The organism is Geodermatophilus sp. SYSU D00703, from assembly GCF_054050155.1.
In genome coordinates this window covers 1-54,879 of record NZ_JBJGYU010000024.1, presented here as the reverse complement: position 1 = coordinate 54,879, position 54,879 = coordinate 1, and the positions used below count along the sequence as shown (strand labels likewise).

Below are 54,879 nucleotides of genomic sequence, written 5' to 3'. Positions count from 1 at the left end.
CTCCCCCGTACAGGAGCGCGACATGACCAGCACCTCCCGGAACCGCCGCGGCCTGACCGCCGGACTCGGTCTCGTGACCGCCCTCTCGCTGGCCGCCTGCGGCGGCAACCTCGGCGGCGGGGGCAGCGAGGACGCAGCCGCGTCCTTCCCCGACGGCCCGATCACCCTGCTCGTCGGCCAGGACGCCGGCGGCAGCACCGACCTGATCGCCCGTGCCCTGGCCGACCAGGCGTCGGAGGAGCTCGGCGTCCCGATCACCGTCGAGAACCGCCCCGGTGCCAACGGCGCGGTCGCCGCCCAGGAGCTCGCCGGCGCCGAGGCCGACGGCCAGACGCTGATGACCTTCGTCGGCAGCCTCGCCTACATCACGCCGCTGGCCGTGAGCGAGGACGAGGCGGTCGACATCAACGACTACACCGTCGTCACCGGCATCTCCCAGGACGACTACGTGCTCGTGACCAGCCCGCAGACCGGCTTCACCACCGTCGACGACATCGTGAACGCCGGCCGGCCGATCACCTTCGGGACGACCGGTGTCGGCACCGGCAGCCAGCTGTCGCAGGAGCTGCTGTTCGCCCAGACCGGCATCGACGCCACCGCCGTCCCGTTCGACGGCGGCGCGCCGACCCTGACCGCGGTGCTCGGTGGCCAGGTCGACGTCGGCTCGGTGCAGCTGGGTGAGGCCGCCGCGCAGATCGAGGCCGGCGAGCTCGTGCCGATCGTGACCTTCGCGGAGGAGCGCCCGGAGTACCTGCCGGACACCCCGACCGCCGTCGAGGCCGGCTACGACGTGCCGGTGCAGCAGTCGCGGGCCATCGCGGCGCCCCAGGGCACCCCGGAGGAGGTCGTCACGCAGCTGGAGGAGGCCTTCCAGGCCGCCTTCGCCAGCGAGGAGTACCAGGCCTTCAACCAGGAGCGGCTGCTGACGCCGAACGAGGTCTCCGGCGAGGAGCTGCAGCAGCAGTGGACCGAGAACCTGGAGAACTACCGGTCCCTGGTCGAGCAGTACGAGATCGACCTCGGCGGCGGGCAGTGAGCTCGCGGCAGGGCGACAGCCCGGCGGTCCCCGGCGGCTCTCCGGCCGCCGGGGGGCCGCCCTCCCCCGCGCACACCGGCCCCGAGCACCACCACGGCGTGGCCGAGACCGTGCACGAGCTCGAGGACGCGCTGCACGAGATCGAGGACGAGGACCGGCCGCCGCCGGCAGGCCCGGTCGCCAACCTGGTCATCGCCCTGGTGGTGGTGGCCCTCGGGGCCGCGACGGTCGCCGGCGCGCTGAGCCTGGACGTCGGCAGCGCGGCGACCCCGGCCGCGGGCATGTGGCCGCTGCTGATCGGCAGCGTGCTCGTCGTCCTCGGCCTGGCGCTGGTCCCCCTCGTCCGCCGCACGCACGACGCCGAGCGCTTCACCCGCGCCAGCTGGCTGGTCGTGGCCGGGCTGGCCTCGATGCTCGTCTTCGTCGCGCTGATCAGCGTCATCGGCTTCGAGATCCCGGCGGCGCTGCTCGTGTTCGTCTGGCTGCGCTTCCTCGGACACGAGAGCTGGCGCCTGTCCGCCATCACGAGTCTGGCCGTGGTCGTCGGGTTCTACCTGGTCTTCGTCGCGGCCCTCTCGGTCCCGATCCCGCACCTGTTCTAGGAGGCAGCCGTGGACCTCTCCCCCGTGCTCGACGGCTTCTCCGTCGTCCTCGAGCCCACCAACCTGCTCTACTGCCTGCTCGGCGTCGTCATCGGCATGCTGATCGGCGTGCTGCCCGGCCTCGGCCCGGCCGCGACCATCGCCATCCTGCTGCCGCTGACCTTCGGCATCGAGCCGGTCACCGCGATCATCATGCTGGCCGGCATCTTCTACGGCGCCCAGTACGGCGGGACGATCACCTCGGTGCTGCTCCGGCTGCCCGGGGAGGCGTCGTCCGTGGTGACCGTCTTCGACGGCCACGCGCTCGCCCGGCAGGGCAGGGCCGGCACCGCGCTCGGCATCGCCGCGATCGGCTCGTTCGTCGGCGGCACGGTGTCGATCGTCGCCCTGTCGCTCGTCGCGCCGGTGGTCGCCGGGTTCGCCCTCGACTTCGGGCCGCCGGAGTACACCGCCCTGGCGCTGCTGGGCATCCTGCTGGTCTCGACGGTCAGCGGCGGCGACCGGCTCAAGGCGGTCATCGCCGCCGCGGTCGGGCTGCTGCTGGCCACCGTCGGCCGCGACGGCTTCACCGGCGCCGAGCGGTTCACCTTCGGCAGCCTCGACCTCGCCGACGGCCTGGACTTCGTGCCGATCGCGATGGGCCTGTTCGGCCTCGGAGAGATCCTCTACAACCTCGAGGAGCGTCACCGCGCCGTCCAGGCGCCGGCGAAGGTCGCCAACGTGTGGCCCTCGCGCAAGGACCTGCGCCAGTCCTCCGGCGCGATCGGCCGCGGGTCGGTGCTCGGCTTCCTGCTCGGCATCCTGCCCGGCGGTGGCGCGACGCTGTCCTCGCTGGCCGCCTACGCGCTGGAGAAGCGGCGCTCGAAGACGCCGGAGCGGTTCGGTCAGGGCGCGGTCGAGGGGGTCGCGGCCCCGGAGACGGCGAACAACGCGGCCGCCACGTCGTCGTTCATCCCGCTGCTGACGCTGGGCATCCCCGCCAACGCCACCATGGCGGTCATCTTCGGCGCGCTGCTGATCCAGGGCGTGACGCCCGGCCCGCAGCTGGTGAGCGAGGACCCCGACCTGTTCTGGGGCGTGGTCAACTCCATGTACATCGGCAACATCCTGTTGCTGATCATGAGCATCCCGCTGGTCGGCGTCTTCGTGCGGATCCTGCGGGTGCGGGCCACGGTGCTGGCCCCGATCACGGTGCTGATCACGCTGGTCGGCGTCTACACGGTGCGCAACAACGTCTTCGACATCGTGCTGGTCATCGCCTTCGGCGCGGTGGGCTACCTGATGAAGAAGCTCGGCTTCGACCCCGGGTCGCTGGTGCTCGCCTTCGTTCTCGGCTCGCTGCTGGAGGAGTCGCTGCGGCGGTCGCTGCTGATCTTCGAGGGCGACCCGACCGGCTTCTTCACGCGGCCGATCTCCGGGACGCTGTTCGTCCTCTTCCTCCTGGTGGCCCTCCTCCCCCTGATCCGCGCGGCACTCAGCCGCCGCCGGGCCCCGGCCCGGCGTGACACCAAGGAGCTCGTGTGACCGTCCTCGTCGGTTTCCTCCCCACTGCCGAAGGCCGGGCCGCCTTCGCCGCCGGCCTGGCCGAGGCCCGCCGCCGCGGCGAGGACCTGCTGGTCCTCAACTCCCCCCGCAGCGGCGCACCGGTGAGCGCCGACGTCGCCCCGCCCGAGCTGGTGGCGGAGCTGACCGAGCAGGCGCGGACGGCCGGGGTGTCCCTGGACCTCCGCCAGGCGGCGCACGAGGGCGACCTGTCCGACGAGGTGGTCCGGGTGGCCGACGAGGCGGACGCGTCGGTGATCGTGATCGGCCTGCGCCGCCGCTCCCCCGTGGGGAAGCTGCTCATGGGCAGCACCGAGCAGCGGATCCTGCTCGACGCCGACCGGCCCGTGCTGGCCGTCAAGACATAGACCGGCGGCGGGACGGTGCGGGATCAGTCGGAGCGCCAGTCGAAGGTCCCCGTCGTCCCCGAGCCCAGGGTCTCCCACTCACGCATGTCGGAGCCCTGCCAGCGGGTCCCGTCACTCGGTGCCAACGTGAGGGTCCCCAGGCGGAACGCGGTGGCTGCCGCCGTGTCGTGGACGGTGGTCACCGTGCCGGCCGGGTCCCGCATCGGGGCTCCGTACTGGATCTGGCCGACCTCACCGACACGGAACGACGGGGTGTCGCCGTCCTGGAAGTCGATCCTGGCCACCTGCGACGGGAGCCACTCCGTGACGGTCGCCTGCCAGACGCCCTCGAGGTGCCCGCCCCGCTGGCCGGAGAAGATCGCGTCGAGCTGGGCCCGTTGGTCCTCGGTGGCCGACTCGTCGAGGTACAGGCGACCGACTCCGTTCCCGCTGAAGAAGTCGCCGGGCCAGTCGATCCGGATGACGACCTTGCCGCGGAGACCGACGCCGTCTGAGTCGCCTTCGACGACGTCGAAGACCAGGCACCCGGAGCACCAGCCCTGGTCCGGCTCCGCGGGGCCCAGCCAGCACGGGCACCACATCTTGCAGCTGCAGGCCTCCCACCAGCGGCCACGGGCAGTCCACGTCACGGCTCCTCCTCGGAGGAAGTGAGCACGGCGCCACCTGCTCGGCACCCCGATCGGACCCAGCGGATGCGGTCCGGCACGACGAGTGTCCCGCCGGGCGGCTCGCCGGTCGAGGACCTGACCCAACAGCTCGGCGACATCGGGTTCTCTCGTCCACCCGAGGACCGCGGGCCGTCGTCCGCGCCCGGGGGCCGGGACGGCGCTCGTCGGCGAGGCCCTACGCTGCCGGGCGTCCACGCCCACCTGCCGTAGCGGATGAGGAACCATGCCCCCAGCCGGGATCGCCCCCGACGAGGCCGCCGTCCTCGTCATCGACGTCCAGAACGACTACTGCCACCGCGAGGGCACGCTGGGACGGCGCGGCGTCGACTGCGCGCCGGCGCTCGCCGCGGTGCAGCGGATCGGCGCGCTCCTGCCGGTGGCCCGGGCGGCCGGCGTCCCGGTGCTGCACGTGCACACGCAGCACTCGCGCTGGACCGACACCCCGGGGTGGCGCCGCCGGGGGCAGGGCGGCACGACGATCGAGCCCGAGACCGACCCGATCGTCGCCGCGGGGAGCTGGGGTGCCGAGCCGTACGGGGACCTGGTCGCCGACGGCGACTTCACCTTCGTCAAGCACCGGTACTCGGCGTTCGCCTTCACGCCGCTGGAGCTGGTGCTGAGCGCGCTGGCCCGCCCGGCGCTGGTCCTCGTCGGCCTGACGTCGGACGTCTGCGTCCGGGCGACCGGTGTCGATGCGGTGTCCCGCGGCTACCGGGCGGTGCTCGTGGGCGACGCGACGGCGACGGTCGGGGTGGTCCCGCAGGTCACGGCGTGCGCCGAGTTCGCCGCCACGATCGGGCCGGTCGTGACCACCGACGACCTCCTCCCGTCCTGGACCCTTCCGGCGCAGCGGCCCGTGGGCACTCCCTAGACTCGCCCCGTGGCGACCGGCGGAGGGCCCACGGCACCGGCCGTGGCCCCGCGGCTCGCCCATCACCACCGGACCCGGGAGAGTGGATGTCCGCACGGCCGGCCGAGCACGCCACCCCGCACGACCTCGAGTTCGGACTGTTCGACTGGATCGACGCGCACCCCGGGATGACGCCCGGCGAGGTCTACGACGCCCGGCTGCGCGTGCTCTCCGAGGCCGACCAGGGCGGGTTCACCACCTACCACATCGCCGAGCACCACGGCACGCCGCTGGGCCTGTCGCCGTCCCCCGCGGTGTTCATCGCCGCCGCCGCCCGCGAGACGGAGCGCATCCGGCTGGCGCCGACCACCTTCATCGTCCCGCTGTACGACCCGCTGCGGCTCGTGCAGGAGATCGGCATGCTCGACCAGCTCAGCCACGGCCGGCTCGACGTCGGCGTGGGCAAGGGCTCCTCCCCCATCGAGGCGGCCATGTTCGGCCTCACCCCGCCGGAGACCGCGGAGCGGTTCGAGGAGCTGTTCCCGGCCATCGTCGAGGCGATGGAGACCGGCCGGTTCCGCCGTCCGGGGGCCGAGGAGCCCGCCGGCGAGGAGGTCCCCCTGCACGTGCCGGTGCTCCAGCGCCCGCACCCGCCGCTGTGGTACCCGACGTCCAACGCCGCCTCGATCCCCCGGCTCGGCGACGAGGGCTACAACGTCCTGTTCGGGTTCGGCTTCGCCTCCCCGCCGCTGGAGGTGGTGCGCGAGCAGAGCCGGATGTTCTTCACGCACTTCCGGGAGTCGGCGGAGCGCGGCGGGGTCCGCTACAGCCTGCCGGGCCGGACGCCGCGCTTCGGCATGCTCCGGCACGTCCTCGTCGCCCCGACCGACGAGGAGGCCGCCGCGATCGCCCGGCCGGCGTTCGACGCCCACTACGAGAGCTTCACCCACCTCTGGCGGCTGCACGGCAGCGAGCGGTTCTCGGGCCCGGTCGACGTCGACGGACTGGTGGCCGAGCGCAAGCTGTTCGTCGGATCGCCGGAGACCGTCGCCGCCCAGGTCGCCGAGGCGGTGACGGTCGGGGAGATCAACTACCTCGCCGGCGCCTTCGCGTGGGGCTCCCTGGACGTCGACACGGTCCTCTCCTCGGTGCGGCTGTTCCGCGACGAGGTCGTCCCCGCCGTCCGGTCCGCGACCGCCCGCCGGTCCGAGCCGGCCGCGTTCCCGGCCTGAACCCGAGTCGAGAGGCACGCCATGCCCCGCCTGCGCCTGACCGTCGTCCTGTCCTGCTCGGTGCTGCTCGCCGCCTGCGGCGGGGGTGGGGACGGCGAGCAGGCCGGCACCGGCTCGACCGACGCACCCCGGCAGGTCACGGTCGGGGTCATCCCGATCGCCGACGTCGCCCCGCTGTACCTCGGTGTCGACCAGGGCTTCTTCGCCGAGCGCGGTCTCGACGTCGAGCTGGTGACCGGCCAGGGCGGCGCCGCGCTGGTCCCCGCCGTGGTGAGCGGGGAGCAGGACTTCGCCTTCAGCAACACGCTGTCGCTGATGGTGGCGCAGGAGGCGGGCCTGCCCGTCCAGGTGGTCGCACCGGGGAACGCCTCGACCGGGGACGCCGCGGACGACTTCGGCTGCGTGCTCGTGCCGCCGGGCAGCCCGCTGCAGTCCGTCGCCGAGCTGGCCGGCAAGCGGGTCAGCACCAACACGCTCAACAACATCAACGTCGCGGTCATCCGTGACGTGGTGGACCGCGCCGGCGCCGACTCCTCGACGATCGAGTTCCTCGAGATCGCGCACCCGGACGTCCCCCAGGCGGTGGCGAGCGGCCAGGTCGATGCCGCGACCGCCGTGGAGCCGTTCAAGACGATCGCCCTCCAGCAGGGCGCGCGCTGCCTGTCGAACGTCTTCGCCGAGGCGCAGGAGGACCCCCTCCTCATCGGCGCCTACTTCACGACGGCGGAGACCGCGCAGTCCGACCCCGAGCTGGTCGACGCCTTCGTCGAGGGCCTGGAGGAGTCCTTCGCGTACGCCACCGAGAACCCCGACGAGGCCCGCGGGATCCTGGGCAGCTTCACCGAGCTCAGCCCGGAACTGGCCGGCGCCATCACCCTGGCCGGCTGGCCGCAGGAGCTCGAGCGGGGGTCCTTCGAGTACATGTCCGAGGTCGGCGCGCGCTACGGGATCCTCGAGCAGCCCGCGGACCTCGACACCCTGCTGCCGCAGGGCTGAGCGCGACGGAGGAACAGTGCAGGGAGACGGGCACGGCAGCGTCGAGCCGGGAACTGTCGTCCTGGTGACCGGCGGCGCGCACGGCATCGGCGAGGCCGTGAGCCGGTACCTGGCCGCCGAGGGGGCGGTCGTCGTCGCGGCGGACGTCGCCGACGCGGGGTGGGACGCCGACGGGATCACCCACGTCCGGGCCGACGTGAGCGACGAGGCGTCCTGGCAGCGGCTCGTGGCCACGGCGCTGGACCGGCACGGCCGGGTCGACGCCCTGGTCAACAACGCGGCGGTCTACCAGGGGCTCGGTGCCAAGCGGCCGTTCACCGACATCACCGTCGACGAGTGGGACCGCGTGATGGCGGTCAACACCCGCGGCGTGTGGCTCGGCATGCGCGCCGTCCACCCCGCCATGAGGGAGCAGGGGCACGGCCGGGTGGTGAACATCGCCTCGTCCACGGTGCACATGGGGGTGCCGTACTTCGCCCACTACACGGCCTCGAAGGGCGCGGTCATCGCGCTCACCCGGAGCGTGGCCCGCGAGGTCGGCGCCGACGGCATCACCGTCAACGCGATCGCCCCGGGGCTGGTCGAGACGGAGGCCACGCGTTCGCTCAACGACGACGACTACCTCGCGGTCGCGGCCGGTCGGCGCGCGGTGCCCCGCCGCATGGAGCCCGACGACCTCTGCCCCGCCATCTCCTTCCTGTGCTCCCGGAGCAGCGGGTTCATCACCGGCCAGACGCTCATCGTGGACGGCGGCGCGGCGTTCAGCTGACGTCGGCGCGGGTGCGCAGCGCCCGGTGGCCGCGCCCACCTGCTCCGCGGGCGCGAGCCGGTGGACCTTGACCTGGTCGGCGACGAACCCCATGTCGTTGGGGAGGCCGGAGACCGCGGCCACGCCCGCCAGGACGGCGATCGGCGTGGCCGGGGACGACCCGGTCAGGGCGGGGCTCCCGGCCAGCAGGCCCGCGGCCGGGACGAGCACCCGGAGCGGCGTCACCCGGTCACGACTCCGCCGCCCTCCACCGCATGGCCCGCCGATCGGCGGGGGTCGTGCCGCCCCAGATGCCGAACCGCTCGTCGGCGGCGAGGGCGTAGGACAGGCACGGTCCCGCCGCCGGGCACCGCCGGCAAGCCTCGAGTGCGCCGCGGGCGGGAGGCGCGTTCGCCTCCCGCCCCTCCGGCCACCAGGCGGCCGGGTCGCCCGTCTCGCACGCCACGGTGCGCGCCACGGCGAGTGACCGGATGAGCACGTGCCACTCCGCGGCCGCCCGCGGCGGCACACCCCACAGGCCGTAGGGGGGAGCCTCGTCCTGCCTCATCGGGTCATTGCGTCACGGGGGATATCAGGAACGGGGGAGGCGCGCGCGACGATCTGCCCCGGGCGTGTCCGAATCGGTTCCGATCGACGTGTCCGTGTTCATGGCCTCACGCTCCGCACCCGGAACCGCGGGACGCGCTGCCGCCGGACGATCCCGTGGACCGGCGCACCGGCGCCGCTGCCGTGCCACGCTTCTCCTCGTGAGCTTCGATCTCTACCGAGCCAACGGCGAGGTCGTCCGCTACGGCGATGACGCCCGCTTCAGCTTCACCGCCACGGGGCACCTCGTCGTCTACGACGGCGTCCACAAGGTCGTGTTCAGCCACCACAGCTGGGACCGCGTCGAGGAGCCCGCGCCGTCCCCCGGGCGCTGACCCCGGGCCCGCGTCCCTCACTCGGCGAACAGCGCGCCGAGCGCGGTGGCCACGTCGTGGTGGTCGCGGACCAGCCGCAGCCGGCCGCGGCCCAGCCGGGCGAGGTCGCGCCCCATCTCGACGTCCTTCTCGCCGGAGACGTCCAGCAGCACGTCCAGGCGGGGGACGCGGGCGGCGGTCAGCCGGGGGTCCGGGCCGGCGTTGTGCACGCAGTCGCTGAGCAGCAGCAGCCGGGCGTGGCGGGCGGACGCGCCGGCCAGCTGCCGCGCCGCGGTCTCCAGCGCGAAGGCCACGTTGGTGAGCCCCTGCGCGGGCACGCGCAGGAGGAGGTCGAGGACGGCGAGCGGCGCGACCTGCTCCCCGAGCCGGACGAGGACCGCGGCGTCGGACCAGAAGGCGACGACGGCGAGCCGATCGCGGGCCAGCTCGCCCGCGAGCGCCCCCACCGCGGCCGCCGCGGTCCGCACGCGCTCGCCCCTCATGGAGCCCGAGACGTCGACGACGAGCACCACCGACCGGCGCTGACGCACCCGCTCGCGGACGACGACGTCCCCCTCCTCGGGGAAGGGCTTGCCGGCCAGGACGTCGAGGGTCCGCTCGAGGTCGAGGTCGTCGGAGCCCCCGCTCCAGGGCAGGCTGACCAACTCGCCCACCCCGCGGCGGGGCCGACGGTCCCGCGGCGGGCGCGGGACGGACAGCCGCCGGGCGATGGCGCGGGCACAGCGCCGGGTCTCCTGGTCGGCGGCGCCCTCGGTGGCGAGGTCGGCCAGCGGGATGAGCTCGGCGGGCTCGTCGGTCGTCCCCGGGGTGCCGCCGCCGGGTCGCTGCGCCGCCCGACCGCGCCGTCGGTCGCCCGAGGTGAGGGCCAGGCCGGCTCCTCCGGGCGCCGGCCGGTAGAGCGAGGGCTGCTCGGTCAGCTGCTTGGGCCGGCGGCGCAGCTGCCGCAGTCCCCGGGGCGCGCCCGTCGCGTCCCGGCGCCGGGTGAGCGGGGAGTCGGCCTCGACCGTCCTTCAACCGGGCTGGGCCGCCGCGGGCGCCAGCACGAAGTGGTCCTCCCAGATCTCGCGCAGCACCGCCTCCGGCGTCGTCTCGACCGTCTCGTCGAGGAAGATCCGCCCGGACAGCGCCAGCAGCAGCGCGTCCAGGACGACGGCGGTGTACTCCTCGGGCAGCCCGCGCGGGGGCTCGACCGAGGGCTCGTCGGGCAGCGGCACCTCACGCATCGCGGCCAGCTGGGCGGCGACGAGGGCCAGGTCGATCGCGCCGCGGACGCTGCTGCCCTGGCGGACGTCGTCCCGCCCCCGGGTGGCACGGGTCAGCGCCACCGCGTCGGCGACCAGCCGGGGCGACTCGACGCCGGTGCGGCGGCCGACGATGCCGCGCTCGGCCTCGGCGTCCTGGTAGCCGATCGCCAGGCGCACCAGCCGGTCGTGCACCGAGGTGGACAGCCGGGTCGTGCCGACGTTGTCGTAGGGGTTCATCGACGCGACGACCCGGAAGGTGGGCCGCGCCTCGACCGTGCCGACCCGGGGAACGGCGATCCGGCGCTCGGCCATCGCGGTGAGCAGCGTGTTGAGGGTGTCCTCGGGAGCGCGGTTGAACTCCTCGACGTAGAGGAACCCGCCCGAGCGCATCGCCTCGACCAGCGGGCCCGGGACGAAGTTCTCCGGCGTGTAGTCCTCCCGCAGCACCCGCGCGGGGTCGTGGTGGCCGACCAGCCGGGTCGGCGTCAGGTCGGCGTTGCCCTCGACGAAGACCAGCGGCACGCCCCACTCGGCGGTGATCGAGCGCAGCAGCGTCGACTTCGACGTCCCCGGCGGCCCCTCCAGCAGCACGTCCCGCCCGGCGGCGACGGCGGCCAGCAGCAGGTCGATCTCGCGGTCGCGGCCGACGAGGTGGCGGGCCACCCGCCGGCGGACCTCCCGGACGGACGTGCCCGGCTCGGACGTGACCCGGGAGCCGGTGACGACCGCGTCGTCGACGGCGTCCTCGACGGGCAGGGGCTCGGGGGCGGCGGACGATCTCAGGGCAGGCTCCTCGGTCGGGGGACCGCGGGGCGACCGGGGTCGGCCGCCCCGCGGGGCGTCACTTGATGGTGAACCCGGCGTCCACCGGGAGGGTCACGCCGGTGATGTAGCGCGCCTCGTCGGAGACGAGGAACAGGATGGCGTTGGAGATGTCGACCGGGTCCACCCACGGCACAGGCAGGGCGTTGGTGGACTCGAAGATCGGCGCGGCCGACTCCCGGCTGGGCTCGGGCTGCTCGGGGTCGAAGAGCCCCCAGGTCTTCGGGTTCTGGATCATCACGGTGTCCACGCCGGTGGGGTGGACGGTGTTGACCCGGATCCGGTGCGGGGCGAACTCGTTGGCCAGCGTGCGCATGATCCCCACGACACCGTGCTTGGCCGCCGTGTAGTGGACGGTGTTCGGGACGCCCTTCAGCCCGGCGGTCGAGCTCGTGATGACGATCGCGCCGCCGTTACCGCCGTCGACGAGGTGCGGCAGCGCGACCTTGCAGGTGTTCCAGACGCCGGTGAGGTTGACGTCGATCATCTCGCGCCAGGCGTCGTCGGTGAGCTCGAGGGCCGGGTGGATCTCGAACACGCCGGCGTTGGCCAGCACGGCGTCCAGCCGGCCGAGCTGCGCGACCCCGTCGTCCAGCGCGGCCTTGAGCGCCGCGGTGTCGCGGACGTCGGCCTTCGTCGCCACGATCCGCCGGTCCAGGGCCTCCACCTGCCGGACGGTCTCGGCCAGGTCGTCCTCGGTGGCCGGCGGGTACATGGCGATGCTCTCGACCGGGCCGCAGATGTCCACGGCGATGATGTCGGCGCCCTCCTGGGCCAGCCGGAGCGCGTGGCTCCTCCCCTGGCTGCGAGCTGCTCCGGTGATGAAGGCGACCTTGCCCTCGACCCGTCCCGGCACGACGGTTCTCCCCTCGGTGTGTGGGTGCACCGCGCGGTCGATCAGACCCGCGGACGACGGCGGCGGGGTGGACGGCTGGATCCGGCGCGGCCGGTCCCGCCTGCGACCTGCGCCACACCGGGACGGTAATGACACCGAGTGACACAGACAAGCCGACCCCCGGCCCGCAGGTCAGGTCGACGGCGGCTCGGGCGGCAGGAGCAGGTCGAGCATGCCGGCCAGGACGCGGCCGAGGTCCTGGTCCGGCACGGTCACCCAGTGCTCGTGCGCGGCCAGCGTGGCGGCGAGGACGGCGTGCCCGACGGCCAGCGGGAACAGCGGGTCCGGCGACCCCAGCGTGCGGGCGTGGTCGACGGCGAGCTGCCGCCACTCGGCCCAGACCCGCACGGCGTGGGCCTGCACCGCGGGGACCGTGGAGAACAACTGGGCCCGGTGCAGGGCCCACTCCCGGTCCTCCGCCGGGAAGCTGAGGGCGTCGGCCACCGCCCGCTGGACCACCGCGCGGTACGGCTCCCCCGGAGCCGCCCCGGCCAGAGCGCGCCGCAGCCGGTCGATCTCCCGCGGGGTCTCGACGAACAGCACGTCGGCCTTCGTCGGGAAGTAGCGGAAGAAGGTGCGGCGGCTGATCCCGGCCTCCGCGGCGATGTCGTCGACGCTGGTCTCGTCGAAGCCCCGGGCCACGAACAGCCGCTGGGCGACCGCCGCCAGCTCGTGGGCGCTCGTGACCGGCGGCCGCCCGCCCCGGTCGCCCGACGACACGCTCGCCCGCGAAGTCACCCCCGCAGCCTGCCCGACCCGTCCCGAGATCGGCCCCTTCCACTTCTGGCACGCGGTGCCATAACGTGCGACCCACATCACAGCCGGCCGCCGGGGCCGGCGAGCGAGAGAGGGGACGACGCATGGGACGCGTCGAGGGCAAGGTCGCCTTCATCACCGGGGCGGCGCGCGGACAGGGCCGCAGCCACGCGGTACGCCTCGCCCGAGAAGGCGCCGACATCATCGCCGTCGACGTGTGCGAGCAGGTCGAGACGGTGCCCTACCCCACCGCCACCCCCGACGACCTGGCCGAGACCGTCCGCCAGGTCGAGGCCCTCGACCGGCGGATCGTCGCCGCCGAGGTGGACGTCCGTGACCTCGCGGGGCTCACGGAGGTGGTCGAGGACGGCGTCGCCGAGCTCGGCCGGCTCGACATCGTGCTGGCCAACGCCGGCATCTCCACGCCCGCGCCCACGCTGGAGATGGGCGAGGAGACCTGGCAGACGATGATCGACGTCAACCTCACCGGCGTGTGGAAGACCGTCCGGGCCGCCGTGCCGAACGTCATCGCCGGCGGCCGCGGCGGGTCGGTGGTCATCACGAGCTCGCTGGCGGCCATCTACGCCAACCCGGGCACCGCGCACTACTCGGCGGCCAAGGCCGGCCTGGTGATGCTGGCGAAGGTGATGGCCAAGGAGCTGGCGCCGCACGGCATCCGGGTCAACACCGTCCACCCGACCACGGTGGCCACCGACATGATCCTCAACGAGCCCACCTACCGGCTCTTCCGCCCCGATCTGGAGCACCCGACCCGGGCGGACTTCGAGGAGGCCGCGCTCACGCTCAACGCGCTGCCGGTGCCGGCGCTCGAGGCGGTCGACATCTCCAACGCCGTCCTCTACCTGGTCTCCGACGACGGCCGCTACGTCACCGGCACCACCCACGTGGTGGACGCCGGCGGCCAGCTCTGAAGAAGGACCCCCTGCCCCACCACTCACGAGTTCGCGGCGGGACCCTGCAGGGGGCCGCCGTACCGAGGAGGACACCGCCATGGGCATGCTCGAGGGCAAGGTCGCACTGATCACCGGTGGCGCGCGCGGACAGGGTCGCGCCCACGCCACCACGTGCGCCCGCGAGGGCGCCGACGTCGTGCTGGTCGACATCGCCGACCAGCTCGAGACGGTCCCGTACAAGATGGCCGGCCCGGCCGACCTCGACGAGACGGTGCGCCAGGTCGAGGCCCTGGACCGCCGCGCGCTCGCCATCACCGCCGACGTCCGCTCCCAGGAGCAGCTGGACGAGGCCGTCCGGCGCGGGCTGGCCGAGTTCGGCCAGATCGACATCCTCATCGCGAACGCCGGCATCTGGACGCAGGGCGCCTTCTGGGAGCTGTCCGACCAGGCGTGGGACGAGATGATCGGCGTCAACCTCACCGGCGTCTGGAGGTCGGCCAAGGCGGTCGCGCCGCACATGATCGAGCGCCAGACCGGGTCGATCGTCATCACCTCGTCGATCAACGGCCTCGAGCCCGGGAAGGACTACGCCCACTACGTCGCGGCCAAGCACGGGGTCGTGGGACTGATGAGGAACATCGCCCTGGAGCTGGCCCCGCACGGGATCCGCTGCAACTCGATCCACCCGGGGGCCATCAGGACGCCGATGACCGACCACCAGGGCGCCTGGGACATGTTCGCCGGTCACGAGGGCGGCACCGAGGCCGACATGATCGAGGGCGGCTACTCGTTCCACGCCCTCAAGGGCACGACGTTCATGGACCCGCAGGTCATCGCCGACACCGCGCTGTACCTCAACTCCGACCTCGCCGCGAAGGTCACCGGCGTGACCATCCCCGTGGACGCCGGCCACATGATCCTGCCCGGGATCAACACCGCGCCCGTCCGCTGACGTCGGCGCCGGGGCCGGCCGCTCGTCGGCCGGCCCCGGCGACCGGGCGCCTCAGGTGAAAGCGGGGACCACGTGCTCGATGAAGAGCTCGAGGGACTTCCGCTTCTCCTCGTGCGGCAGGCTGTTGTCGCACCAGAAGCTGAACTCGTCGACGCCGAGCTCCTCGTAGTAGCGCAGCCGCTCGATGACCTCCTCGGGGGTCCCGATCATCGCCGTCCGGTGCAGGGACTCCAGCTCGAACTCCGGGCGCCCCGCGAACTTCTCCTCGGGGCTGGGCTCCAGGAAGCCGTTGACCGGCGCGGTCTTGTTGCCGAACCACGCGTCGAAGGTCCGGTAGAAGCGCGAGACGGCCTCGGCGGCCGGACGCCACCCGTCGGGCTCGTCGGCCGGGTGGACGTGCGTGTGGCGCAGGACCATCAGCTGCGGGCGGGGCACGTCGGGGTTGTTCGCCAGGGCCTTCTCGAACTTCCGCGTCAGGTCGAGCACCTCCTCGTCGCCCTTCATCAGCGGGGTGACCATGACGTTGCACCCGGACCGGACGGCGAAGTCGTGCGAGTCGGGGTCGCGCGCCGCGATCCACATGGGCGGCGTCGGCTGCTGGATCGGCTTGGGCACGCTGGTCGACGTGGGGAACTGCCAGATCTCGCCGTCGTGGGCGTAGTCGCCCTGCCACAGCTGCTGCACCGCCGGCACCAGCTCGCGCAGGTGCGCGCCGCCGCCGGAGGCGGGGAGCCCGCCGGCCATCCGGTCGAACTCGAACTGGTAGGCGCCGCGGGCCAGGCCCACCTCCATCCGGCCGTTGCTGATGACGTCGAGCAGGGCGCACTCGCCGGCGACCCGGATGGGGTTCCAGAACGGGGCGATGATCGTGCCCGCCCCCAGCCGGATGGTGGAGGTCCGCGCGGCCAGGTAGGCCAGCTGCGGCATCGGGCTCGGGGAGATCGTGTACTCCATCGAGTGGTGCTCACCGATCCACACCGTGCTGAAGCCGCCGGCCTCGGCCATGAGCGTCAGCTCGGTCAGGTCCTCGAACAGCTGCCGGTGACTGACCTGCTCGTCCCAGCGCTCCATGTGCACGAACAGAGAGAACTTCACTTCGACTCCTCGTCTCCTGGTGGGGCCCTTGCTCAGGCCGGTGGCCGGGACCGCGCTGCGGCGTCCATCTCGCTGAGGGTCACGTCCCCGGTGGCCCAGTGGTCGCGCGGGACCTCGCGCACGATCACCCGGATGTGGTCGGACCGGGCGCCGACCGTCCGTGCGACGGCCTCGTGCACCTCGTGGATCAGGGCGCGGACCTGGTCCGGGGTCCGGCCGGCGCCCAGCGTCACCTCGACCAGCGGCACGGTCAGCTCCGCATGATGAACGGGTCGGCCACCGGCTCCTCGCTGGTGTTGATCCAGACGCTCTTGAGCCGGGTGTACTCCCGCATCGTCTCGGTCCCGTGCTCCACGCCCACGCCGCTGTTCTTGAAGCCCTGGCGGGGCGACATCGGGGACATGGCCCGGTAGGTGTTGACCCAGATGGTCCCGGCCTCGAGGCGCGAGGCCATCCGGTGGGCCCGCGAGAGGTCCCGGGTCCAGACGCCGGCCGCCAGCCCGTACTCGGTGTCGTTGGCCAGGCGCACCACCTCGTCCTCGCTGTCGAACGGCATGATCGCCGCCACCGGGCCGAAGATCTCCTCCCGGACGACGCGCATGGAGTTGTCCACGTCGACCAGCACGGTGGGCTCGTAGAACCAGCCGCCGAGGCCGCCGTCGGTGGGCCGGCCGCCGGTCAGCACGCGCGCGCCCTCGGAGCGGCCCAGGTCCACGTACCCGGCCACCTTGTCGCGCTGGTCGGCGAAGGCCAGCGGGCCGAGCTCGGTGGTGTCCGCGAGCGGGTCCCCGATCCGGATGCTGCGGGCGCGCTCGGTCACCCGCTCGAGCAGCTCGTCGTAGACCGCCCGGTGCGCGAACACCCGGCTGCCGGCGATGCAGGTCTGTCCGGCGGCGGCGAAGATGCCGGCCACCACACCCATCGCCGCGTTCGAGACGTCGGCGTCCTCGAAGACGATGTTCGGCGACTTCCCGCCGAGCTCCAGGGTGGAGCCGATGAAGCGGGCCGCGGTGCTCGCGGCGATCCGCGCGCCGGTCCCGGTGCTGCCGGTGAACGAGATCTTGGCCAGCCCGGGGTGGTCGACGAGGGCCTGGCCGGCCTCCGGCCCGAAGCCGGTCACCACGTTGACCGTCCCCGGGGGGAACCCGGCCAGGGTGACCAGCTCGGCGAGCTTGAGCACGGTCGCCGACGTGTACTCCGACGGCTTGATCACGACGGTGTTGCCGGCGCACAGCGCGGGCGCCAGCTTGCTCGTGGTCAGGGTCAGCGGCGAGTTCCACGGGGTGATCGCCCCGACGACGCCCAGCGGCTCCCGGGTCGTGTAGTTCAGGACCCGCCGGTCGGACGTGGGGATGACGTCGCCGTGGACCTTGTCGGCCAGCCCGGCGTAGTAGAAGTAGTACTCCGGCAGGGTCGCCAGCTGCGCCCGCATCTCGCGCAGCAGCTTGCCGTTGTCCTCGGTCTCCATCCGGGCCAGCTCGTCGGCGTGCTCGCCGATCAGGTCACCGAGCCGGCGCAGCAGGTGACCCCGCCTGGTCTGGCTGAGGTCCCGCCAGCGCGGGTCCTCGAACGTCGCCCGGGCGGCCCGGACGGCGCGGTCCACGTCGGCCGCGTCGCCCCGCGCCGCGGTGTAGAGGCGCGTACAGGTGGCGGGGTTGGTGCTCTCGAAGTACTCGCCGGAGGACGGCGCGACCCACTCGCCGCCGATGTGGTGCTCGTAATGCTTGAGGTCAGACATGAGCCCTCTCTCCGATGAAGGTGGTCAGACAGGTGACCAGGTCCTGCGGGCGCTCGACCGGCAGCATGTGCCGCGCACCGGGGACGACGACGGCCCGGCAGTCCGGGATCGCCGCGGCCAGCCGGTGCGTCATCTCGGGGGTGGAGCCGGGGTCGTCGGCGCCGGTGACCGCGAGCGCCGGGACCGTGATACGCGGCAGCTCGGGGGCGATGTCGGCGTCGGCGGTGGCGAACACCCGGTAGCAGTTCAGGTAGGACGCGACGTCGTTGGCGAGCAGCGTCGCCTCGGTCCGGCGCACGACCTCCGGGTCCACGGAGGTCCCGGCGTACCAGCGCTGCAGCGAGGCCGCGACGCTGGCCGGGAAGTCCGCGGCGGCCGTGGCCAGGCGGCCGAGGACGGCGGCCCGCTCGGCCTCGGTGCGCCGGCAGACCGAGCTCACCGAGGTCAGCGTCGCCACCAGGTCGGGGCGGTGGCGGGCCAGGTGCTGCGCCACCAGGGCGCCCAGGGAGAACCCGACCAGGTGCGAGCCGGGCGGCACCGAGGCGGCGACCTCCGCGGCGAGGTCAGCGAGCGTGACGCCGTGCGGAGCGGGCCGCCGCCGGCCGTGGCCCGGCAGGTCCAGCGCCAGGGCCTCGACGTCGTCCGGCAGCAGGGCGGTGACCGGCGCCCACATGGTGGCGTCGAGACCCACACCGTGCAGCAGGACCATCGTGGGCTTGGGCATGGCCGCGGCTCACTGCTCGGTCGACAGGGCGGCCAGCCGCTGCTGCGGCCGGCCCTGCGCGGCGGCGGCGAGGGCGATCACCAGTTCGCCCGGGTGGGGCGCGTCGGCGATGCGGACCTCGATCGTCTGGTGGTGGGACCGGATGGTGGCGTCGGTGACGTGCTTGAGCGGGATGTCGAAGACGACCCCGGCGGGGCCGCGCTTCTCGACCGCCGGCAGCAGCGTCGTGGCGCTGGCCGCCTTCCGGAAGTGGTCGCCGAACTTCAGGGTGTGGATCAGCGCGGACCCGTGCTCGATCTCGCCGTCGAGCCCGACGATGCCCGCCTTGCCGTACGCCTCGGCGGGGGCGTCGAGGGCCTCGAGCACCGCGGGCGCGAGCAGCGCACCCAGCGCGGAGGCGTTCTCCTCGATGCCGGGCTGGAGGTCCTCGACGAACCCCTGACCGGCCCACGGGTTCTCGATCACGGCGGCAACGACGGCGACCCGGGCGGCGGGGGTGACCTGGCGGCCCCCCTCGGCGCAGACCTCCTCGACGATGGTCACGATCTTGCGCACGTTCATGTCAGCGGACTCCCAGCTTCTCGGCGGTGACGACGGGGTCGGTGGCGCGGTCCCCGATGCGGGCGTGCGGACGCGGACCGGTGGAGGCGGCCGCGATGACGACCAGCTCGCCCGCCCGCGGGGCGTCGGGCACGCGGGCGGTGACGGTCTGGTAGTGGCTGCGGGTCGCGGCGTGCGTCTTGTGCCACATGGGGACGACCAGCGCCTCCCCCGCATCGGCCCGCGTGTCGGCGAAGCAGATGATCGACTCGCCCTCGAGGAAGTCGCGCACCAGGTTGCCGAAGTAGGGCGTGTGGATCAGCGCGCCGGCGTGCTCGATCTCCCCGGCGGTCCCGACCACGGCGGCCTTCCCGAACGCCTCGATGCGGTCGGCCCCACCGAGGGCGCCGATCAGCCGGTCGGTCAGCACCTTGGCGAGCACGGGCGCGACCACCGCCACCTGCGGGGACAGGTCGGTCTCCGGGCCGGTGCCCACCCAGGGGTTGGCGAGGACGGCGGCGACCGTGGCGCGCTCGCCCGGGCGGGCCGGCTCCCGGCCGTTCTCGGAGACGACGGTCTCGCGGTAGAGCACGACCTTCCGGACGCCGATCCGGACCAGCTCGCCCGCCGGGTCCCCGGCCGCCTCGGCGGGAGGAGCAGGGACGACGGGACCGGAGCCCGGGACGCGACGCTCGTGGTCCGGGCGGCCGAGGGTGGCCACCGCACCGTTGAGGGCTTCTTGCATGCCACAGACGGTAGGACTTGCGCCTGGCATGGGTCAAGCACGAACCCGGACCGGACCCGGGACAGAGCGGGAACGGGACGGACACGTGCCGCGGGCATCCCGAGTTGTTGGGCCTTTGAGCAGGTGATATGCGCTCGTGGCGGCCACCGCCGGAGCGCCTCGCCCGCTCCCGCCGGCCACATCGCCGCCCGACAGCCGGGCCGACCATTGACATGCAAGATGTGACGGCTCTAACGTTCTCTGGCATACCAGGAACGGCTGATGAGCGTCGTTCCAGCACCCAAGGAGTCCCATGTCCAGTCACCTCGGGGAGCGCGTGCCCCAGCACCTGTCAGCTCCCGCGCCGGCGCCGGACCTCTCCACGATGCCGGTCGACGGCCAACCCGACCCCGCGGACAAGGGGAGGCTCGGCTCGGTCTTCTGGACCTCGGTGGGCATCTCCGCGGTCTTCGTGGCGTGGGGCGCCCTCTTCACCGACAACCTGGCCACGGTCACGACGTCCTCGCTGAACTGGCTGACGTCGACCTTCGGGTGGACCTACCTGGTGGTGACGCTGGGGCTGCTCGTCTTCCTGGTCTTCCTGGCCTTCAGCCCGTTCGGCGACGTCCGGCTGGGCAGGGACACCGACCGCCCGGAGTTCTCGACCCCCACGTGGTTCGCGATGATCCTCAGCGCGGTCATGGGGATCGGCCTGATCTCCTACGGCGTCGCCGAGCCGATCTCGCACTTCGCCGCGCCGCCGCACGGCCTCGCGGAGCCGGGGACGCCGGACGCGGCGATCCGGGCGCTGCAGTACTCCTACTTCGACTGGGGCCTGCAGGCGTGGGCGATCTTCGCGGTCTTCGGCCTCGCGATCGCGTACAGCACCTACCGCAAGGGCCGGCGCACGCTGGTCAGCCAGCTGTTCGTCCCGCTGCTCGGCGACCGGGTCAACGGGCCCATCGGCAAGGCGATCGACGTCCTCGCCGTGTTCGCGACGCTGTTCGGCACGACGACGTCCCTGGGCCTGGGCGCGCTCCAGGTGAACAACGGCCTCGGCTCGCTGTTCGGCGTCCCGGTCAACTCCGTGACGCAGGTCCTGATCATCGCGGCGGTGACCGCGGTCTTCACGCTCTCGGCCGTCACCGGCGTCAGCAAGGGCATCAAGTACCTCAGCCAGGGCAGCGCCGGCCTGGCCATCGCGCTGTTCGTCTTCGTCCTGGTGGTCGGCCCGGCGGTCTTCGTCGCCAACCTCTACATCGAGTCCCTGGGCACGTGGATCAGCGACTTCTTCCGCATGAGCCTGCAGGGCACGGCCTTCGGCGGGCTGGAGTGGATGCAGTGGTGGACCTACTTCATGATGGCCTGGTGGGTCTCCTGGGGGGCCTTCGTCGGGGTCTTCCTCGCCCGGATCTCCCGCGGGCGGACCATCCGCGGCTTCATCACCGGGGTGCTCGTCGTCCCCAGCGTCGTGTTCTTCACCTGGTTCACCGTCTTCGGCGGGACCGCCATCCACGTCGACATGTTCGAGGGCGGCGACATCGCCGCGCAGACGACGGCGGACATCAACAGCGCGTTCTTCGCGACGCTGGAGCACTTCCCGCTGGCCACGGTCACCTCGGTGGTCGCGATCATCCTCGTGGTGATGTTCTTCGTCTCCGGGGCGGACGCGAACACCTACGTCCTGAGCATGCTGACCTCGGGCGGGTCGCTGAACCCGCGGCGCTCGGTGCTCGTCCTCTGGGGCACCCTCACCGGCATCACCGCGATCGTCCTGATGCTGGGTGGCGGCCTGAACGCCCTGCAGAACACCGTCATCGTGACCTCGGCGCCCTTCCTGGTGATCATCGCCGGCCTGGCGGTGGCGTTCTGGAAGGAGCTCACCGCCGACCGGCGCGCGGCCGCGGCAGCCGTCGCCGCCGCGTCGGGCACCGTCCCGCACCCCCGGCCGGTGCCCGCGCCGGCGGAGGCCGCCCCGGAGTCCCGCAGCACCCCGGACACCGACGGCGAGCGCCAGGACTGACCGCCCCTCCCCCACGCACACCACGGCTCGAGAGGAGACCACCATGTCCGACGGGAACAGCCGCCGGGAACTGATCGCGGACGCCTGGGCCGCCGCCTGGGACCGCGGGGACGTCGACGCCCTCGACGCGGTGCTCAGCCCCCGCTACCGCCGGCGCACCTCCGCCGCCGACGAGGGGCTGGACCTCGCCGGGTTCAAGGCGTCCATCACCGCCACCCGCGCCGCCTTCCCCGACCTGACCACCACGATCGACGAGATCGTCGTCGACGGCGACCGCGCCGCGGTGCGCTGGCACAGCACCGGGCGGCACGACCGCCCCTTCCTCGGGGTACCGCCGACCCACCGCCAGGTCGAGGTGAGCGGCGCGACCTTCGCCCGCTTCGACGGCGACCGCGTCGTCGAGGAGTTCGTCACCTGGGACCCCCGCGCCCTGCTCTCCGCGCTCGGCATCATCAGCGTGGGACAGGACGGCTGATGGGCCCGGCGACCACGGAAGGAGTGCTCCCCATGACCGGCACGCCCGCCACCCTGGGCCCCGACCTGATGAAGCAGGTGAACCGGCGCTTCGTCACCGGCGTCACCGTGGTGACCGTGATGGACGGGGGCGTCCCCAAGGGCCTCGCCGTCAACGCGTTCGCCAGCGTCTCCCTGGAGCCGCCGACGGTGATGGTCTGCGTCCAGCGCACCTCCTCGACGCACGACTGCCTGTTCCGGGCCGACCACCTCGCCATCAACATCCTCTCGACCGACCAGCTCGACGTCGTGCAGCGGTTCGCGACGAAGTCGGCCGACAAGTTCGCCGGGCTCGACTGGCGCCCCGGGCCCTTCGGGAGTCCGTTCATCGAGCGCAGCAGCGCGCAGATGGAGGTGCAGATCCGCGAGCGCCTGCAGGCCAGCACGCACACGGTGTTCATCTGCCGCGTGGTGGAGGCGACGGTCACCGAACGCAACCCGATGGTGTACTCCGCGGGGCAGTTCTTCGACAGCGGAGCCCTGAGCCCGCTGGGATGACCACGACAGAGGGACGGAGGATGGACGTCGTGAGCCACGGGCCGAACGGGACCGGCAACGGCCTGAGCCGGCAGGGCCGGGTCATCGCCGAGATGCGCCGGCGCATCATCAGCGGCGAGATCGGCGCCGACGTCAACCTCTCCGAGCTGACCCTCGCGGAGGAGTTCGGGGTCAGCCGCACCCCCGTCCGCGAGGCGCTCAAGCAGCTGCAGACCGAGGGCCTGGTCGAGATCCGTCCCCGCGTCGGGACCTTCGTGACCACGCCGTCCCGCCGCGAGATCACCGAGCTGTTCGAGATGAAGGAGCTGCTCGAGGGCGCCGCGGCGCGGCTGCTGGCCCAGCGCGGCCGGGTGCCCGAGCTCGACCGCCTCGAGGAGAACCTCCGCGAGGCCGACGCCGCGGTCGCCCGCGACGACCGGGGCCGCTACGCCGAGCTGGTGCAGGCGTTCCACGACCTGCTCATCGTCGGCTCGGACAACACCAAGCTCGAGGCCCACTACCGGGTCCTGATGAACCAGCTCGCCTACTCGCGCCTGGTCACCACCTCGCTGCGCCAGCCCGGGCGCCCCGCGCAGTCCGACCAGGAGCACCACCGGGTGGTCGAACTGATCATCGCCAAGGACGGCGACAGCGCCGAGCGGGTCATGCGCGAGCACGTGCGGGCCAGCCGGCAGGCGGTGCTGGCGGGCCTGCCGACCCTGCGCTGAGTCGCCGCCGTCCCCGACGACGCGACCGACAGACCCCACCCGCCGGGTCCGCTCCCGACCCGGCGGTCATCCCGACGCGCCCGCGACAGCCGCGGCGCAGCTCCTGGAGGACAGATCCATGACCGCCGTCCTGCCACCCCGTGCCACGCTCTCCGGTCGGGAGGGATCCCGGCTCTCCGCCGGCGCCGACCCGGTCGAGCGGGTGCGCGCGGCGCTGGCCGACGTCGCCGCGGGGCGGCCGGTCGTCCTCGTCGGCGACGACGGCGCCGGCGACCTCGCCTTCGCCGCCGAGCTCGCCACCCCGCAGCTGCTGGCGTTCGTGGTCCGGCACACCGCGGGCTTCGTCTGCGTGGCCGTCCCCGAGGCGGACGCCGACCGGCTGGACCTCCCGCTGATGGTCGCGGCCGACCGGGACCGCCCCGGCGCGGCCCAGTGCGTGGCGGTCGACGCCGCCGCCGGGACCGGCACCGGCATCTCGGCCACGGACCGGTCGACCACCATCCGGCTGCTGGCCGCACCGGACTCGGGAGCGGCGGACCTCGTGCGGCCGGGCCACGTCGTCCCCGTGCGGGTGCGGCCGGGCGGCGTGTTCGGCACCCGCGGGCGGGCCGAGGCGGCCGCCGACCTCGCCGGCCTCGCCGGGCTGCGGCCCTCGGCCGGGCGCTGCGAGCTGGTCAGCACGGTGGACCCCGGTGGGACGGCCCGCGGCGCGATGCTCGAGCGCTTCGCCCGCGAGCACGGCCTGGCGCTGGTCTCGGTCGGCGACCTCGTCGCGTACCGCGTGCGCTTCGAGGGGACGGTCGAGCGGGGTGCGTCGACCGCTCTGCCGCCGGCCGCCGGCGGGTCCACCGCCGTCCGCTACCGCGACCGCACGGATGGCGGCGAGCACCTGGCGCTGGTCCACGGCGACCTCGGGGACGGCGAGGACGTGCTGGTGCACGTCCACCGCGAGTGCCTCGCCGGGGATCCCCTGGGCGCGGCCCTCTGCGACTGCGGCGAGCACCTCCGGTCCGCCGTGGCCGGCGTCGCCGGGGCCGGCCGCGGCGTGGTGGTCCACCTCCGGCGCACCGCTGCCGGGGCCCCGCACGATCGGGACGTCGCCGCGCAGATCATGCGCGACCTGGGCGTCCGGAGCTCGCGGCCGGTGTCCGGCGTCCCCGGGCGGCCGTGCCCGCTCGGAGCGACGCCGACCGGCTGACGTCAGATGTCGAGGTCCTCGACGTCGGGCCGGCCGCCCTCCCCGACGAGGGTGTCGTAGAACTCGGCGGGCATCTTGTCGCGCAGGTCCTCGAGGCTGTCGGCGACGTCGAGGTCCTCGTCGGTCGGTCCCCACCACCAGCCCCGGGAGACCTCCCGCCGGAGCGTCTCCTTGAGGCCCTGCGTGAAGTCCCGCCAGTTCTCGGCCGGGTTGCCGGCGCCCTCGCGATCCCAGCGGTTCCAGTCCCAGTGCCAGCCGCCGCGCCAGGTCTCCGGGTCCGACCACGCCGCCCAGTCGGGCATCCGGCTGGTGTGCAGGGCGAACTTCCCCTTCGGCGTCCGGTAGACGCGGAAGCGCTCGATGCTCCGATCGGCGGTGGGGTGCCGCCACTCACCGAGCAGGACCCCCGAGAAGCGCTGCTCGCGGCGGTCGCGGCCGCTGCCCACCCGCACCGTCACCTGCTGGTAGCCGCCCTGGCGGGCCTCCTCGGCATCGACGAACTGGCGCAGGGCGCGGGAGACGGCCGCGGAGAGGTTGCCACCGGCCAGCGCCTGGGCCCGCTCGTACAGCACGAGGTCGTCGTCGGACACGTAGATCGTCTTGTTGGGCACCGCAGCCTCCCGGGCGTCTTTGTATACGTATAGACCTATTGGAGCGCGGCCCGCCGCGCGGAGCAACAGCCACCCCGGCGAACCGGCGTGCACGGCCCCGCACGGGACGCCATGGTGGGCAGTGGCCGAGAGACGCCGGCCCACCCGGCGCGGGCGGCACCCGTGCCGCGGATCGCCCGTGGCCGCGCGGAACGAGCCAGAACGGAGCCGGAGGAGATGACCATCGAGAACACGTCCGCCGGGCCCGCCGAGCTGGTCGACAGCCACCACCACATCTGGCGCGCGGCCGACCTGCCCTGGCTCAGCGGCGAGCCGGTACCGCGGATCTTCGGTCCCTACGAGTCGATCCGGCGCGACTACCTCGCCGAGGAGTACGTCGCCGAGGCCACCGCCGTCGGCATCACCTCCTCCGTCTACGTGCAGGCCAACTGGCCGCTGGACCGGTCGCTCGACGAGATCCGCTGGCTGGCCGACGTCCACGCCGCGACCGGCTGGCCGACGGCCTTCATCGGCTCGGCGGACCTGTTCCACCCTGGTGCCGCGGAGGTGATGCGGCAGCAGGCCGCGCTCACCCCGCTGGTCCGGGGCACGCGGCTCCAACTGCACTGGCACGAGCGCCCGGAGTACCGGTTCGCCGCCGCTCCCGACCGCATGACCGACCCGGTGTTCCGCCGCAACATCGCCGCGCTCGCAGACCTCGGGTGGCTGTTCGAGCTGCAGGTGTTCAGCCCCCAGATGGCCCTGGCCGCGCAGCTCGTCGCCGACTTCCCCGAGACCACGTTCGTCCTGGTGCACGCCGGGATGCTGGAGGACACCGATCCCGCGACCGTCGAGGCCTGGCGGCAGGGCATGCGGCTGCTGGCCGAGCAGCCCAACGTGGTGGTCAAGCTGACCGGGCAGGGCACCTTCGTCCACCGCGTCGACCAGGGACTCATCGACCTGGTCACCGGCACCTGCCTGCAGCTGTTCGGTCCACGCCGGTGCACGTGGGGCAGCAACTTCCCCATCGAGAAGATCTGGACCGAGCTGCCACCCCTGGTGGCCGCCTGGCGACGAGCCCTCGCCGACCAGCCGGCCGACGTCCAGGACGACGTGTTCGCCCGGACGGCGCGCCGGGTCTACTCGCTGTGAACCGACCCGGCCTGCGGCAGGGCGGTGACACCCTGCCGCCGGCCATGGGACGTCAGCGGAGCGGGACCAGGTCCCGAGCGCTGCCGGTGACCGTGAGCGCGAGGCGCCGGCCGACCCGCAGCCCCTGGTCGGCGAGGGAGCAGGTCGCCTCGACGAGGCCCTTGGCGAGCGCCTGCCGTGCTGGACCAGCACATCCGGAGCGGCCGCGGCATGGACTGGATTCCACTGCCCCTGACCGAGACCCACACCACGGTTCCTCCCGCCGACCGGATCGGGCAACGGCTCATGCTGCTGATCTGCCTCAGCGGCGTCACCGTGCTCGGCGGCAGCATGACCTTCGTCCAGACCGTCGACGCAGGCCTGCGCCCCTGCCATGCCGCCGGGGTCGGCGATCGTCAACGTCGCCAGCGTGCTCGGCCTCGTCGCTCCCCGGTTCCCGCAGGCGTCCTACGCCGCGAGCAAGGCCGGCGTGATCGGGCTGACCCGCGACCTGGCGCAACAGTGGTCCGGCCGCAAGGGGATCCGGGTGAACGCCCTCTGCCCTGGCTACTTCGCCAGCGAGATGACCGCCGGCGACGACACGGTCCTGCGGGAGATGGTGGGTGCGCACAGCATCCTCGGGCGCTTCGGCGAGCAGCGCGAACTGGACAGCGCGCTGTTGTTCCTCGCCTCTCTCGCCTCCTCGTACGTCACGGGGACGACGCTGACCGTCGACGGCGGCCTCACCGCGGTGTGAGCCCGGAGCTGCCCGCTCCCCGGGACGGCGGTGGCCACCGCACCGGGGTGACGACCCGGGACGGGCCCGTACTGTGACGCGGGACACGGTGCATCGACGAGTGGAGACGTCATGGGCAGGCTCGACGGCAAGGTCGCCTTGGTCACCGGAGCGGCCCAGGGACAGGGGCGAAGCCACGCGGTCGAGCTCGCCCGGGAGGGCGCCGACGTCATCGCCGTCGACATCTGCGAGCAGGTCCCGGGAATGCCCTACCCGACCGGCACCTGGGAGAAGCTGCAGGAGACCGTCCGCGAGGTCGAGGCGCTGGACCGCCGGATCGTGGCGGCGAAGGCCGACGTCCGGGACTACGACGCCCTCGCAGGCGCGGTCGACGACGGCGTGACCCAGCTCGGCCGGCTGGACATCGTGGCGGCGAACGCCGGGATCGGGTCGCTCCCGCACGCCTCCCACGAGCTGCCGCTCGACGTCTGGCAGCAGATGATCGACGTCAACCTCACCGGTGTGTGGCAGACCTGCAAGGCCGCGATCCCGCACATCCTCGCCGGCGGCGAGGGCGGCGCCATCGTGCTGACCAGCTCCGCGGCCGGGCTGCAGGCCTACTCGCACATCTCGCACTACGTGTCGGCCAAGCACGGCGTGGTCGGCCTGATGCGCACCCTGGCCGTGGAGTACGGGCCGGAGCGGATCCGGGTGAACAGCATCCACCCGACCCAGGTCGAGACAGACATGATCATGAACGACGAGACGATGAAGGTCTTCGTCCCTGACATCCCGAATCCCACCCGGGCGGACTTCGAGCCGAGGTCGCAGGCCATGCACACCCTGCCGATCCCGTGGGTCCAGCCCATCGACATCAGCCGGGCGCTGGTGTTCCTGGTGTCCGACGACGCCCGGTACATCACCGGCGTGCCACTGCCGGTGGACGCCGGAGCCCTGGTCAAGTGACGTCCCGCGGACCGGCCCGGCACCCGGGGCCGGCCCGCGGGCCACGAGGTGTCGTGGCGCGGTGCGGGCGGGAAGGCCGACGTCCCTCGCGCCCCCACCCGCGCCGGCCGTGTCCTCCGTCCGTCAGCGGCGGGGCGGTGCAGCTCACATCCCCGCTGGGACCAAGTGCCCTGCAACGGACCCGGATCCCCCGGATCGTGGTGAGCGTGACTTCCGAACCGGCCCATCACGACCGGCCTCGGCCTGATCCCGTTCTCCGGGCCGGTCACGTGCCACGCGAGGACTGGACGGTCGGCGCCGACGCGGTCGCCCCCCAGCCCTGGGAGCAGGAATGGGTGGACATGCCGGCCGGACGCCTGCACGCGGTCGGCGGCGACGGGCTCGTCGACGGCCGCGCGGTCTGTCTCGCGCCGGTGACGCTGCTCGACCCCGCCGACTGGGCGTGGCCCGACGACGGCGATCCCGAGTGGCCGCTGTGTTGGACCTGCCTCGCGCTGACCCACTGACGTCGCCACCGCCGGCACCCACGGCACGCACGGCCCACAGCGGCAGGCGGCGATCGGGATCGAGCTGCCGGCCCCCCTCGTCGGGCTTCCTGGCGTTGGAGGCCGACCCTACTCCGCCCGGCGGGCAGCGACCAGCGGCTGTGACCGGTCGAGGTAGCGATGGAGGTACTGAGCGACGATCGCCCCTTCTCCGACGGCAGACGCCACCCGCTTGACCGAGTCGTGCCGGACGTCCCCGACGGCGAAGACGCCCGGGACATCGGTCTCCAGGTCGAACTGCGGTCGGCGGGGTCCGTCAGGAGCAACCGCCTCCCCGGTGAGGACGAATCCCGATGGATCCCGGGCCACGGTGCCTGCCAACCACTCGGTGGCCGGCCGTGACCCGATCAGCACGAACAGGGCATCGGCCGTGACGGTCTCGACCGCAGCGGTGCCGGCGACGCTGAGCTGCACGTGGTCCAGTGCGCCGCTCCCTCCTCCCCCGACGATCCGCACCCCGTACCGGACGGTGACGTTCGGTGCGGCGTCGAGGTCGCGGATGAGGTAGTCGGACATGTTGGCCGCGAGAGTGCTGCCCCGGACCAGGACCGTCACCTCGGAGGCATAGCTCGACAGGTGCATCGCGGCTTGTCCGGCGGAGTTCCCTCCGCCCACGATGAACACTCGCCGGCCCGTCATCGACGGGGCCTCGGACACCGCCGCACCGTAGAAGACGCCCCGCCCCACCAGGTCCTCCAGCTCAGGCACGTCGAGCCGACGGTACGCGGCGCCCACGGCGATGATCACGGCGCGGCTGCGAACGGCCGTGCCGTCGGACAGATCGACCACCTTGACCGCACCCTCACTGCGGAGGGCCGTCGCAGAACGCATGAGTCGGAACGTGGCCCCGAACGACCACGCTTGGTGGAACGAACCGTTGGTGAGTTTGTAGCCGGACACCCCGCGCGCGAAGCCCGGATAGTTGCGGATCAGCGATGTCGTGCCCGCCTGACCACCGACGGCCTTCTGCTCCACCACCAGTGTCGCGAGGCCTTCGGAGGCGGCATAGACGGCTGCGGCCAGGCCGGCGGGACCGCCCCCCACGATCGTCACGTCGAAGACCGCGTCCGGGGCCACCGGCGTCATCATGTCGAAGGCGTCGATCAGCTCCTGGTCGGACGGGTCCACCAGGACCCTCGGCTCCCCCGGGAACTGCAGCACCACGACCGGCAACCGGGCCGGCTGCAGCCCCAGATCGGTGAGCTGGCCGAGCCCTGCCTCTGATCGAGCGTCGTAGAACGCGAAGGGAACGTGGCCGCGGGTCAGCTCGTCCCGCAGCTCGAGGCTGCGGGGCGACGCGGGATCACCGATGACCTGGACCGGGTGGAACTCTTCACTCCGCGCCGTCCCCCACGTCTCGAGGATCTCCGTCACCGCTGCGTGGAACTCCTCGTCCCGGGCCTGCACCGGCCCGATGAGGTAGTTGTCGATGACCCCGGCCCGCAAGGCCTCGAACACCCGTCGGCCACTGGCGAAGTCTCCCCACCGCACCAGGGCCACCCGCTTGGCCGCCGGGTGCAGAGCGCGGGTCCGGGTGAGCAGCCCGATCCCGTCCTCCTCCGCCGGGACACAGTCGGCGAGCACCAGCGCCACCACCACACCCCGGTCGCGCATCGTGGTGAGATCGGTCAGGGCGTCGTCGGCCGTCTCCCAGGTGACGACGTTGTAGTCGCGCCCATACCGCTTCTCGATCTCCTCCCGGGTGGCTGTGCGTGCACGCCTGTCGCGGCTGACGACGGCGATGGTGGGAACGTCCTGTGGCATCGCCCCTCCCGGTTCGGAGGCCGGCGCAGGGACCCCCATCCCGGTCGCCCCTCCAGGATCTGCCGGTCGAGCTCGGCTACGGCTCGGGCTGGACCTGCTGGCGGCGTCTGCACGAGTGGGCCGAGGCGAGACGGGTCAGTCGAAGGTCACGGTCGGAGCGTAGGCGGGGATGTCATCGTCGATCGGCCCGTCGGCTCGCCGGAACAGTTCGTAGGCGTTCTCGCGGGTGATCCGGCCGTCGTCGTCCAGTTCGAAGATGTGGACGACGCGCAAGCTGACCCGGGTTCCACTCGGCAACGGGCAGTTCGGGACGTTGTTCTCGACGTCTCCGACGAGGGTCATGTCGGCGACCACGTCATCGACGACGCAGCTGTCCGTTGCGACGCGTCGGATCGGGGTCGGCGAGTGGATCTGGTAGCTGTCGAACATCGTGAGGTAGCTGGCCTTGACTGCTTCTCTGCCACGGAGGAGGACGCCGCGAGCCGGTGCTTCCCAGACGATCGAGTCGCTGTACAGGTCGATGGCCGTGTCGATGTCCTGCGGGTTCTCGTTGTGGAAGTGGGCGTCGACCACGGCCATGTTGCGGGCGACGGTCTGCTCCAGGGTCAGGGCGGTTGACGTCACGGGTGCCCCCGGGTGGCTCGGTGCGGTGAGCGTGACGCTAGCGCTGACGCCGGTCCGGGAGACGGGGCGCAAGTCCCTGTCCTGCAGACGCCCCGAGCACGTTCGAGACACCCGGAGGCCGCCGACAGGGACACGGGGACCGGCGGCCCTCAGGTTGGTTCCCGGTGTACGTCCGGGTCGGGTCCGTTCCCGTCATCGGACTGCCGTTGGCTGTTGCGGGTGGTTCGTCGGTCGGAGGTTGCTCGCACCGTCGTCCCTCCACCTGGGGTACAGGGGGTCAGGTCCAAGAGGTGGCTGCGGACGGGCGGCCGTCCTGGGGAGGAGTCCCGGACGGAGTCGCACTAGCCCCTCCGCGCCCCGTGCTGCCACTACGATCGCCTGCCACCGCCCAACCGGCGGAAGGGGCGGCCATGACGTCGATCTCAGGCACCCAGGCGGACCGCCGGCTCCTGCGGGAGAGCGGCGTGCTGCTACTGGGCGGGTTCGTCTTCGCCACCGCCGTGACGGTGTTGTTCCATCCGGGCGGGGACGAGGACGTCCACGAGGTGATCTTCACCGAGTACGCCGCGAGCGCCTCGTGGGAGTGGGTCCACCTCGCTCAGTTCATCGGGGTCCTGGCCGCTCTCGGCGGACTGATCGTCCTCCACCTGGTGCTTCGGTCGCGGGCGCCGAGGCTGTCGGCGTTCGCCGCCGGGTTCACCGTGGCCACGGCCGCGGTCTGGGCGGTACTGCAGGCGGTCGACGGGATCACCCTGAAGCAAGCCGTCGACGCCTGGGTCGCCGCCAGCGGCGCCGACAAGGCCGTTCGCTTCACCGACGCGGAGATCGTGCGGTGGACCGAGTGGGGTGCGCAGAGCTACTTCCGCGTGCTGCTGGGCGCGGCCCTGCTGCTGTTCGGGGCGGCGATCCTGACCACCCGTGTGCTGGCCGGCTGGGTGGGCTGGATCGCCGTCCTCGCCGGGGTCCTGTCGGTCGCAGTCGGGATCGACGTGAGCTACAGCGGCCTGGACAGCGGCCTGCAGCGGATCGCCGTACCGGCCTTCCAGGTGGTCGTGCTGGTGTTCGCGATCGGCGTCGTCGTGACCGCCCGCGGGCGGGGCGGGAAGACCGCCGCCGGCTGACGGCCAGCCAGGGGGCCGCCCGCCACAAGCCAGCAGGCCTGAGTCAGCCCGGTGGTTCGTTGGTCGCCGGACGAGGCTCGGAGCGCCTGACAGCCCGCTGGCCTGTGGAGTTGCTCCTGCGATCGGACTCGAACCAATGACCCTGCGAGTTGATCTCGACGTCGTCGGCAGCGGTGGGTCAGCGATGAATCAGCCGGTCAGCGGGCTCCTCCATCACCGGACGTCGTCGACTGTGGTTGGCGGTCGTGGGTGGTTGTTGGTCGTGAGCTCGTCCCGGTTCTCCCGCAGCAGCCGGCGCGCCTCGGCGTAGCCCTCGTCGCTGATCCGGCGGACCTCGCAGTCCACGCCGTCGAGCATGGCCTCGGAGACGCCGGCCACCCGCGGGTCGGCGTCCTTCGGCGGCACCGAGACCGGGCCGATGCGTCCGGACACGCCCCGCCGGCCGGCCACTGCGCGAGCGATCCTGGTGGCGCCTCTCCAGGTCGCTCTCCGCCCCGTGGTGACGACGCCGAAGACCTCCTCCTCGGCGGCCATCCCGCTCAGCGCGCCGATGATCCGTCCGCGCAGGTACTGCTCGCTGAAGCCGTACCTGTCAGCGTCCGGCGTGGAGGGGGGACGCCGAGCGCGTGTCCGCGCGGGATGATCGACACCTTGCACACCGGGTCCGCGCCCGGCTGCAGCATGCCGAGCAGCGCGTGGCCGCCCTCGTGGTACGCGGTCCGCCGGCGCTCCTCCGGCGGCATGACGACGTTGCGCTCCGCGCCGAGCTGGATCCGATTCCAGGGCACCGGCGAAGTCGCGCAGGGTCACCGCGTCGGCGCCGCGGCGAGCGGTGCCCAGCGCCGCCTGGTTGACCAGGTCGGCGAGATCGACCCCCGTCACACCGGGCGTGATCGCGGCGATCTCCCGTAGATCGACGTCGGCGGCCAGCAGCACCTTGCGCACGTGCACTTTCAGGATGTCGCGCCGTCCGTCGAGTCGGGCGCGTTGACCGTGATCATGCGGTCGAAGCGTGCTCCGCTCGTGCCCACCCTGCGTCACCGCGCTGCCTCGGGCGCGGCCGATCATGTCGATCTCGTCGATGAAGGCGATCGACGGCGCCACGGCCGAGTGGCGGCGGTGATCGGGCGGACCCGCCACATCTGGGCTGCCCGTCGACTGTTCGGCGTCCTGGGGCGCGGGGGACGGATCAGCGTGGGGACGGCGCGTCCCGGTCCACGGTCCACCGCCCGGGACGGCGGCCCGGCACGGGTCGAGCGCCCGCACCGCGCTCGTCCTCGGAGGCGAGCAGTGGCCAGACGCGCCACGTGCTCCACGCCAGCCCGCCGGCTGCGGCGAGGGCGACCACGGCCGAGCCGGCACCCCACGAGAGCAGCACGAGGACGCCGACCCCGAGGACCGAGAGCACGATCCGCGCCGGCGAACGCCAGACTCCGTCCAACCGGCCACCGCGAGCTCCCTCGGCGACAGTGCGGCCGTCGTCGAGGGCCCGCTCCAGTTCGGCGAGGACCCGCCGCTCCGCATCGCTGAGCACGATCGACCTCCCTCGGGGAGGGGTACCAGGACCCATTGACAGGAATATCGTAACACGATGTATCTTCGGTCGGGAGGTCGCCGGGCCCACGACCTCCCGACCGCAGAGCCGGACGCCCGGCAGGAGGAGGCGGACCTGATGACCGAGATCATCGAGATCGAGCCGCAGGGACCCCACCGGTTCGTCGTCCGCCTGCGAGACCGGGAGGAGACCGCCGAGTCGTGGTTCAACCTCTCCCCCGCCGTGCTCGACGACCTCGGCGTCGGGGCAGACGACGAGGAAGACCTCGTCCGGCGGACCGTCGCCCACCTGCTCGGCCACCAGGACGTCGCCGACTTCCCCAGCGTCGTCGAGCTCGAGGACGTCCTGGCCACCTACGACGACTACCGGGACTCGATCCGGTCGTCGGCCGGCCGCTGAACCCCGACGAGTGGACATGCCGCCGGACCCCCCCGAGGCCCGTCGACGCTCCGTCGAGCCGGCGGACGACGGCCCTCCTCCCGCTGCGGCCGACCCCGGGGAGCCCCTGACCAAGGAGGACTTCGAGGCCCTCGCACGGTTCCGGTTCGCCATCCGGCGCTACCTCCGGTCCAGCGAGGAGATCGTGCGAGGCCACGGCGCCACCCCGCAGCAGTACCAGCTGTTGCTCGCGCTCAAGGGCTTCCCCGGCCGCGAGTGGGCCACGGTCCGAGAGCTCGCGGAGCGCCTCCAGCTCCGGCACCACAGCGTCGTCGAGCTCGTGAACCGGGCCCAGGACCAGGACCTCGTCCAGCGCACCGCCCATCCCGACGACGGCCGCGCCGTGCGGGTGACCCTGACCGCCCAGGGCGACGACCTCCTCGCCCGATTGGCCGTCCTGCACCGCGACGAGCTGCGCCGGATGGAGTCCGCGCTGTCTCTCCCCTCCTGGCACACGAGAGCCTGAGTCCGCGCGACCCCGTCCGTCCGGAGACCGACCATGGACCTGCCACCCCCAGCGCTCTCACTCGCCGACGAGCACGCCGCCCTCGTCGAACAGGTCGGCACTCGCGCGGACGCCGTACTCCTGGCGGTCGAGGAGAACCGGTGGCCCGACGTCGAGTTGCGCCGCTTGGTCGACCACCTGCACTACGAGCTGCTCGACCAGGCCGGACAGGAGGAACGCCTGCTCTTCCCCCTCGTGGGCGGCTGCGCGGCGCCACGGGTCCGCCCGCTGCTCGCCGAGCACGCGGCCCTGCGCACCATGACCGAACAGCTGGGAGCTCTCGCCGTCGAGCCGGGACCCGACGTCGACCCGCTGGCCCGTGGCGTCCGTCAGCTGCGCCGCCTCCTGCAGCGGCACGTCGTCGAGGAGGAGCGGGCGCTGGCCACCGTCACCCTCGACGGGGTCGGCACGCGCGGCCGACCGCCGTGGTGCCGCGGATGGTGGGGGGCCCTCGAGGAGCCGGTGCTCGACCTGGACGTGTTCCCGCGGGAGTCCGCCGAGGAGGCCGTCGTCCGCCGGGTGACCCGGCTGCGCAGCGGAGACAGCGTCGAGATCCGCTCCACCCGGGGACCACAGGTGCTGCGCCGGGCCGTCCACCGCACCTGGCCGGTCGACGTGCGGTGGACAACACACCTGGCCGAGGGGCCGGAGGAGTGGCGGGTGCAGGCGATGCGGCGGCTCGACGGATGATCGCCCGGCCCGGACTCGAGCGCTTCCACCGGCGCGGTAAGAACCCGAGGCCGGGGCGACACGAACAGACCATGACGTGCCATCACGAGGGCCTCCCGGCACCCGGGACGACCGTGGTTCCCGACCGGTGGCCGGCCTCCGACGTCGAGGCGTGGCGACTGCGCCGGCTCCTCGACGCCGGGTTCCCGGCCGCACTCGCCCGCGAGGTCGCCACCACCCCGGGCATCGACCTGCACGCCGTGCTCGCACTCCTCGACCGCGGCTGCCCGCCGGAGCTGGCCGTCCGCATCCTGGCGCCCGTCGAGGTGGCTGACCACCGGCCATGACGACCGTCAGCCGCGACCGGTCGACGCGATCCTCGACCGACGAGGCGCCCCCGGCGCCGGAGGACTGGGTCACGGCGCTCACGACGCCCGGCCCGGTGCGCGAGCAGGCACTCCAGCGGCTGCACGCCCTGCTGCTCCGGGCCGCACGGTTCCAGGTCGCCCGCATGCCGGGACTGCGGGCCGCTGTGGGTGCGGCGCAGGTGGACGACGTGGTCAACCTGGCCGCCGACGAGGCGATGGTCGCGGTGCTGGGCAAGCTCGCGACCTTCGAGGGCCGCAGCCGCTTCACGACCTGGGCGTACAAGTTCGCGGTCCTGCAGGCCGCGGTGGAGCTGCGCCGTCAGGCGTGGTCCCGTCGGGAGGTGCCGCTGGACGCAGCCGCGTCGCTGGCCGCGCGGCGGCCCTCACCAGACCAGTACGCCGAGGGGGCCGACCTCGCGGCTGCCACACGGGACGCGATCGAGCGGGTCCTCACTCCCCACCAGCGGCGGATCGCACTGGCCCTGATCGTGGACGAGGTGCCGATCGACGTGCTCGCCGAGCGACTCGGCACCAACCGCAACGCGCTGTACAAGACGCTGCACGACGTCCGGGGCCGCCTCCGGGCCCATCTCACCGAGCTGGGCTACCTGACGCCGTCCGCACCGAGGAGAGGCTCCCGATGAACGCGGCCGATGGTCCGCTCTCCCCCACCGCCCTGCGGCGGCTGACGGCCGACCCGGGTCCCTGGCTGTCGTGCGACGACTGCTTCCGGCTGGTCGACCGGTACGTCGAGGACGTGCTCACCCACGAGGGCACTCCCATCGATGACGAACTCGCGGCGATGCCGGCGCACCTCGCCGGGTGCGCGGCCTGCTCCGAGGAGGCGGCGACGCTGCTGTTGCTCGCCGCCGCGGAGGCGGGAGTCGACCCGGCGGCGGCCCTGCGCCGGTTCCCAGGCTAGGCACTGAGGGTGTCCTCCGCGCCCTGCTCACCCCGGGGCACCTCCGGGCCGCCCGCGGCGCCCTCGGCGCCAGCCGACAGGCGCCCGTCGTCCTCGTCACGCAGGGGGTGGCTCCGCGCGTGGCCGTGCAGGCTCAAGATCCGTTCGGGCCTGGGCCGGGACGCCGCACCGCTGTCCAGCCACGCAGCCGAGGAGGCGCGCGCCCGCCGGCAGAGCTCGGCCGCGTGCCGGAAGTCGATCGCCGAGATCCGGAGTGGACACAGCGGCGGCAGCACGACGAGGTCCACGCAGTCCGCGTACTGCGCCACGTCGGTGATCAGCCGTTGCTGCACGAGCAGGCCGAGGGCCTGGACGGCCACCGCCAGCGGCCGGGTGGGCGGCGACGGGAGGGCGCAGGCGTAGCCGGTCGGCAGCACGTAGACCCGGTCCGCACCCAGGGCGACCGCCTGGGAGATGGCTGCGTTGTCGGCCAGCCCGCCGTCGACCAGGGTCAGACCGTCCCGCCGCACGGGTGGCAGGACGGCGGGTACGGCGCTGCTGGCCAGGACGGCGCTCAGCACGTCCCCCTCCGACAGCAGCACCTCCTCGCCGGAGAGCAGGTCGGTGGCGACGAGATGGACCGGGATCGAGGCCGCCTCGAGGCAGGCCAGACCGACGTGCTCTCCCACGAGGCGCGCCAAGCCGTGGGAGTCGCACAGGGAGTTCCGCGCCCCGGCGAGCGCGAGCACCATCCGCGGTGCCCTGATCGGGAAGACGTCGTCGCGCCGAAGGCCCGCCCAGATGGCGGCGAGACGATCCAGCGCGCCGGGCCCACTCCCGTGTGCCGCGAGGAAGACGGCGTTGAGGGCACCGGCGGAGGTGCCCACGAGGAGGTCGGGGCGGATGCGTCGCTCGGCCAGGGCCTGCAGCATGCCGACCTGGACCGCGCCGAGGCTGCCACCGCCGGACAGGACGAACGCTGTCGTCATCACCAGTCGCCTCCGCTCCTCTGCCGCGGCGGCACGGGGCCGACGCCGGGAACGGGCCGGCCTGCGTTGCGAGCCGCGTGTCCATTGGTGTCGGCGCGGCCAGGCGTCTTACCCCGGAGCGGGCGGTGACGCGGATGATGCCCGACCGGCGCCGGTCCGCGGGTCGACGCCGGTCCGCCGACCGCCCTGGCTGGCCAGCGCGGTGGAGACGACGGTGAGGGCCGGCTCGGCCGGCACGATCAGTGCGGGCCCAGATCCCGTGAGCGGCGGCACCACGGCATCCAGCTCAGCGGCGTCGCGGCGGCCGAGCCTCCGAGCGAGCGACGCTCCCGAGCCTGGGCGGTACGAGGACCATGCCTCTCGGGCGGCGATGTCAGGTGCTCCCGGATACCGGCACGCCGGTCGGCCGGCTCCTGGATACCGGCGGAGGCGACGCGAGAAGGCGGACGATGACGACATCCGGAGAGGGCGCCTTCGGAGCGGGGGACCGGCGGCCCACGGGTGCGGACCGCCGTAGCCGGACACGGTGTCGATCCAGGTGTGGACCACGTGCAGTTCACCGCCACGAAGCCGGAGCTCGGCTGTGGCGAACCGTCGCGCGGCCGCGGAGCCGGCCGAGCCGTCCACCCGACGAGCACCCGGCTGGCGGGTTCCTGCCGCAGGACGGCGCCGTGCGTGGACTCGTCGTCGCGCACGACCACCACTAGGCATCGAGCTTGCCGGTCTCGTCGCGGATGGTCGCCCCGGCGGCGGCGAGAGCGGCCTCCTGCTCCCGGCCGTGGTGGGCGCAGAAGACCAGGTCGTTGCCGCTGGGCAGCACGGCACGGATGAAGCCCTGCGCGCCGCAGGCGCCACGACCTGTCCTCCCGTTCGGACCGCCCACGACAGCGGGCGCGTCGCAGCGGTCGGTGAGCGTCAGAGGGGCGACGCTGGTCGCCGCGAACTCGACGTGCTCGTCCAGGATGGCAGTGGACACCTGCTGGCTCCTCCGGTCGGGGTCGATCGGTTCGGTTCGCCGGTGGCTTGCGCTCCGGCTCGCCGTGCTCGCGGGGACTCGGCGTGCGATCCCTCGGCGACGGACTTCCTCAGCGCCGAGCGCGGTCGCTCGGCTTCGAGTCCGACCATGCCCTGCCCGACGCCCGCCCGGCCAGGGACGGCGTCGGACAGCTGATGACCGCCCTCCTTGCCGAGTGTCAGCAACAGCTCCTCCGGGCTCTCACTCCGCTTCGCCGACCGACGTGACCACGACGCCCACGTGACGCAGCCCGAGACCCGCCCATCGGTCGGATGCTCGGCCGGGGCACGGCGGCCACAGTCGACCTGGCGCACGAGGGTTCGACTGCCGACGTCCGGCAACCGCGCGCCGGTCGGCCTGTCCTGCAGGACCCCTCCAAGCCGCCGGACGTCGGCAGCACACTGCGACGTGCGAACGCCGAGTCGGAGCCCGCGTACCCGATCACCGAGAAGCACGATCGGCCCCCCGACTCGCGGACCGGAGGTGCCGGGATGTGGCCGGCGCGGATCTCTCGACGAACAGAGGCTGCTCACCTCCGACGGGTCCGCAGTCGACCGCCGTCGGGATCGACCCGACATCGGAACGGCGTCTCATCGCACGGAGAAGGGAGTCAGATCTCGACCAACGTGGTCACACTCGACCGGCCGGCCCTCGACGGAGGGATGCGCCGGACACCCAGGGAGGAAGCAACTCACCCGCGACTGCCCACTGTCGCCGAGGTGATGACCCGCCACCCTGGGACTGTCGGTGAGCACGCGTCGCTGTTCCGCGCTTGGGGGCTCCTGTGGGAACAACACGGCGAGCACCTGGTCGTGGTCGATGAGGCCGCACGTCCCATCGGCGTTCTCGACGAGCGCGACATCGCCCTGGAGTGGCCGCCCGGGCCGCTGGGCGCGCACCACCTGCCGGTCCATCAGCTGCTGCGCTTCCGAACCGATCCGCGGGTGTCCGGCTCCGAGCACGTCGCAACGGGGGCCCTGACCATGCTCGACGCCCGCGCTGACGCACTCCCCGTCGTGGACGAGGACGGGCGATTGACGGGGCTGGTCACGGCGGGGCACTGCGTCGAACTCATCGCGTCCATCCGCTGCTCTCACGACGCGACACCGCCGGCCCTGACATCGGCGCCACCCGGCACGAACGAGAGGTGACCGAGATCCGGCTGCCCGTTGCTGACGAACGGGCGAGCAGACGCCCCGGGCCGCTGCCCGAGCTGCGCGTGGCAGCGGCTCTCTACCGGTTCCGGGAGAGCTTGTCCTTCCTGCCGGCGATCATCGTGCTCGCCGGTGCCGGCCTCGCCGGGGCCACTGCTGCCGCCGACCGGGCGCTGGGCGCCGACTCCTGCCTCCTGCTGCAGCCTCATCAGATCGCCCGAGCGCAACTCGGTCACGCCGCCGCTCGTCTCCGCGAAGTCCGCCCGTGCGGGATTCACCAGTTCGCCGGCGGGTCGCTGGCGGGAAAGGACTGCAGTCCCCACTCGTCGACGATGTCGGCCAGCCGACACCCCCGCCGGGCTCTCGTGGTCGGCCGGGCGGTGGGGACGTCGCTCCGTGCGACCTGGAGGTCCATTCCGGTGACTCGCGCGGACTCCGACTCAGCACCGCGGGAGAGGGTGAGGTACACGTCGGTTTCTCCATCCGTTCCGGGGATGGCCTCAGCGTGCTCTTGGGAGCTCGGTCCACCCAGGGCTTCCGCCGGTCAACTCGGATGCGTCAAGGCTGCCGATGGCCGGCAGGACGTGGCCGTGAACCGACCTCAGGTTCCGCCTACGGCGGCGGTCGTCCGTCCGGACGCGCCGGCCACCGGCCTGCACTGGTTGCAGGTGCTCGGCAAGTGGCCTCCTGACCACCTGTCCGGTGGGTGACCTCGAGAAGGGCATCCGCCCTCGCGCACTCTCCAGGGAGGAGCACGTGCGGGTGACGGCGGAGAGGCGGAAGACGATGAGTTCCCTGGTCCACCTCGGTCGAGCGGCCATGACGCGAGCCCAGCTGGAGGCTCCCAGGGAACGGGAGGCGGCTCACGGCACGCTGGTCCCTGCGCGAGGACCTGACCGCCCCGCGAGAACCGCGGCCGACGTCATGACCCGCCTTCCCGCGACCGTGCACCGGAGCACCTCGATGTGGACCGCCTGGGGTCGGCTGCACGGAGCGCGCACCCAGCACCTGGTGGTCGTGGATGACCACCAACGCCCGGCCGGGGTGCTGGACCAGCAGACCATGGCCCTGGAGTGGCCGCCGGGACCGCTCGGAGCGCACTGGACACCGGTCTTCACGTTGCTGCTCCGCGGGCGTGCCCGACCTCGGGTGAGGAGCAGGGACGACGTGGCGACCGTCGCCCGGACCATGCTCGACGCCCGGGCCGACGCCGTGCCGGTCGTCGACGAGGCAGGACGCCTCCTCGGCCTGGTCACGCTGTGGCACTTCGCCGCACTGGCCGCGGACGGCGGGCGGGGAGAGCCCCCGCGGCGATCCACGGCCCGGCCGACGGGCCGAGGATGACCGCCGTGGGTCACGCCGCCATCGTCGTCGCGGAGCGCAAGGCACTGCTCGCGCGCACCGAGTCCCTCATCCGCGAGTTCCATCCCGTCCTGCCGGCCGGGACCGTCATCCGCGCGGTGATCCACTGCCGCGCCGGGCTGCTGCGCGCCGGGGTGCGCCGCGGACTGGCCGGCATCACCGAGGCCCGGGTGCGCACGCAGCTCGGCGACACGACGCGAGCCTCGGCCCGCGCCGCACGGGCCGCGGGTCCCCGGTGAGCGGGACCGCCCCCTGGTCGGACTCCCCCGACCCCAGACCGGTCAGAGTTCGGGCGGCAGCGGCGTCGCGGGCCAGTCGAGCAGCCGCGCGCCGAGCACGGCCGTCTGCAGCGAGAACCGCTGGCCGGGCTGGGAGACGCTGTACCCGGTGAGCTGGGCGACCCGGGCCAGGCGATAGGTGACCGTGCGGACCGACACGTGCAGCCGGCGGGCGGCCTCGGTCGCGACCTCACCGGCGTTGAAGTACTCCCGCAGGGTCTCCAGCAGCACCTCCGCCCCGCCGCGCACCTGGTCCAGGGGTGTGAGCACGTCGCGGACCAGGTCGACGATGGCCGCCTGGTCGCGGCCGAGCACCCGGTAGACGAGCAGGTCGCGCGCGTGGACGACGTTGGTGTCCAGGTCGAGCCGGTCGGCGAAGGTCAGGGCCTCGAGGGCCTCCTCGTAGGAGCGGGCGACGCCGTAGGCGCCGGGGAAGGCGCGTCCGGCAGCCACGCGCCAGCGGCCGGCGAGCTCTCGGCGGCGCAGTTCCTGCTGGAGCGCCGCGCCCACGTCGACGCCTCTCGGTAGGGCGAAGGCCGGGGCGGAGCCACCCGGGACGACGACGACCACGCGTCCGTCCTTGGTGGCCACCAGCACCTCCCTGTCCCCGAACCGCTCGACCACCGCACGCTCCAGCGCGATCGCCGCACGGTCGACCGCGCCGTCGCCATCGGCCGGTGCGACCAGCGCGACGTGGTGGGGCTTGCCCAGGTCGATGCCGAACGGCTCCGCGCGCTCCACCAGCCGGGAGACGTCGGCGTCACCGCGCAGCAGGTCGTCGACGAACTCGGCCCGCAGGGCCTCCTCCCGGCGGATCATCTCCCGGCGCTCCGCCTGGTGGCCGTCGACCAGCACACCGACGGCGTCGTCGAGCACCCGCAGCACCGCCTCGGCGGCCCGGCGGACCTTCTCCGGATCCGAGGAGCGCGCGACGACGGGCAGTCGCCGCCACAGCCGCCACGCCGCGGACAGGTACAGGTCGACCGCGCGGCGCGCGCCGACCCCCTGCGCGGCGGCGCGCCGGCCGAGCTCGCGGACGGCGTCGAGCTCGAAGGAGTCGGGACGGCGGCCGTTGATCGCGGCGTCGGCCAGCAGCGGCAGGTACCCACCGAGCAGTTCCGGCGGCGCCTTCACGGCGGCCGCCGCCGAGGCACCCACCGAGGCCAGCCAGTCGCCGGAGGCCGACGCCGCCGGGCGGCAGGTGGGCCCGTCCTCGGCCTTGCGGGTCATGTCCCCTCCCACGTCGTTGCCGACGATCGGCAACGACAGTGTGCCTCATCTGACCGCCGGAACCCGTGGTGCGCAGCCACCGCCCGCCGGCATGGTCGAACACGGTCGAGGAGGTGGGCAGTGCTCAGCGCAGAGGAGCAGCGGGTCTGGGACGACGTCCAGCGGTTCTGGACAGAGGAGATCGAGGAGCCGCCCCGAGCCACGCCGTCCGCCCGGAGCCGCAGGGAGCGGCCGTCGCGCGAGCCGGCGGATCCACCGGTCGCGGTGGTGGTCGGCGCCCGGATCACCATCGTGCTGATCCTGTTGGGTGTGCTGGCGCCCGGCCTGGCCATCGGGGTCGCCACCGCGCTCGGGTGGGCGCTGTGGCGGGTCTGGCCGCAGTTGAGCGGGCGGGGTGCACCCGGCACCCCGCCCGACGGCGGCGCGGACGGGACTTCGCGCCGGCCGGCGGACCAGCCCGGCCACGGGCGCCCACCGGGCAGGTGGATCGCCGACTGACCGACGCCCGAGTGCCTCGGTGGGTCACCACCGGAGAAGAGGAGAAGGTGATGGCCAGTCAACCGGTTCGGACCGGTCAGGCCGCCCGGGACGACGAGACGGCTGACGTCCGGGCGCAGCCCAGGAAGGCCGCACGATCGGCGGCCGCTGCAGTGGCGGGCGCGCGGTACGGCGTCCGGACGGCAGGGGTCGTGATGAACCGCCGTCCCCCGATCGCCGACCAGGACACCTCCTTGTGGGCCGCATGGGGGCGGCTGCGCGGCGCCAGCTGTCGACCCCTCGTGGTGGTCGACTCCCAGCTGCGCCCGGTGGGCGTGCTGGACGAGCGGGACCTCGCCCTGCGGTGGCCACCGGGCCCGTTCGAGGCGCACCGCGTCCGCCTGCGCCACGTGGTGCGCGGACTGGCCCGGCCACAGGCGCGTTCCGGCGACGACGTGGCCGCCGTCGCCCGAGCCATGCTGGCGGCCCGCACCGACGCCGTCCCGGTGGTGGACGACGACGGCGGGCTCGTCGGGCTCGTCACCGCACGCCACTGCATCGAGCTGGTGGCCTGCCGCACGATCACCTAGCTGACACAGCGACGTTCGCACCTCGCCCTCTCGGATCGCACCTCGCCCTCTCGGATCGCACCTCGACCGCACCTCCGGCGCCCTGCTCCGTCAATCCAGGCTGCCACCGTGGCCCGCGTGGGACGAGGTCGAACGGGGCTACCTCCTCGCACGTCATGCGCGGGGCCGGGGAATGGGCGACCCAGACTGCGACGGCGTGGATCGACACCGCCTTCGCGGTTCTCGGGCTCGACCGCGTCACCGCCGTGATCCACCTGACAACCACGCCGAACCGGGCACTCGCCGCCCGGCTCGGCTTCCGGCTCCGGCGCAGGGATGTGAGGCCGAACGGCGTGCCGGTGTCGGGGTACGAGCGGCTTGCACCACCCCGCAGCCAGCGCTGCGGTCGAGACCACACCGGCGGTGCCGCCGCGGGATGGTGGCGGCTACCCTCCTCGCGCGACCTTTCCGGCGGTCGGCAAACAGTTGCGCCGAGATCGGCCGGGGACTCCCCTGGTCCAGCCGGGCACCCGAGCTGGCCCTGTGCGACCGCGTCCTCGCCCAGGCCCGCGGCGAGTTCACCGCCGACAGCCGCGTCACCGCCCTCGCCGAGGCCTGGTACGCCGGACTGAGCGACCTCTCCCCCATCACGATGCAGGCCTACCGCGACCGCCTCGACCGCCAGCTCCTCCCCCGCCTCGGCGCCCTCCGCATCCGCGAACTGACCGTGGGCACCCTCCTGCGCGGCATCGCCGACCAGCACGGGACCGCCACCGCCCGGATGTGCCACTCGGTCCTGTCTGGCATGTGCACGCTCGCCGCCCGCCACGACGCCCTGCGCATCGGCGAGGCCCGCGGCCTGGTCTGGAACGCCGTCGACCTCGAGGTCGGCACCGTCGAGGTCCGCGCCGCCGCCGTCCGCGTCCGCGGACAGGGCCTGGTGGTCAAGGCCACCAAGACCGACACCGGCCGGCGCACCCTGCTACTGCCCCACTGGTGCACCGCAATGCTGCGCGACCGCGCCGAACGATCCGCCGCCACCGACGCCGACCGGAGCGCCCGGCCGGTGTTCCCCGCGCCACTCGGCGGCTGACGCGACCCCTCCACCCCCACCTGTCGGCCGCGGGTTCACCCCGGTCCACGCAGGTCCGTCTGGCAGGGCAGGCCGCATACCGGACGATGGCGTACATCGGTGGACATCCCGTAGCAGCCCTCATGGTGGTCAAGAGGGGCGCTGCACCCCAGACCGCGGGTCGCGACTCCGTGGCCGCGTGGCCTCCTCTCAAGAACTGCGAGCCCCCTGCCCGTCTGTCGAGGCTGGAGTGACGGCTAACTCCCCCAGTCGTCCTCCAGTAGCCGGCAAACACCCGTCAGGGCCGGCGGCCATTCCCAGCGTGGTGTCCGCCGAGCGCCTCTTCGGTGACCCCCACCACCTGCTGCGGATCGTCACAGCCGACCTGGCCGCCTACCACTCCCTGCAAGACGAACAGCTCGGCACCCTCCCCGGCGTCCAGTGCATGAACTCCACCCTCGTGATGGAGCGGGTGATGGCCGACCACTCCATCTCGCCCTGACGCCCGTGAGCGCCCGGCCCGCGGCACATGACACTCGAAGTCGAGGAGCTGCCGTCTCCTGCGGTCCGCGAGCTGTCCCACAGGCGACTGCAGGGATCGCTGCGCGGCAGCGCAGGGTGTTGTGGGTCGGTGAGCTGACCGGTGCGGCTGTCGCCCGCACCGGCTCTTGTCCGCGGCTTCCTTAGGGGGAACGCTCGGCGCATGAACGGGTCCGATCAGCGGCCCCCCGACGAGCGCGTGCCGGACGAGCCGGCACGCCGAGAGCAGCAGCGCCGTCGCACCGAGCAGGCTTCCGAACGCCTTCGGCAGGAAGTCCGGCACCTCCAGGAGCGACTGGGCCGGGGTGCCGAGGCGGTGGCCACCACCGAGAGCGGCGTCGCCGCCACGCAGCTCGCCCTGGCCGAACGGGCCTTGCGGGAGGGCCGCCTGGAGGATGCGCTGGGGCTGTTGAGTGAGGCCGCGGCGGCGCTGCGGGCCGTCGAGCACGAGCGTCTGCGGGCGGGTCGTTGGCCGGTGGTCACCCCGCCCGATCCCACGGACGTGGCGAGTGCCGAGCAGCGGCGGAACGCCGCCGACCGGGCACAGGAGGATGCCGCCCGGCGCCGCGAGCGGGCCGCCCGCCGGCGGGACGATGCAGCCGTGAGCCGCGAGGCGGCTGCTCGACAGCGCGACGAGGTGGCCGCCGAGCGCGATCTGCAGGCCAGGGGGCGGGCCGCGGCCGCCGAGCACCGGGAGGCAGCCGCTGACGAACGCCGCGCCGAACACGGGCGGTGGAGGGACCGGGCGGCTGCGTCGGCCGGCGGTGGACCCTCCTGGGAGAGCGAGGAGCAGCGGGCCATCGACGTCGAGGTCGAGGCGAGCTACCGAGGATGGGTCGAGGACGACCGGGCGCGGGCTGAGGCCGACCGAGCGGCCGACGCGGCCGATCGCCTCAAGGCGGAGCAGGACCGCCTCGAGAGGGAGCAGGACCGTGAGGCCGCCCGCGCCGACCGTGAGCAGGACAGCCGGGACCGAGCAGCGGCCGCAGCGGACCGCGACCGCAGAGATGGCAGACAACCACCAGTTCTGTGACACACCGGCACCCGCGGGTCTGGGCGGACGCCTGCTCGAGCCGGCGCGTGCTGCACGGAGCGGCTCCCACGCATCACCTGCCCAGAGGCTGGTTGTCGGCGCCCGAGCGCCCGACGTCGGCGACGCCGGGAGGGAAGGACCGGCGTGCAGGCCATCAGCAGGGGCAGCACGCCGGTCCGGCTGGAGCCGGAACCTCCGGCGAGCACCAGCATCGGCGCCGCAGCGGCCTTGGTGCTCGGGGCGCCGGCGTGGTTGCTTCCGCGGCGACCGGCGTCTCCGGCCGCGGCCCGCCGCGGTCTGCGTCCGTACACGTCTCACTGGGGCACGGGGTGGATCGCCCGCCCCTCGTCCAGGACCGCCAGCACCTGGCGGCGGATCTCCAGGTCCTCCCGAGCGGTGACAACGACCGTCCGCGCCGCCGCGCCCGCCGCGCTCACGTCGGCGTCCCCGGTCGCCTCACGGTTGGCCGCGGCGTCCACCGCAGACCCGAGGTGGCCCATCCGGTCCACGACGGCTTGACGCACCTGCCAGGCATGCTCCCCCACGCCGCCGGTGAACACGAGCAGGTCCAGTCCCCGGGTGGAGGCGGTCATCGCCGCGATCTCCCGGCACAGCCGGTGGACGTACACGTCGAGGGCGAGGGCACAGTCGGGATCCCCGCCCTCCCGCCCGGCCAGCACCTCACGCAGGTCGCCGGACGTGCCGGTCAGCCCCCGGAGGCCGGCGTGGTGCTCCAGCACGTCGGCCACCTCCGTCCGCGGCTCCTCGCCGTGCTCCAGCAGCCACAGCAGCAGTCCCGGGTCGACCGACCCCGGCCGGGTGTTCATGACCAGCCCGGCCAGCGGGGTGAACCCCATGGTGGTGTCCACCGACCTGCCCTCCCGTACCGCCGCCAGGGAAGCCCCGGCCCCGAGGTGGGCCGAGACGATACGTAGTTCCTCGGCCGGCCGGCCGATCAGCTCGGCGCCGCGGCGGACCGCCCAGGCATGGGACAGCCCGTGGAATCCGTACCGGCGCAGTCCCCACCGCCGGTTCCACTCCCGCGGGAGCGCGTAGGTGTGGGCCGCGGGCGGGAGGGCGGCGTGGAAGGTCGTGTCGAAGCAGGCCACCGCCGGGACGTCGGGCAACAGCTCTTGGACGCTCCGGACGGCGGCCAGCGCTCGCGGGTTGTGCAGCGGCGCCAGGTGGCTGATGGAGTACAGGCCGGCGACCAGCATCGGCTCCACGAGGGCCGGGCCGGTGTGGTGCGGCCCGCCGTGGACCACCCGGTGCCCGACGGCGTCGACGGGTCCGCAGCCGGCGAGGAAGTCGGTGAGCGGCTGGAGGTCCCCCTCCCCCTGCCAGTGGTCGACGGTGACCGCCGCGGTCACCGAGCCGGCATCGTCCAGCGCGGTGAGCTTGAGGCTGCTGGAGCCGGCGTTGACGACCAGGACCCTCACGAGGACGCCGGCTCGTGCAGCGGCTCGTTCTCCCCGCTGACGGTGGCGCCCGCACCGGCGCCCCACTGCCAGTCGCGGACCTCGGGGAGGTCTTCGCCGTGGGTGCGCACGTACTGGCGGTGCTCGATGAGCTTGTCGCGCAGCCGGTCCCGAAGGTGGGCGGCCCGGGTCCGCAGCCGGGGCACCCGGTCGATCACGTCGATGGCCAGGTCGAAGCGGTCCAGGCCGTTGAGGACGCACATGTCGAACGGGGTGGTCGTCGTCCCCTCCTCGACGTAGCCGCGCACGTGGAAGTTCTCGTGGTTGCCACGGCGGTAGGTCAGCCGGTGGATCAGCCACGGATAGCCGTGGTAGGCAAAGATCACCGGCTTGTCGGTGGTGAAGTAGGAGTCGAACTCGACGTCGGACAGCCCGTGCGGATGCGCCCGGTCGTCCTGCAGCCGCATCAGGTCGACGACGTTGACCACGCGGATCCGCAGATCCGGGAACGCGGTGCGGAGGACGTCGACGGCGGCGAGGGTCTCCATCGTGGGCACCTCGCCGGCACAGGCCATCACGACGTCGGGCTCCGCCCCGGCGTCGGTGCTGGCCCACTCCCAGATGCCGATGCCCTTCGTGCAGTGCGCGACCGCGGCATCCACGTCCAGGTACTGCAGCGCCGGCTGCTTGCCCGCGACGATCACGTTGACGTACTGGCGGGTCCGCAGGCAGTGGTCAGCGACCGACAGCAGGGTGTTCGCGTCCGGGGGCAGGTACACCCGGATGACGTCGGCCTTCTTGTTCACCACGTGGTCGATGAAGCCGGGGTCCTGGTGGGAGAAGCCGTTGTGGTCCTGGCGCCACACGTGCGAGGTGAGCAGGTAGTTCAGCGAGGCGATGGGCCGGCGCCACGGGATGCCGTTGGTGGTCTTCAGCCACTTGGCGTGCTGGTTGAACATCGAGTCGACGACGTGGATGAACGCCTCGTAGCAGGAGAAGAAGCCGTGCCGGCCGGTCAGCAGGTAGCCCTCCAGCCAGCCCTGGCACAGGTGCTCCGAGAGCACCTCCATGACCCGCCCGTCGGGCGCCAGGTGGTCGTCGTCGGGCTCCCGCCGCGCCATCCACGCCCGGTCGGTCGCCTCCAGCACCGCGCTCAGCCGGTTGGAGTTGTTCTCGTCCGGGGAGAACACCCGGAAGTTGCTCGTGTTCTGCCGCATCACCTCCCGGAGGAACGTGCCGAGCACCCGGGTGGCCTCCACCGCACCCGTCCCGGGCTCGGCCACCGGGACGGCGTGGTCGCGGAAGTCGGGCATCCGCAGGGGTGTGAGCAGCTCCCCGCCGTTGGCGTGCGGGTTGGCGCTCATCCGCCGCTGCCCCTGAGGGTGCAGCTCGCGGAGGGTGGCGACCGGTGCCCCGGTCTCGTCGAACAGCTCCTCCGGGCGGTAGCTGCGCAGCCACTCCTCGAGGACCTTGCGGTGCCCGTCGTCCTCTCGGGCGTTGGCGAAGGGGACCTGGTGGGAGCGCCACGTTCCCTCGACGCGGTGGCCGTCGACCTCGGCCGGCCCGGTCCAGCCCTTCGGGGAGCGCAGCACGATCACCGGCCAACGCGGTCGGTCCTGGACGCCGTCCACCCGTGCCCGCCGCTGGATGGCGGCGACCTCATCCAGACACCCGTCGAGGGTGGCCGCGAACTGCCGGTGCATCGAGGCCGGGTCCGAGCCCTCGACGACGTGCGGCGTGTAGCCGTAGCCGCGGAACAGGTCGCTGAGTTCCTCGGGCTCGATCCGGGCGAGCACGGTGGGGTTCGCGATCTTGTAGCCGTTGAGGTGCAGGATCGGCAGGACGGCGCCGTCGCGGGCCGGGTCGAGGAACTTGTTGGTGTGCCAGCTCGTGGCCAGCGGCCCGGTCTCGGCCTCCCCGTCGCCGACCACCGCGGCCACCACGAGGTCCGGGTTGTCGAACGCGGCGCCGTAGGCGTGCATCAGGGCGTAGCCGAGCTCACCGCCCTCGTGGATCGAGCCAGGGGTCTCCGGCGCCACGTGGCTCGGGATCCCGCCCGGGAAGCTGAACTGGGTGAACAGCCGCTTCATCCCAGCCTCGTCCTGCGACACCTCCGGGTAGACCTCGCTGTAGGTCCCCTCGAGCCAGGCCGCCGCGACCGGCCCGGGCCCGCCGTGACCCGGGCCCATCACGTACATCGTGTTCAGGTCGCGGGCGGCGATGACCCGGTTCAGGTGCGCGTAGACGAAGTTCAACCCCGGCGTCGTCCCCCAGTGCCCGAGAAGCCGTGGCTTGACGTGCTCCGGCCGCAGCGGCTCGCGCAGCAGTGGGTTGTCCATCAGGTAGATCTGGCCTATCGACAGGTAGTTCGCCGCGCGCCACCACGCATCGATCGCCGCCAGCTCCTCCTGGCTCAGCCGCCCGGCCGGGTCGGTCACCGGCCCCTCCCTTCCGAGTCGTGCCCGCGCTCGGCCAACCGCGCGGCCGGCTCTCCGAGCAGAGCCGCCGGCGCGCCGATGGCCCCCGCGAGCAGCAGCGCCAGGTGCGACACCTCCCGCAGGCGACGCCCTCGGCCAGCGACGGCACCGCCAGCACGAGGGCGACCACTCCCACCATGGCGCAGAGCAGCGCGACCTTCCAGGGGAGCAACGGCCGCGCGAGGATGAACAGCGTCCACACCGCCCGACCAGGACCACCAGGGCTGCGGTCGTCCGAGCCCTGGCCACCCGGAGTCGGGGTCGAGCCCGCGGGTCAGGGCGTAGGACGTGTACGCGCGGCCCGTGAGGAGGGCGTAGGGGCCAAGAACCGCGGCACGCGGGTGAGGGACGGGGCAGGTAGCGAAGCCGGTTGGTCCCGAAGGCCAGGGAGAAGCCGGGGATGTCGATCATCACCCGCTCCTCCCCCACCGGGCGAGTCGTGCTTGCTGCCTACTCGAGGACGCCGAATCCGGTTTCCCCAGAGCTGCCGGTCGGGCACTGCGCCTTCGTCCGGCCGGCGTCGTCACAGAAGCGCAGGTGGCGGACGTGGATCTGCGGAGTCGGCTCGTCGGTCCGGAACGCATGGGCCGGGTACGTCATCGCGAACGGATGGGTGAAGTCCCTCGTCGGTGAGGCGAAGTCGGTGGTGCGCGCGTCGCCGAGGTGGGTCTCCCCCGACTCCTGGTGGTCCCAGTCCGCCGCGGCCTCGATGCCCTCGCCGGCCACCGAGACGAACGGCGGCTCGGCGAGGTCGGCGCCGGACTCGGTGAGCAGGTGTCGGATGACCAGCTCGACTGCATGGAGCCGCCCCCGCCGAACCGGTGGTGGAGGATGTGCCCGTTGCATCGACGAAGTACAACGCCGGCCAGTAGTGGTCGCGCTACGCCTCCCGGACGGCGTAGTCCCTGTCGAGCGCGACCGGATAGCGCCCGCGCAGCCCGTCCGCCGTCAGCGGCTCCGTGTTGAGCATCCGGTCGCGCCGTCCAGCGACGGCATCCGGCTCTTCGTGCGCAGCAGGCCTGCGAGCGCCACGCCGTTCACCTCACTTGCAGTGGTCGGGGCGGCAGCGCCCCGGATCGGGGGGGCGGCGATCAGCAGCCGCCGGCTCGGCGAGGGCTGCTGATCTCCAGTGCGGTTCTCTCTGCGGCGGGCCGTGGCCGGCGCGGTCAGGACCTCGCCGCGGGATCAGCGGCGCGGCTCAGGGACCGGGGGCTTGCGCAGTGGTCGGAACGCGGCGCGCATCTCCTCGGAGAAGACCTGCGGTTCCTCCCAGGCCGGGAAGTGGCCGCCGCGCTCGGCCTCGTGGAAGTAGCTCAGGCTGGGGAAGGCGCGACGGGCCCAGGTCTCGGGTGCTCGGAAGAGGTCGTCGTCCGGACACACCGTGATGGCCACCGGGATCCTGATCGTGTCCGTCTTCTGCCCAGCCGCGCTGATCAGGCTCTGTGCGCGGTTCTCCCAGTAGAGCCTCGCCCCGGAGGCCACGGTGTTGGTCAGCCAGTGCAGCGAGAAGTTGTCCAACACCTCGTCGACCGTCGGCGTCTGCTCGGGATCCCTGCCGTACGTCCACTTCCCGAACCCGCCGTGCACGAGCATCCACCCGGCGAGTCCGGCTGGGGAGTCCGTCAGGCCGTAGCCGACTGCCTGCGGTCGCGCGGTCATCATCTGGTAGTAGCCCCAACCCCCGTTCTGGAGGAACGTCCGCACGTCGTCGAACGCCGCCTGTTCCTCCTCGGAGAGCCCGGCCGGTGCGGGCCCGCCGCTGGCGATCGCTGCAGCCGCATCGGGCGGGAACACTGCGGGCAGATTGGTGTGGATCCCGTCCAGCCCCTCGGGCGCCTGCCGTCCCATCGCCTCGACGACGCCGGCTCCCCAGTCGCCGCCCTGGGCGACGTAGCGCGTGTACCCCAGCCGCTTCATGAGCACGTCACACGCTCGGCCGATGCGTTCCACGTCCCAGCCGGTCTCGGTCGGTCGTGACGAGAAGCCGTAGCCGGGCAGGGACGGGATGACGACGTCGAAGGCGTCCTCCGCCGAGCCGCCGAACGCCGTGGGATCGGTCAGCGGACCGATGACCTTGATCTGCTCGAAGACCGAGCCCGGCCACCCGTGGGCGATGATCAGCGGGAGCGCGTTCTCGTGCCGGGAGCGGACGTGGAAGAAGTGGACGTCGACCCCGTCGATGCTCGTCATGAACTGCGGCCAGGCGTTCAGCTGCGCCTCGCCCCTCCGCCAGTCGTACTCCGTGCTCCAGTACCGGACGAGCTCTTGCATCTCGGCCAGCTGCGCCCCCTGCGACCGATCGGGGACGGTCTCCTCGTCCGGCCAGCGGGTCGCCGCGAGGCGCCGACGCAGGTCGACGAGATCCTCTTCCGGCACGTCCACGCTGAAGGGTCGGATGGCACTGCCGGTGTGTTGTGCGACCGCGGTCATCGCTGCTGCGCTCCTCTGGTCTGCAGGCGCAAGGGGAGTCGCGACCGGGCGAGACGAGCGAGCGGAGTACCAGCGGCACCGACGTGGTCAGCGCTTCCGGACGACGGCCGCCTTGCGGGTGGGCGTGTGACGGGAGTGAGGCTCCCCTCCCGTGCGGCGTCGCGGCATGAGTCATCCGTCCGTACCGGATCGCCTGGGAGGTCAGTCGCCGCCGATGGTCAGGCCGGCGACCGTCTCCCGTAGTCGGACCAGCGTCTGCCGCGTGACCGTGAGCAGCGAGCCACCGCCTTCCGCGCGCCATGAGCGGACAGCGACGCGGAGCACCACGATGCCGACGCCCGCCTCGAGCAGGGCCGCGGCGTCAGGGACGGTCGACCCGCGGAGCTGCGCGAGACCGGCGGCGAGGACGCCCTCGAGATCACGCTGCGCCGTCACTGTCCGTTGCATCAGCCGAGGGTGTCCCAGCACGATCTGGTCCCGCAGCGCGAGCAGGTCCTGCTGCGACTCCAGGAAGGCCGCGAACTCGCAGAGGACGACCGGCAGGCGGGCGGACTCCGGCACGTGTGCGGCAGCACCGAGCGCCGTTCGCAGTGCCGCGGAGAAGTCGTCCTCGTAGGCGAAGACGACGTCCTCCTTGGTCCCGAAGTGTCGGTAGAAGGTCGCAGGGGCCACGCCGACCTCGGCGCAGAGGTCCTCCACGGTGACGTTGTCGAAGCCCCTCGTCCGGAAGAGCTCCAGTGCCGTCTGCTCGATACGGGCACGGCGCTGCTCCCGGGAGCCGGCGGACGGGCTCGTCGGAGCCATGCCGCCTCCCTCCTGTCACCGCAGTCATGTCGATCATGGACCGGAGAGGAGTCTGTCACTCCAGCAGCATGAGCAACGGCGCGTCGACTTCCTGACGTGCGCGTTCCTCCGTGAGGAGTCACCTGACCGATGCCTGCCGGTCCCCGTCCCGTGCAGGCTCCCCCGTCCCGTCGCGGAACCGAGCCCTCGGGGATGAACCATGTCCATGCCCGCCGGCACCTCGAGCGACGACGCCTTCCCGGACGAGTTCGAGGACCTCAGACTCCCGCGCGTCTCCGTCGGGGACGTGACTCTGCGGGTCCGCGACGGCGGGTCGAGCCCTCCGCTGCTCCTCCTGCACGGACACCCCGAGACCCACCTCGCATGGGGGCTGGTGGCCGGTGGACTCGCCCGGAGTTCCACGGTCGTGGCTCCGGACCTGCGTGGATACGGGGACAGCTCCAAGCCCGTGTCGGTGCCCGGCCACGAGAGCTACGGCAAGCGAGCCATGGCGCAGGACTGCACCGCGCTCATGAGCCGACTCGGGTTCGACCGTTTCGACGTCGTCGGCCACGACCGCGGCGGCCGGGTCGCCTACCGGATGGCCCTGGACCGTCCCGAGGCGGTCCGCCGGCTCACCGTGCTGGACGTGATCCCGACCGCCGAGGTCTGGGCCCGGGCCGACGCACGCTTCGCGCTCGGCTACTGGCACTGGGCCTTCCTGGCCCAGCCACATCCGGTCCCGGAGCGGCTCGTCGTGTCCGATCCGGACTTCTTCTGGAGCCCCACCGCGTGGACCGCTCCTGGTCCCTGAGGGGTCGACCACAGGGCCACGTGACCGATGCAACCGCCCGGTGGCGGGAGCAAGGTCCCTGGCTACCCGCCACGCCGTCCTCGACGTCCGGGGCACGTCGTGTTCCGTCGAGCAGTCCGGAAGGAGATCACCATGACCGAGGGAGCCCCCGCAGACCGCTCTGGGCCGACCGTCGCACTCGTCCACGGCGCCTTCGCCGACAGCGCCGGCTGGAACGACGTCGTCGCACAACTGCTCGCCGCCGGGACGCCGGTGCAGGCCATCTCGAACCCCCTGCGCGGCATCTCGCACGATGCCGCCTACGTGGCCAGTGCCCTCTCGCAGATCGAGGGACCCGTGCTGGCCGTGGGGCACTCCTACGGTGGGGCCGTCATCACCAACGCCGCACTGCGGGCGGGCAACGTCGTCGGGTTGGTGTACGTGGCCGGTTTCGCGCCCGACGAGGGAGAGGCACTGCAGGACATCGAGGCCGACTCCAAGGACAGCGTCCTGACCACGGCGCTGCTCGCACTCCGCTACCCGACGAGTGGGACGGAGACCGGGACCGAGTTCGCGATCGACCCGGACAAGTTCCACGACGCCTTCGCCGCCGACGTGTCGGAGCAGCAAGCACGGGTCATGGCGGCGACCCAGCGACCCATCTCGTCGCTCGGGTTCAGCGAGCCGACCGCGGCGCCGGCGTGGAGGAGCCTGCCGTCCTGGGCCGTCATCCCCACCGGCGACAAGGCCGCCGGGGCCGACGTCCTCCGGACCATGGCCCAGCGAGCCGGCGCCACCGTGGTGGAGGCGGAGGGCTCGCACGTCATCATGATCTCCCAGCCCAAGGCCGTCACCGACGTGGTCCAGCAGGCGCTCAGGGCCGTCTCGGCCTAGACGCGCCGCCACGGTCGGGGGGGGGGGGGGGGGGGGGGGGGGGGGGGGGGGGGGGGGGGGGGGGGGGGGGGGGGGGGGGGGGGGGGGGGGGGGGGGGGGGGGGGGGGGGGGCGCCGCCCGGCCGCG

General features: G+C 73.1%; 62 protein-coding genes. 37 read left to right on the top strand and 25 right to left on the bottom strand.

Annotation, left to right across the window (positions count from 1 at the left end; genetic code table 11):
- Positions 1–22 precede the first annotated feature (22 nt).
- From ACI782_RS19360 to ACI782_RS19345, 4 genes are all read left to right on the top strand, one after another.
- Positions 23–1,036 (top strand): tripartite tricarboxylate transporter substrate binding protein, encoded by a 1,014-nt coding sequence (locus tag ACI782_RS19360; RefSeq protein WP_456911712.1) that lies wholly within the window; start codon positions 23–25, stop codon positions 1,034–1,036.
- A gap of 98 nt (positions 1,037–1,134) precedes the next feature.
- Positions 1,135–1,638 (top strand): tripartite tricarboxylate transporter TctB family protein, encoded by a 504-nt coding sequence (locus tag ACI782_RS19355; protein ID WP_456911711.1) that lies wholly within the window; start codon positions 1,135–1,137, stop codon positions 1,636–1,638.
- 9 nt (positions 1,639–1,647) lie between these two features.
- Positions 1,648–3,162, top strand: a complete 1,515-nt coding sequence (locus ACI782_RS19350; protein ID WP_456911710.1) for a tripartite tricarboxylate transporter permease — start codon at positions 1,648–1,650, stop codon at positions 3,160–3,162.
- Positions 3,159–3,548: a universal stress protein gene (locus ACI782_RS19345; protein WP_456911709.1), complete on the top strand. Its 390-nt coding sequence runs from the start codon at positions 3,159–3,161 to the stop codon at positions 3,546–3,548. Before ACI782_RS19350 ends, ACI782_RS19345 begins: the two co-directional genes overlap by 4 nt.
- A gap of 23 nt (positions 3,549–3,571) precedes the next feature.
- Here ACI782_RS19345 and ACI782_RS19340 read toward each other — a convergent pair whose 3' ends face one another.
- Positions 3,572–4,177: a DUF1326 domain-containing protein gene (locus tag ACI782_RS19340; RefSeq protein WP_456911708.1), complete on the bottom strand. Its 606-nt coding sequence runs from the start codon at positions 4,175–4,177 to the stop codon at positions 3,572–3,574.
- 262 nt (positions 4,178–4,439) lie between these two features.
- Here ACI782_RS19340 and ACI782_RS19335 point away from each other — a divergent pair, with 262 nt between their 5' ends.
- From ACI782_RS19335 to ACI782_RS19320, 4 genes are all read left to right on the top strand, one after another.
- The gene (locus ACI782_RS19335; protein WP_456911707.1) at positions 4,440–5,087 is read left to right on the top strand and encodes a cysteine hydrolase family protein; all 648 of its coding nucleotides are present in this window, start codon (positions 4,440–4,442) and stop codon (positions 5,085–5,087) included.
- Between the two features lie 86 nt (positions 5,088–5,173).
- Complete coding sequence (locus ACI782_RS19330; protein ID WP_456911706.1) at positions 5,174–6,298, top strand: LLM class flavin-dependent oxidoreductase; 1,125 nt, start codon at positions 5,174–5,176, stop codon at positions 6,296–6,298.
- Between the two features lie 21 nt (positions 6,299–6,319).
- Positions 6,320–7,294: an ABC transporter substrate-binding protein gene (locus ACI782_RS19325; RefSeq protein ID WP_456911705.1), complete on the top strand. Its 975-nt coding sequence runs from the start codon at positions 6,320–6,322 to the stop codon at positions 7,292–7,294.
- A gap of 16 nt (positions 7,295–7,310) precedes the next feature.
- Positions 7,311–8,063 (top strand): SDR family NAD(P)-dependent oxidoreductase, encoded by a 753-nt coding sequence (locus tag ACI782_RS19320; protein ID WP_456911704.1) that lies wholly within the window; start codon positions 7,311–7,313, stop codon positions 8,061–8,063.
- A gap of 229 nt (positions 8,064–8,292) precedes the next feature.
- On the opposite strand, the gene ACI782_RS19315 is transcribed toward ACI782_RS19320, so the two are convergent.
- Positions 8,293–8,610 (bottom strand): WhiB family transcriptional regulator, encoded by a 318-nt coding sequence (locus ACI782_RS19315; RefSeq protein WP_456911703.1) that lies wholly within the window; start codon positions 8,608–8,610, stop codon positions 8,293–8,295.
- Positions 8,611–8,809: 199 nt separating this feature from the next.
- Between ACI782_RS19315 and ACI782_RS19310 the strand changes: the two genes are divergently transcribed.
- Positions 8,810–8,983, top strand: a complete 174-nt coding sequence (locus ACI782_RS19310; RefSeq protein WP_456911702.1) for a hypothetical protein — start codon at positions 8,810–8,812, stop codon at positions 8,981–8,983.
- A gap of 17 nt (positions 8,984–9,000) precedes the next feature.
- Here the strand turns inward: ACI782_RS19310 and ACI782_RS19305 are convergent, their stop codons facing one another.
- The 4 genes from ACI782_RS19305 to ACI782_RS19290 all read right to left on the bottom strand — a co-directional run bounded on the left by ACI782_RS19305 (position 9,001) and on the right by ACI782_RS19290 (position 12,682).
- Entirely contained in the window at positions 9,001–9,627 is a 627-nt protein-coding gene (locus tag ACI782_RS19305; protein ID WP_456911701.1) for a vWA domain-containing protein, read from the bottom strand.
- Positions 9,628–9,993: 366 nt separating this feature from the next.
- Complete coding sequence (locus tag ACI782_RS19300) at positions 9,994–10,983, bottom strand: AAA family ATPase (RefSeq protein ID WP_456911725.1); 990 nt, start codon at positions 10,981–10,983, stop codon at positions 9,994–9,996.
- Positions 10,984–11,068: 85 nt separating this feature from the next.
- Positions 11,069–11,905: a mycofactocin-coupled SDR family oxidoreductase gene (locus ACI782_RS19295; protein WP_456911700.1), complete on the bottom strand. Its 837-nt coding sequence runs from the start codon at positions 11,903–11,905 to the stop codon at positions 11,069–11,071.
- 171 nt (positions 11,906–12,076) lie between these two features.
- Positions 12,077–12,682, bottom strand: a complete 606-nt coding sequence (locus ACI782_RS19290) for an acyl-CoA-like ligand-binding transcription factor (RefSeq protein WP_456911699.1) — start codon at positions 12,680–12,682, stop codon at positions 12,077–12,079.
- A gap of 122 nt (positions 12,683–12,804) precedes the next feature.
- Here ACI782_RS19290 and ACI782_RS19285 point away from each other — a divergent pair, with 122 nt between their 5' ends.
- Both ACI782_RS19285 and ACI782_RS19280 read left to right on the top strand, forming a co-directional pair.
- Positions 12,805–13,632, top strand: coding sequence for a mycofactocin-coupled SDR family oxidoreductase (locus ACI782_RS19285; protein WP_456911698.1), 828 nt, complete (start codon positions 12,805–12,807; stop codon positions 13,630–13,632).
- A 79-nt stretch (positions 13,633–13,711) separates the two neighbouring features.
- Positions 13,712–14,566, top strand: coding sequence for a mycofactocin-coupled SDR family oxidoreductase (locus ACI782_RS19280; RefSeq protein ID WP_456911697.1), 855 nt, complete (start codon positions 13,712–13,714; stop codon positions 14,564–14,566).
- A gap of 51 nt (positions 14,567–14,617) precedes the next feature.
- Here ACI782_RS19280 and ACI782_RS19275 read toward each other — a convergent pair whose 3' ends face one another.
- From ACI782_RS19275 to ACI782_RS19250, 6 genes are read right to left on the bottom strand one after another with little or no spacing between them, the layout of a single operon-like run.
- Positions 14,618–15,661 carry an LLM class flavin-dependent oxidoreductase gene (locus ACI782_RS19275; protein ID WP_456911696.1) on the bottom strand — a complete coding sequence of 348 codons (1,044 nt, stop codon included), beginning with the start codon at positions 15,659–15,661 and terminating at the stop codon, positions 14,618–14,620.
- A 32-nt stretch (positions 15,662–15,693) separates the two neighbouring features.
- Positions 15,694–15,909 (bottom strand): 2-hydroxymuconate tautomerase, encoded by a 216-nt coding sequence (locus tag ACI782_RS19270; protein ID WP_456911695.1) that lies wholly within the window; start codon positions 15,907–15,909, stop codon positions 15,694–15,696.
- 2 nt (positions 15,910–15,911) lie between these two features.
- The gene (locus ACI782_RS19265) at positions 15,912–17,399 is read right to left on the bottom strand and encodes an aldehyde dehydrogenase (protein ID WP_456911694.1); all 1,488 of its coding nucleotides are present in this window, start codon (positions 17,397–17,399) and stop codon (positions 15,912–15,914) included.
- On the bottom strand, positions 17,392–18,123 hold the full coding sequence (locus ACI782_RS19260) for an alpha/beta fold hydrolase (protein ID WP_456911693.1): 732 nt from the start codon (positions 18,121–18,123) through the stop codon (positions 17,392–17,394). The genes ACI782_RS19265 and ACI782_RS19260 overlap by 8 nt, the downstream gene beginning before the upstream one ends.
- Positions 18,124–18,132: 9 nt before the next feature.
- Positions 18,133–18,684 carry an amino acid synthesis family protein gene (locus tag ACI782_RS19255; RefSeq protein ID WP_456911692.1) on the bottom strand — a complete coding sequence of 184 codons (552 nt, stop codon included), beginning with the start codon at positions 18,682–18,684 and terminating at the stop codon, positions 18,133–18,135.
- 1 nt (position 18,685) lies between these two features.
- Positions 18,686–19,408 (bottom strand): amino acid synthesis family protein, encoded by a 723-nt coding sequence (locus ACI782_RS19250; protein WP_456911691.1) that lies wholly within the window; start codon positions 19,406–19,408, stop codon positions 18,686–18,688.
- 292 nt (positions 19,409–19,700) lie between these two features.
- Here ACI782_RS19250 and ACI782_RS19245 point away from each other — a divergent pair, with 292 nt between their 5' ends.
- From ACI782_RS19245 to ACI782_RS19225, 5 genes are all read left to right on the top strand, one after another.
- Positions 19,701–21,410, top strand: a complete 1,710-nt coding sequence (locus ACI782_RS19245; RefSeq protein ID WP_456911690.1) for a BCCT family transporter — start codon at positions 19,701–19,703, stop codon at positions 21,408–21,410.
- Between the two features lie 43 nt (positions 21,411–21,453).
- Entirely contained in the window at positions 21,454–21,885 is a 432-nt protein-coding gene (locus ACI782_RS19240) for an ester cyclase (protein WP_456911689.1), read from the top strand.
- Positions 21,886–21,917: 32 nt separating this feature from the next.
- On the top strand, positions 21,918–22,421 hold the full coding sequence (locus tag ACI782_RS19235; RefSeq protein WP_456911688.1) for a flavin reductase family protein: 504 nt from the start codon (positions 21,918–21,920) through the stop codon (positions 22,419–22,421).
- Positions 22,422–22,450: 29 nt separating this feature from the next.
- On the top strand, positions 22,451–23,128 hold the full coding sequence (locus ACI782_RS19230; RefSeq protein WP_456911687.1) for a GntR family transcriptional regulator: 678 nt from the start codon (positions 22,451–22,453) through the stop codon (positions 23,126–23,128).
- 118 nt (positions 23,129–23,246) lie between these two features.
- Positions 23,247–24,326, top strand: a complete 1,080-nt coding sequence (locus ACI782_RS19225; protein WP_456911686.1) for a 3,4-dihydroxy-2-butanone-4-phosphate synthase — start codon at positions 23,247–23,249, stop codon at positions 24,324–24,326.
- A gap of 2 nt (positions 24,327–24,328) precedes the next feature.
- On the opposite strand, the gene ACI782_RS19220 is transcribed toward ACI782_RS19225, so the two are convergent.
- Positions 24,329–24,937: an EXLDI protein gene (locus ACI782_RS19220; RefSeq protein WP_456911685.1), complete on the bottom strand. Its 609-nt coding sequence runs from the start codon at positions 24,935–24,937 to the stop codon at positions 24,329–24,331.
- A gap of 216 nt (positions 24,938–25,153) precedes the next feature.
- On the opposite strand from ACI782_RS19220, the gene ACI782_RS19215 reads away from it, so the two are divergent.
- The 4 genes from ACI782_RS19215 to ACI782_RS19200 all read left to right on the top strand — a co-directional run bounded on the left by ACI782_RS19215 (position 25,154) and on the right by ACI782_RS19200 (position 28,255).
- Entirely contained in the window at positions 25,154–26,068 is a 915-nt protein-coding gene (locus ACI782_RS19215) for an amidohydrolase family protein (protein ID WP_456911684.1), read from the top strand.
- A gap of 373 nt (positions 26,069–26,441) precedes the next feature.
- A complete protein-coding gene (locus tag ACI782_RS19210; protein ID WP_456911683.1) occupies positions 26,442–26,804 on the top strand; it encodes an SDR family oxidoreductase in 363 nt (120 codons plus the stop codon).
- Between the two features lie 111 nt (positions 26,805–26,915).
- Positions 26,916–27,749: a mycofactocin-coupled SDR family oxidoreductase gene (locus ACI782_RS19205; RefSeq protein ID WP_456911682.1), complete on the top strand. Its 834-nt coding sequence runs from the start codon at positions 26,916–26,918 to the stop codon at positions 27,747–27,749.
- 269 nt (positions 27,750–28,018) lie between these two features.
- A complete protein-coding gene (locus ACI782_RS19200) occupies positions 28,019–28,255 on the top strand; it encodes a hypothetical protein (protein ID WP_456911681.1) in 237 nt (78 codons plus the stop codon).
- 108 nt (positions 28,256–28,363) lie between these two features.
- Here ACI782_RS19200 and ACI782_RS19195 read toward each other — a convergent pair whose 3' ends face one another.
- Together ACI782_RS19195 and ACI782_RS19190 are read right to left on the bottom strand one after the other, a co-directional pair.
- Complete coding sequence (locus tag ACI782_RS19195; RefSeq protein WP_456911680.1) at positions 28,364–30,058, bottom strand: FAD-dependent oxidoreductase; 1,695 nt, start codon at positions 30,056–30,058, stop codon at positions 28,364–28,366.
- Positions 30,059–30,193: 135 nt separating this feature from the next.
- Complete coding sequence (locus ACI782_RS19190; RefSeq protein WP_456911679.1) at positions 30,194–30,682, bottom strand: nuclear transport factor 2 family protein; 489 nt, start codon at positions 30,680–30,682, stop codon at positions 30,194–30,196.
- A gap of 410 nt (positions 30,683–31,092) precedes the next feature.
- Between ACI782_RS19190 and ACI782_RS19185 the strand changes: the two genes are divergently transcribed.
- Positions 31,093–31,803, top strand: coding sequence for a hypothetical protein (locus ACI782_RS19185; RefSeq protein ID WP_456911678.1), 711 nt, complete (start codon positions 31,093–31,095; stop codon positions 31,801–31,803).
- 213 nt (positions 31,804–32,016) lie between these two features.
- Here the strand turns inward: ACI782_RS19185 and ACI782_RS19180 are convergent, their stop codons facing one another.
- Positions 32,017–32,907, bottom strand: coding sequence for a hypothetical protein (locus ACI782_RS19180; protein ID WP_456911677.1), 891 nt, complete (start codon positions 32,905–32,907; stop codon positions 32,017–32,019).
- A gap of 85 nt (positions 32,908–32,992) precedes the next feature.
- Positions 32,993–33,337: a DUF3040 domain-containing protein gene (locus ACI782_RS19175; protein ID WP_456911676.1), complete on the bottom strand. Its 345-nt coding sequence runs from the start codon at positions 33,335–33,337 to the stop codon at positions 32,993–32,995.
- Positions 33,338–33,475: 138 nt separating this feature from the next.
- On the opposite strand from ACI782_RS19175, the gene ACI782_RS19170 reads away from it, so the two are divergent.
- The 6 genes from ACI782_RS19170 to ACI782_RS19145 all read left to right on the top strand — a co-directional run bounded on the left by ACI782_RS19170 (position 33,476) and on the right by ACI782_RS19145 (position 36,260).
- Positions 33,476–33,757, top strand: a complete 282-nt coding sequence (locus tag ACI782_RS19170; RefSeq protein ID WP_456911675.1) for a hypothetical protein — start codon at positions 33,476–33,478, stop codon at positions 33,755–33,757.
- A 16-nt stretch (positions 33,758–33,773) separates the two neighbouring features.
- Positions 33,774–34,262: a MarR family winged helix-turn-helix transcriptional regulator gene (locus tag ACI782_RS19165; protein WP_456911674.1), complete on the top strand. Its 489-nt coding sequence runs from the start codon at positions 33,774–33,776 to the stop codon at positions 34,260–34,262.
- 33 nt (positions 34,263–34,295) lie between these two features.
- Positions 34,296–34,991, top strand: coding sequence for a hemerythrin domain-containing protein (locus ACI782_RS19160; RefSeq protein ID WP_456911673.1), 696 nt, complete (start codon positions 34,296–34,298; stop codon positions 34,989–34,991).
- 71 nt (positions 34,992–35,062) lie between these two features.
- Positions 35,063–35,317 carry a hypothetical protein gene (locus tag ACI782_RS19155; RefSeq protein WP_456911672.1) on the top strand — a complete coding sequence of 85 codons (255 nt, stop codon included), beginning with the start codon at positions 35,063–35,065 and terminating at the stop codon, positions 35,315–35,317.
- Positions 35,314–35,982: an RNA polymerase sigma factor gene (locus ACI782_RS19150; RefSeq protein WP_456911671.1), complete on the top strand. Its 669-nt coding sequence runs from the start codon at positions 35,314–35,316 to the stop codon at positions 35,980–35,982. Before ACI782_RS19155 ends, ACI782_RS19150 begins: the two co-directional genes overlap by 4 nt.
- Entirely contained in the window at positions 35,979–36,260 is a 282-nt protein-coding gene (locus ACI782_RS19145) for a hypothetical protein (protein WP_456911670.1), read from the top strand. Before ACI782_RS19150 ends, ACI782_RS19145 begins: the two co-directional genes overlap by 4 nt.
- Here the strand turns inward: ACI782_RS19145 and ACI782_RS19140 are convergent.
- Entirely contained in the window at positions 36,257–37,228 is a 972-nt protein-coding gene (locus ACI782_RS19140; RefSeq protein ID WP_456911669.1) for a patatin-like phospholipase family protein, read from the bottom strand. The genes ACI782_RS19145 and ACI782_RS19140 overlap by 4 nt on opposite strands.
- Before the next feature lie 703 nt (positions 37,229–37,931).
- The gene (locus ACI782_RS19135) at positions 37,932–38,204 is read right to left on the bottom strand and encodes a DUF7455 domain-containing protein (RefSeq protein WP_456911668.1); all 273 of its coding nucleotides are present in this window, start codon (positions 38,202–38,204) and stop codon (positions 37,932–37,934) included.
- Between the two features lie 665 nt (positions 38,205–38,869).
- Between ACI782_RS19135 and ACI782_RS19130 the strand changes: the two genes are divergently transcribed.
- The 3 genes from ACI782_RS19130 (at position 38,870) to ACI782_RS19120 (ending at position 40,998) form a co-directional block, all read left to right on the top strand.
- Positions 38,870–39,394 (top strand): CBS domain-containing protein, encoded by a 525-nt coding sequence (locus tag ACI782_RS19130; protein ID WP_456911667.1) that lies wholly within the window; start codon positions 38,870–38,872, stop codon positions 39,392–39,394.
- 789 nt (positions 39,395–40,183) lie between these two features.
- Entirely contained in the window at positions 40,184–40,741 is a 558-nt protein-coding gene (locus ACI782_RS19125) for a CBS domain-containing protein (RefSeq protein ID WP_456911666.1), read from the top strand.
- Positions 40,742–40,746: 5 nt separating this feature from the next.
- On the top strand, positions 40,747–40,998 hold the full coding sequence (locus ACI782_RS19120; protein WP_456911665.1) for a hypothetical protein: 252 nt from the start codon (positions 40,747–40,749) through the stop codon (positions 40,996–40,998).
- 42 nt (positions 40,999–41,040) lie between these two features.
- On the opposite strand, the gene ACI782_RS19115 is transcribed toward ACI782_RS19120, so the two are convergent.
- Positions 41,041–42,267, bottom strand: coding sequence for a PucR family transcriptional regulator (locus ACI782_RS19115; protein WP_456911664.1), 1,227 nt, complete (start codon positions 42,265–42,267; stop codon positions 41,041–41,043).
- Positions 42,268–42,387: 120 nt separating this feature from the next.
- Here ACI782_RS19115 and ACI782_RS19110 point away from each other — a divergent pair, with 120 nt between their 5' ends.
- From ACI782_RS19110 to ACI782_RS19090, 5 genes are all read left to right on the top strand, one after another.
- Entirely contained in the window at positions 42,388–42,765 is a 378-nt protein-coding gene (locus tag ACI782_RS19110; protein WP_456911663.1) for a hypothetical protein, read from the top strand.
- Positions 42,766–42,815: 50 nt separating this feature from the next.
- Positions 42,816–43,334 (top strand): CBS domain-containing protein, encoded by a 519-nt coding sequence (locus ACI782_RS19105; RefSeq protein ID WP_456911662.1) that lies wholly within the window; start codon positions 42,816–42,818, stop codon positions 43,332–43,334.
- A 415-nt stretch (positions 43,335–43,749) separates the two neighbouring features.
- Positions 43,750–44,406 (top strand): hypothetical protein, encoded by a 657-nt coding sequence (locus tag ACI782_RS19100; RefSeq protein WP_456911661.1) that lies wholly within the window; start codon positions 43,750–43,752, stop codon positions 44,404–44,406.
- Between the two features lie 178 nt (positions 44,407–44,584).
- Positions 44,585–44,887, top strand: a complete 303-nt coding sequence (locus ACI782_RS19095; protein ID WP_456911660.1) for an Lrp/AsnC ligand binding domain-containing protein — start codon at positions 44,585–44,587, stop codon at positions 44,885–44,887.
- 237 nt (positions 44,888–45,124) lie between these two features.
- Entirely contained in the window at positions 45,125–45,958 is an 834-nt protein-coding gene (locus tag ACI782_RS19090; protein WP_456911659.1) for a hypothetical protein, read from the top strand.
- Positions 45,959–46,272: 314 nt separating this feature from the next.
- Here the strand turns inward: ACI782_RS19090 and ACI782_RS19085 are convergent, their stop codons facing one another.
- The 5 genes from ACI782_RS19085 to ACI782_RS19065 form a co-directional block, all read right to left on the bottom strand.
- Positions 46,273–47,397, bottom strand: coding sequence for an acetate/propionate family kinase (locus ACI782_RS19085; protein ID WP_456911658.1), 1,125 nt, complete (start codon positions 47,395–47,397; stop codon positions 46,273–46,275).
- A complete protein-coding gene (locus ACI782_RS19080; protein WP_456911657.1) occupies positions 47,394–49,814 on the bottom strand; it encodes a phosphoketolase family protein in 2,421 nt (806 codons plus the stop codon). The genes ACI782_RS19085 and ACI782_RS19080 overlap by 4 nt, the downstream gene beginning before the upstream one ends.
- Before the next feature lie 489 nt (positions 49,815–50,303).
- A complete protein-coding gene (locus ACI782_RS19075) occupies positions 50,304–50,699 on the bottom strand; it encodes a hypothetical protein (protein ID WP_456911656.1) in 396 nt (131 codons plus the stop codon).
- A 339-nt stretch (positions 50,700–51,038) separates the two neighbouring features.
- Positions 51,039–52,283: an epoxide hydrolase family protein gene (locus ACI782_RS19070; RefSeq protein ID WP_456911655.1), complete on the bottom strand. Its 1,245-nt coding sequence runs from the start codon at positions 52,281–52,283 to the stop codon at positions 51,039–51,041.
- Positions 52,284–52,484: 201 nt separating this feature from the next.
- Positions 52,485–53,087, bottom strand: a complete 603-nt coding sequence (locus ACI782_RS19065) for a TetR/AcrR family transcriptional regulator (protein ID WP_456911654.1) — start codon at positions 53,085–53,087, stop codon at positions 52,485–52,487.
- 199 nt (positions 53,088–53,286) lie between these two features.
- Here ACI782_RS19065 and ACI782_RS19060 point away from each other — a divergent pair, with 199 nt between their 5' ends.
- Together ACI782_RS19060 and ACI782_RS19055 are read left to right on the top strand one after the other, a co-directional pair.
- Entirely contained in the window at positions 53,287–53,880 is a 594-nt protein-coding gene (locus tag ACI782_RS19060) for an alpha/beta fold hydrolase (protein ID WP_456911653.1), read from the top strand.
- 132 nt (positions 53,881–54,012) lie between these two features.
- On the top strand, positions 54,013–54,753 hold the full coding sequence (locus ACI782_RS19055; RefSeq protein ID WP_456911652.1) for an alpha/beta fold hydrolase: 741 nt from the start codon (positions 54,013–54,015) through the stop codon (positions 54,751–54,753).
- The last annotated feature ends 126 nt before the right edge of the window (positions 54,754–54,879 follow it).

What these genes read in the sequence shown, in the direction of transcription:
- ACI782_RS19335 (WP_456911707.1), top strand. Translation starts at nt 4,440, where the DNA reads ATGCCCCCAGCCGGGATCGCCCCCGACGAGGCCGCCGTCCTCGTCATC.
- ACI782_RS19260 (WP_456911693.1), bottom strand. Translation starts at nt 18,123, where the DNA reads ATGCCCAAGCCCACGATGGTCCTGCTGCACGGTGTGGGTCTCGACGCC.
- ACI782_RS19065 (WP_456911654.1), bottom strand. Translation starts at nt 53,087, where the DNA reads ATGGCTCCGACGAGCCCGTCCGCCGGCTCCCGGGAGCAGCGCCGTGCC.
- ACI782_RS19280 (WP_456911697.1), top strand. Translation starts at nt 13,712, where the DNA reads ATGGGCATGCTCGAGGGCAAGGTCGCACTGATCACCGGTGGCGCGCGC.
- ACI782_RS19115 (WP_456911664.1), bottom strand. Translation starts at nt 42,267, where the DNA reads ATGACCCGCAAGGCCGAGGACGGGCCCACCTGCCGCCCGGCGGCGTCG.
- ACI782_RS19255 (WP_456911692.1), bottom strand. Translation starts at nt 18,684, where the DNA reads ATGAACGTGCGCAAGATCGTGACCATCGTCGAGGAGGTCTGCGCCGAG.
- ACI782_RS19210 (WP_456911683.1), top strand. Translation starts at nt 26,442, where the DNA reads ATGCCGCCGGGGTCGGCGATCGTCAACGTCGCCAGCGTGCTCGGCCTC.
- ACI782_RS19245 (WP_456911690.1), top strand. Translation starts at nt 19,701, where the DNA reads ATGTCCAGTCACCTCGGGGAGCGCGTGCCCCAGCACCTGTCAGCTCCC.
- ACI782_RS19165 (WP_456911674.1), top strand. Translation starts at nt 33,774, where the DNA reads ATGCCGCCGGACCCCCCCGAGGCCCGTCGACGCTCCGTCGAGCCGGCG.
- ACI782_RS19250 (WP_456911691.1), bottom strand. Translation starts at nt 19,408, where the DNA reads ATGCAAGAAGCCCTCAACGGTGCGGTGGCCACCCTCGGCCGCCCGGAC.
- ACI782_RS19240 (WP_456911689.1), top strand. Translation starts at nt 21,454, where the DNA reads ATGTCCGACGGGAACAGCCGCCGGGAACTGATCGCGGACGCCTGGGCC.
- ACI782_RS19325 (WP_456911705.1), top strand. Translation starts at nt 6,320, where the DNA reads ATGCCCCGCCTGCGCCTGACCGTCGTCCTGTCCTGCTCGGTGCTGCTC.
- ACI782_RS19060 (WP_456911653.1), top strand. Translation starts at nt 53,287, where the DNA reads ATGTCCATGCCCGCCGGCACCTCGAGCGACGACGCCTTCCCGGACGAG.
- ACI782_RS19075 (WP_456911656.1), bottom strand. Translation starts at nt 50,699, where the DNA reads ATGCAACGGGCACATCCTCCACCACCGGTTCGGCGGGGGCGGCTCCAT.
- ACI782_RS19285 (WP_456911698.1), top strand. Translation starts at nt 12,805, where the DNA reads ATGGGACGCGTCGAGGGCAAGGTCGCCTTCATCACCGGGGCGGCGCGC.
- ACI782_RS19265 (WP_456911694.1), bottom strand. Translation starts at nt 17,399, where the DNA reads ATGTCTGACCTCAAGCATTACGAGCACCACATCGGCGGCGAGTGGGTC.
- ACI782_RS19315 (WP_456911703.1), bottom strand. Translation starts at nt 8,610, where the DNA reads ATGAGGCAGGACGAGGCTCCCCCCTACGGCCTGTGGGGTGTGCCGCCG.
- ACI782_RS19105 (WP_456911662.1), top strand. Translation starts at nt 42,816, where the DNA reads ATGGCCAGTCAACCGGTTCGGACCGGTCAGGCCGCCCGGGACGACGAG.
- ACI782_RS19170 (WP_456911675.1), top strand. Translation starts at nt 33,476, where the DNA reads ATGACCGAGATCATCGAGATCGAGCCGCAGGGACCCCACCGGTTCGTC.
- ACI782_RS19225 (WP_456911686.1), top strand. Translation starts at nt 23,247, where the DNA reads ATGACCGCCGTCCTGCCACCCCGTGCCACGCTCTCCGGTCGGGAGGGA.
- ACI782_RS19185 (WP_456911678.1), top strand. Translation starts at nt 31,093, where the DNA reads ATGACGTCGATCTCAGGCACCCAGGCGGACCGCCGGCTCCTGCGGGAG.
- ACI782_RS19330 (WP_456911706.1), top strand. Translation starts at nt 5,174, where the DNA reads ATGTCCGCACGGCCGGCCGAGCACGCCACCCCGCACGACCTCGAGTTC.
- ACI782_RS19155 (WP_456911672.1), top strand. Translation starts at nt 35,063, where the DNA reads ATGACGTGCCATCACGAGGGCCTCCCGGCACCCGGGACGACCGTGGTT.
- ACI782_RS19055 (WP_456911652.1), top strand. Translation starts at nt 54,013, where the DNA reads ATGACCGAGGGAGCCCCCGCAGACCGCTCTGGGCCGACCGTCGCACTC.
- ACI782_RS19360 (WP_456911712.1), top strand. Translation starts at nt 23, where the DNA reads ATGACCAGCACCTCCCGGAACCGCCGCGGCCTGACCGCCGGACTCGGT.
- ACI782_RS19100 (WP_456911661.1), top strand. Translation starts at nt 43,750, where the DNA reads ATGGTGGCGGCTACCCTCCTCGCGCGACCTTTCCGGCGGTCGGCAAAC.
- ACI782_RS19160 (WP_456911673.1), top strand. Translation starts at nt 34,296, where the DNA reads ATGGACCTGCCACCCCCAGCGCTCTCACTCGCCGACGAGCACGCCGCC.
- ACI782_RS19215 (WP_456911684.1), top strand. Translation starts at nt 25,154, where the DNA reads ATGACCATCGAGAACACGTCCGCCGGGCCCGCCGAGCTGGTCGACAGC.
- ACI782_RS19205 (WP_456911682.1), top strand. Translation starts at nt 26,916, where the DNA reads ATGGGCAGGCTCGACGGCAAGGTCGCCTTGGTCACCGGAGCGGCCCAG.
- ACI782_RS19145 (WP_456911670.1), top strand. Translation starts at nt 35,979, where the DNA reads ATGAACGCGGCCGATGGTCCGCTCTCCCCCACCGCCCTGCGGCGGCTG.
- ACI782_RS19150 (WP_456911671.1), top strand. Translation starts at nt 35,314, where the DNA reads ATGACGACCGTCAGCCGCGACCGGTCGACGCGATCCTCGACCGACGAG.
- ACI782_RS19125 (WP_456911666.1), top strand. Translation starts at nt 40,184, where the DNA reads ATGAGTTCCCTGGTCCACCTCGGTCGAGCGGCCATGACGCGAGCCCAG.
- ACI782_RS19195 (WP_456911680.1), bottom strand. Translation starts at nt 30,058, where the DNA reads ATGCCACAGGACGTTCCCACCATCGCCGTCGTCAGCCGCGACAGGCGT.
- ACI782_RS19070 (WP_456911655.1), bottom strand. Translation starts at nt 52,283, where the DNA reads ATGACCGCGGTCGCACAACACACCGGCAGTGCCATCCGACCCTTCAGC.
- ACI782_RS19235 (WP_456911688.1), top strand. Translation starts at nt 21,918, where the DNA reads ATGACCGGCACGCCCGCCACCCTGGGCCCCGACCTGATGAAGCAGGTG.
- ACI782_RS19140 (WP_456911669.1), bottom strand. Translation starts at nt 37,228, where the DNA reads ATGACGACAGCGTTCGTCCTGTCCGGCGGTGGCAGCCTCGGCGCGGTC.